Annotated in this window: 57 protein-coding genes and 2 pseudogenes; 31 read left to right on the plus strand and 28 right to left on the minus strand. The window is 67.5% G+C overall.

The genetic code is table 11. The annotated features are described in order from the left end of the window. Positions 1–406, minus strand: a pseudogene (locus tag ACNA7R_RS04755) (IS200/IS605 family transposon protein TnpB); the annotation flags it as partial. Between the two features lie 56 nt (positions 407–462). Here ACNA7R_RS04755 and ACNA7R_RS04760 point away from each other — a divergent pair. From ACNA7R_RS04760 to ACNA7R_RS04785, 6 genes are all read left to right on the plus strand, one after another. Then, on the plus strand, positions 463–603 hold the full coding sequence (locus ACNA7R_RS04760; RefSeq protein WP_254533689.1) for a hypothetical protein: 141 nt from the start codon (positions 463–465) through the stop codon (positions 601–603). Positions 604–718: 115 nt separating this feature from the next. Continuing rightward, a complete protein-coding gene (msrB, locus tag ACNA7R_RS04765; protein WP_416282409.1) occupies positions 719–1,117 on the plus strand; it encodes a peptide-methionine (R)-S-oxide reductase MsrB in 399 nt (132 codons plus the stop codon). A gap of 88 nt (positions 1,118–1,205) precedes the next feature. Beyond that, positions 1,206–1,412: a YwbE family protein gene (locus ACNA7R_RS04770; protein ID WP_015321160.1), complete on the plus strand. Its 207-nt coding sequence runs from the start codon at positions 1,206–1,208 to the stop codon at positions 1,410–1,412. A gap of 50 nt (positions 1,413–1,462) precedes the next feature. Beyond that, positions 1,463–2,317, plus strand: a complete 855-nt coding sequence (locus ACNA7R_RS04775) for a YihY/virulence factor BrkB family protein (RefSeq protein WP_416282410.1) — start codon at positions 1,463–1,465, stop codon at positions 2,315–2,317. Between the two features lie 81 nt (positions 2,318–2,398). Continuing rightward, positions 2,399–5,254, plus strand: coding sequence for a bacterio-opsin activator domain-containing protein (locus ACNA7R_RS04780; RefSeq protein ID WP_416282411.1), 2,856 nt, complete (start codon positions 2,399–2,401; stop codon positions 5,252–5,254). A gap of 107 nt (positions 5,255–5,361) precedes the next feature. After that, entirely contained in the window at positions 5,362–5,502 is a 141-nt protein-coding gene (locus tag ACNA7R_RS04785; RefSeq protein ID WP_416282412.1) for a rubrerythrin-like domain-containing protein, read from the plus strand. Positions 5,503–5,514: 12 nt separating this feature from the next. Here ACNA7R_RS04785 and ACNA7R_RS04790 read toward each other — a convergent pair whose 3' ends face one another. Next, on the minus strand, positions 5,515–6,141 hold the full coding sequence (locus ACNA7R_RS04790; RefSeq protein WP_416282413.1) for a phosphoribosyltransferase: 627 nt from the start codon (positions 6,139–6,141) through the stop codon (positions 5,515–5,517). A 113-nt stretch (positions 6,142–6,254) separates the two neighbouring features. Between ACNA7R_RS04790 and ACNA7R_RS04795 the strand changes: the two genes are divergently transcribed. The 5 genes from ACNA7R_RS04795 (at position 6,255) to ACNA7R_RS04815 (ending at position 10,560) form a co-directional block, all read left to right on the plus strand. Continuing rightward, positions 6,255–7,031 carry an NAD(P)H-hydrate dehydratase gene (locus ACNA7R_RS04795; RefSeq protein ID WP_416282415.1) on the plus strand — a complete coding sequence of 259 codons (777 nt, stop codon included), beginning with the start codon at positions 6,255–6,257 and terminating at the stop codon, positions 7,029–7,031. Positions 7,032–7,086: 55 nt separating this feature from the next. Beyond that, positions 7,087–7,746 (plus strand): class I SAM-dependent methyltransferase, encoded by a 660-nt coding sequence (locus tag ACNA7R_RS04800; protein ID WP_416282416.1) that lies wholly within the window; start codon positions 7,087–7,089, stop codon positions 7,744–7,746. 42 nt (positions 7,747–7,788) lie between these two features. Then, positions 7,789–8,886, plus strand: a complete 1,098-nt coding sequence (locus tag ACNA7R_RS04805) for a pyridoxal-phosphate-dependent aminotransferase family protein (protein WP_416282417.1) — start codon at positions 7,789–7,791, stop codon at positions 8,884–8,886. Between the two features lie 103 nt (positions 8,887–8,989). Further along, on the plus strand, positions 8,990–9,268 hold the full coding sequence (locus ACNA7R_RS04810) for a hypothetical protein (protein ID WP_416282418.1): 279 nt from the start codon (positions 8,990–8,992) through the stop codon (positions 9,266–9,268). 98 nt (positions 9,269–9,366) lie between these two features. Next, positions 9,367–10,560 (plus strand): redox-regulated ATPase YchF, encoded by a 1,194-nt coding sequence (locus tag ACNA7R_RS04815; RefSeq protein ID WP_416282419.1) that lies wholly within the window; start codon positions 9,367–9,369, stop codon positions 10,558–10,560. Here ACNA7R_RS04815 and ACNA7R_RS04820 read toward each other — a convergent pair whose 3' ends face one another. Continuing rightward, a complete protein-coding gene (locus ACNA7R_RS04820; RefSeq protein ID WP_416282420.1) occupies positions 10,561–10,785 on the minus strand; it encodes a hypothetical protein in 225 nt (74 codons plus the stop codon). A gap of 84 nt (positions 10,786–10,869) precedes the next feature. Here ACNA7R_RS04820 and ACNA7R_RS04825 point away from each other — a divergent pair, with 84 nt between their 5' ends. Then, complete coding sequence (locus ACNA7R_RS04825) at positions 10,870–11,490, plus strand: hypothetical protein (protein ID WP_416282421.1); 621 nt, start codon at positions 10,870–10,872, stop codon at positions 11,488–11,490. Between the two features lie 92 nt (positions 11,491–11,582). On the opposite strand, the gene ACNA7R_RS04830 is transcribed toward ACNA7R_RS04825, so the two are convergent. The 3 genes from ACNA7R_RS04830 to ACNA7R_RS04840 form a co-directional block, all read right to left on the minus strand. Continuing rightward, entirely contained in the window at positions 11,583–13,469 is a 1,887-nt protein-coding gene (locus ACNA7R_RS04830; RefSeq protein WP_416282422.1) for a carbon starvation protein A, read from the minus strand. Between the two features lie 176 nt (positions 13,470–13,645). Next, positions 13,646–14,629, minus strand: coding sequence for an ArsA family ATPase (locus ACNA7R_RS04835; RefSeq protein WP_416282423.1), 984 nt, complete (start codon positions 14,627–14,629; stop codon positions 13,646–13,648). Then, complete coding sequence (locus ACNA7R_RS04840) at positions 14,629–14,925, minus strand: hypothetical protein (RefSeq protein WP_416282424.1); 297 nt, start codon at positions 14,923–14,925, stop codon at positions 14,629–14,631. Before ACNA7R_RS04840 ends, ACNA7R_RS04835 begins: the two co-directional genes overlap by 1 nt. Before the next feature lie 94 nt (positions 14,926–15,019). Here ACNA7R_RS04840 and ACNA7R_RS04845 point away from each other — a divergent pair, with 94 nt between their 5' ends. Next, a complete protein-coding gene (locus ACNA7R_RS04845) occupies positions 15,020–16,285 on the plus strand; it encodes a CobW family GTP-binding protein (RefSeq protein WP_416282426.1) in 1,266 nt (421 codons plus the stop codon). Positions 16,286–16,312: 27 nt separating this feature from the next. On the opposite strand, the gene ACNA7R_RS04850 is transcribed toward ACNA7R_RS04845, so the two are convergent. Beyond that, positions 16,313–16,717, minus strand: coding sequence for an SRPBCC family protein (locus tag ACNA7R_RS04850; RefSeq protein WP_416282427.1), 405 nt, complete (start codon positions 16,715–16,717; stop codon positions 16,313–16,315). Positions 16,718–16,802: 85 nt separating this feature from the next. Here ACNA7R_RS04850 and ACNA7R_RS04855 point away from each other — a divergent pair, with 85 nt between their 5' ends. Next, entirely contained in the window at positions 16,803–17,027 is a 225-nt protein-coding gene (locus tag ACNA7R_RS04855) for a hypothetical protein (protein WP_416282428.1), read from the plus strand. A 21-nt stretch (positions 17,028–17,048) separates the two neighbouring features. On the opposite strand, the gene ACNA7R_RS04860 is transcribed toward ACNA7R_RS04855, so the two are convergent. Beyond that, complete coding sequence (locus ACNA7R_RS04860) at positions 17,049–17,666, minus strand: TMEM175 family protein (protein ID WP_416282429.1); 618 nt, start codon at positions 17,664–17,666, stop codon at positions 17,049–17,051. A 98-nt stretch (positions 17,667–17,764) separates the two neighbouring features. Here ACNA7R_RS04860 and ACNA7R_RS04865 point away from each other — a divergent pair, with 98 nt between their 5' ends. The 3 genes from ACNA7R_RS04865 (at position 17,765) to ACNA7R_RS04875 (ending at position 20,380) form a co-directional block, all read left to right on the plus strand. After that, positions 17,765–18,244 (plus strand): hypothetical protein, encoded by a 480-nt coding sequence (locus ACNA7R_RS04865; protein ID WP_416282430.1) that lies wholly within the window; start codon positions 17,765–17,767, stop codon positions 18,242–18,244. Between the two features lie 62 nt (positions 18,245–18,306). After that, a complete protein-coding gene (locus ACNA7R_RS04870) occupies positions 18,307–19,896 on the plus strand; it encodes a spermidine synthase (RefSeq protein ID WP_416282431.1) in 1,590 nt (529 codons plus the stop codon). A gap of 265 nt (positions 19,897–20,161) precedes the next feature. After that, entirely contained in the window at positions 20,162–20,380 is a 219-nt protein-coding gene (locus ACNA7R_RS04875) for a hypothetical protein (RefSeq protein WP_416282432.1), read from the plus strand. Between the two features lie 48 nt (positions 20,381–20,428). Here the strand turns inward: ACNA7R_RS04875 and ACNA7R_RS04880 are convergent, their stop codons facing one another. Together ACNA7R_RS04880 and ACNA7R_RS04885 are read right to left on the minus strand one after the other, a co-directional pair. Continuing rightward, the gene (locus tag ACNA7R_RS04880; protein WP_416282433.1) at positions 20,429–21,736 is read right to left on the minus strand and encodes an aspartate aminotransferase family protein; all 1,308 of its coding nucleotides are present in this window, start codon (positions 21,734–21,736) and stop codon (positions 20,429–20,431) included. Between the two features lie 169 nt (positions 21,737–21,905). Continuing rightward, positions 21,906–22,403 (minus strand): hypothetical protein, encoded by a 498-nt coding sequence (locus ACNA7R_RS04885; protein ID WP_416282466.1) that lies wholly within the window; start codon positions 22,401–22,403, stop codon positions 21,906–21,908. Between the two features lie 238 nt (positions 22,404–22,641). Here ACNA7R_RS04885 and ACNA7R_RS04890 point away from each other — a divergent pair, with 238 nt between their 5' ends. From ACNA7R_RS04890 to ACNA7R_RS04900, 3 genes are all read left to right on the plus strand, one after another. Further along, entirely contained in the window at positions 22,642–23,370 is a 729-nt protein-coding gene (locus ACNA7R_RS04890) for a DsbA family protein (protein WP_416282434.1), read from the plus strand. A gap of 216 nt (positions 23,371–23,586) precedes the next feature. Then, positions 23,587–24,090: a plastocyanin/azurin family copper-binding protein gene (locus ACNA7R_RS04895; protein ID WP_416282435.1), complete on the plus strand. Its 504-nt coding sequence runs from the start codon at positions 23,587–23,589 to the stop codon at positions 24,088–24,090. Position 24,091: 1 nt separating this feature from the next. Continuing rightward, on the plus strand, positions 24,092–25,570 hold the full coding sequence (locus tag ACNA7R_RS04900) for a sulfite oxidase (protein WP_416282436.1): 1,479 nt from the start codon (positions 24,092–24,094) through the stop codon (positions 25,568–25,570). Here ACNA7R_RS04900 and ACNA7R_RS04905 read toward each other — a convergent pair whose 3' ends face one another. Beyond that, positions 25,571–26,104, minus strand: a complete 534-nt coding sequence (locus ACNA7R_RS04905) for an FKBP-type peptidyl-prolyl cis-trans isomerase (RefSeq protein ID WP_416282437.1) — start codon at positions 26,102–26,104, stop codon at positions 25,571–25,573. It abuts the gene before it with no gap. 131 nt (positions 26,105–26,235) lie between these two features. Between ACNA7R_RS04905 and ACNA7R_RS04910 the strand changes: the two genes are divergently transcribed. After that, positions 26,236–26,880: a DUF6517 family protein gene (locus ACNA7R_RS04910; RefSeq protein ID WP_416282438.1), complete on the plus strand. Its 645-nt coding sequence runs from the start codon at positions 26,236–26,238 to the stop codon at positions 26,878–26,880. Between the two features lie 15 nt (positions 26,881–26,895). On the opposite strand, the gene ACNA7R_RS04915 is transcribed toward ACNA7R_RS04910, so the two are convergent. Both ACNA7R_RS04915 and ACNA7R_RS04920 read right to left on the minus strand, forming a co-directional pair. Then, on the minus strand, positions 26,896–27,507 hold the full coding sequence (locus tag ACNA7R_RS04915) for a VOC family protein (RefSeq protein WP_416282439.1): 612 nt from the start codon (positions 27,505–27,507) through the stop codon (positions 26,896–26,898). A gap of 154 nt (positions 27,508–27,661) precedes the next feature. Next, a complete protein-coding gene (locus tag ACNA7R_RS04920; RefSeq protein WP_416282440.1) occupies positions 27,662–28,084 on the minus strand; it encodes a universal stress protein in 423 nt (140 codons plus the stop codon). Positions 28,085–28,241: 157 nt separating this feature from the next. Here ACNA7R_RS04920 and ACNA7R_RS04925 point away from each other — a divergent pair, with 157 nt between their 5' ends. The 3 genes from ACNA7R_RS04925 (at position 28,242) to ACNA7R_RS04935 (ending at position 30,958) form a co-directional block, all read left to right on the plus strand. Continuing rightward, positions 28,242–29,468, plus strand: a complete 1,227-nt coding sequence (locus ACNA7R_RS04925; RefSeq protein ID WP_416282441.1) for a thiolase family protein — start codon at positions 28,242–28,244, stop codon at positions 29,466–29,468. 5 nt (positions 29,469–29,473) lie between these two features. Next, a complete protein-coding gene (locus ACNA7R_RS04930; protein WP_416282442.1) occupies positions 29,474–29,677 on the plus strand; it encodes a hypothetical protein in 204 nt (67 codons plus the stop codon). Between the two features lie 105 nt (positions 29,678–29,782). Next, positions 29,783–30,958, plus strand: a complete 1,176-nt coding sequence (locus ACNA7R_RS04935) for a CaiB/BaiF CoA transferase family protein (protein WP_416282443.1) — start codon at positions 29,783–29,785, stop codon at positions 30,956–30,958. 15 nt (positions 30,959–30,973) lie between these two features. Here the strand turns inward: ACNA7R_RS04935 and ACNA7R_RS04940 are convergent, their stop codons facing one another. The 3 genes from ACNA7R_RS04940 to ACNA7R_RS04950 form a co-directional block, all read right to left on the minus strand. Continuing rightward, positions 30,974–31,492 carry a gamma carbonic anhydrase family protein gene (locus ACNA7R_RS04940; protein WP_416282444.1) on the minus strand — a complete coding sequence of 173 codons (519 nt, stop codon included), beginning with the start codon at positions 31,490–31,492 and terminating at the stop codon, positions 30,974–30,976. Between the two features lie 95 nt (positions 31,493–31,587). After that, on the minus strand, positions 31,588–32,553 hold the full coding sequence (locus tag ACNA7R_RS04945; protein WP_416282445.1) for a TIGR03885 family FMN-dependent LLM class oxidoreductase: 966 nt from the start codon (positions 32,551–32,553) through the stop codon (positions 31,588–31,590). A 3-nt stretch (positions 32,554–32,556) separates the two neighbouring features. Beyond that, on the minus strand, positions 32,557–32,733 hold the full coding sequence (locus ACNA7R_RS04950; protein WP_416282446.1) for a hypothetical protein: 177 nt from the start codon (positions 32,731–32,733) through the stop codon (positions 32,557–32,559). Positions 32,734–32,825: 92 nt separating this feature from the next. Here ACNA7R_RS04950 and ACNA7R_RS04955 point away from each other — a divergent pair, with 92 nt between their 5' ends. Continuing rightward, complete coding sequence (locus ACNA7R_RS04955) at positions 32,826–33,461, plus strand: metallophosphoesterase family protein (RefSeq protein WP_416282447.1); 636 nt, start codon at positions 32,826–32,828, stop codon at positions 33,459–33,461. Here the strand turns inward: ACNA7R_RS04955 and ACNA7R_RS04960 are convergent, their stop codons facing one another. Next, positions 33,462–34,256 carry an alpha/beta fold hydrolase gene (locus tag ACNA7R_RS04960; RefSeq protein WP_416282448.1) on the minus strand — a complete coding sequence of 265 codons (795 nt, stop codon included), beginning with the start codon at positions 34,254–34,256 and terminating at the stop codon, positions 33,462–33,464. A 245-nt stretch (positions 34,257–34,501) separates the two neighbouring features. On the opposite strand from ACNA7R_RS04960, the gene ACNA7R_RS04965 reads away from it, so the two are divergent. Beyond that, positions 34,502–35,350: an amidohydrolase family protein gene (locus ACNA7R_RS04965; protein WP_416282449.1), complete on the plus strand. Its 849-nt coding sequence runs from the start codon at positions 34,502–34,504 to the stop codon at positions 35,348–35,350. Positions 35,351–35,440: 90 nt separating this feature from the next. Here ACNA7R_RS04965 and ACNA7R_RS04970 read toward each other — a convergent pair whose 3' ends face one another. The 4 genes from ACNA7R_RS04970 to ACNA7R_RS04985 all read right to left on the minus strand — a co-directional run bounded on the left by ACNA7R_RS04970 (position 35,441) and on the right by ACNA7R_RS04985 (position 38,826). After that, a complete protein-coding gene (locus ACNA7R_RS04970) occupies positions 35,441–35,758 on the minus strand; it encodes a hypothetical protein (RefSeq protein ID WP_416282451.1) in 318 nt (105 codons plus the stop codon). A 122-nt stretch (positions 35,759–35,880) separates the two neighbouring features. Continuing rightward, the gene (locus tag ACNA7R_RS04975) at positions 35,881–36,528 is read right to left on the minus strand and encodes a hypothetical protein (RefSeq protein WP_416282452.1); all 648 of its coding nucleotides are present in this window, start codon (positions 36,526–36,528) and stop codon (positions 35,881–35,883) included. A 110-nt stretch (positions 36,529–36,638) separates the two neighbouring features. Continuing rightward, a complete protein-coding gene (locus tag ACNA7R_RS04980) occupies positions 36,639–37,712 on the minus strand; it encodes a Vms1/Ankzf1 family peptidyl-tRNA hydrolase (protein WP_416282453.1) in 1,074 nt (357 codons plus the stop codon). A 112-nt stretch (positions 37,713–37,824) separates the two neighbouring features. After that, positions 37,825–38,826, minus strand: coding sequence for a DMT family transporter (locus tag ACNA7R_RS04985; RefSeq protein ID WP_416282454.1), 1,002 nt, complete (start codon positions 38,824–38,826; stop codon positions 37,825–37,827). Positions 38,827–39,030: 204 nt separating this feature from the next. On the opposite strand from ACNA7R_RS04985, the gene ACNA7R_RS04990 reads away from it, so the two are divergent. Further along, the gene (locus ACNA7R_RS04990; RefSeq protein ID WP_416282455.1) at positions 39,031–39,825 is read left to right on the plus strand and encodes a helix-turn-helix transcriptional regulator; all 795 of its coding nucleotides are present in this window, start codon (positions 39,031–39,033) and stop codon (positions 39,823–39,825) included. A 32-nt stretch (positions 39,826–39,857) separates the two neighbouring features. Here ACNA7R_RS04990 and ACNA7R_RS04995 read toward each other — a convergent pair whose 3' ends face one another. The 4 genes and pseudogenes from ACNA7R_RS04995 to ACNA7R_RS05010 form a co-directional block, all read right to left on the minus strand. After that, a complete protein-coding gene (locus tag ACNA7R_RS04995) occupies positions 39,858–40,562 on the minus strand; it encodes a DUF2270 domain-containing protein (protein ID WP_416282456.1) in 705 nt (234 codons plus the stop codon). Positions 40,563–40,790: 228 nt separating this feature from the next. After that, positions 40,791–41,591: pseudogene (locus tag ACNA7R_RS05000) on the minus strand (uracil-xanthine permease family protein); the annotation flags it as partial. Positions 41,592–41,669: 78 nt separating this feature from the next. Next, entirely contained in the window at positions 41,670–42,272 is a 603-nt protein-coding gene (gene hpt, locus ACNA7R_RS05005; RefSeq protein ID WP_416282457.1) for a hypoxanthine/guanine phosphoribosyltransferase, read from the minus strand. A 58-nt stretch (positions 42,273–42,330) separates the two neighbouring features. Further along, complete coding sequence (locus ACNA7R_RS05010) at positions 42,331–43,611, minus strand: hypothetical protein (RefSeq protein ID WP_416282458.1); 1,281 nt, start codon at positions 43,609–43,611, stop codon at positions 42,331–42,333. 165 nt (positions 43,612–43,776) lie between these two features. On the opposite strand from ACNA7R_RS05010, the gene ACNA7R_RS05015 reads away from it, so the two are divergent. Continuing rightward, positions 43,777–44,412 carry a metal-dependent hydrolase gene (locus ACNA7R_RS05015; protein WP_416282459.1) on the plus strand — a complete coding sequence of 212 codons (636 nt, stop codon included), beginning with the start codon at positions 43,777–43,779 and terminating at the stop codon, positions 44,410–44,412. A 62-nt stretch (positions 44,413–44,474) separates the two neighbouring features. Here the strand turns inward: ACNA7R_RS05015 and ACNA7R_RS05020 are convergent, their stop codons facing one another. Further along, positions 44,475–45,566 (minus strand): glycerol dehydrogenase, encoded by a 1,092-nt coding sequence (locus tag ACNA7R_RS05020; RefSeq protein WP_416282460.1) that lies wholly within the window; start codon positions 45,564–45,566, stop codon positions 44,475–44,477. 126 nt (positions 45,567–45,692) lie between these two features. Here ACNA7R_RS05020 and ACNA7R_RS05025 point away from each other — a divergent pair, with 126 nt between their 5' ends. Then, the gene (locus ACNA7R_RS05025; protein WP_416282461.1) at positions 45,693–47,348 is read left to right on the plus strand and encodes a hydroxysqualene dehydroxylase; all 1,656 of its coding nucleotides are present in this window, start codon (positions 45,693–45,695) and stop codon (positions 47,346–47,348) included. A 55-nt stretch (positions 47,349–47,403) separates the two neighbouring features. Next, a complete protein-coding gene (locus tag ACNA7R_RS05030; RefSeq protein WP_416282462.1) occupies positions 47,404–47,610 on the plus strand; it encodes a hypothetical protein in 207 nt (68 codons plus the stop codon). On the opposite strand, the gene ACNA7R_RS05035 is transcribed toward ACNA7R_RS05030, so the two are convergent. Together ACNA7R_RS05035 and ACNA7R_RS05040 are read right to left on the minus strand one after the other, a co-directional pair. Continuing rightward, positions 47,565–47,831: a hypothetical protein gene (locus ACNA7R_RS05035; protein ID WP_416282463.1), complete on the minus strand. Its 267-nt coding sequence runs from the start codon at positions 47,829–47,831 to the stop codon at positions 47,565–47,567. The two genes, ACNA7R_RS05030 and ACNA7R_RS05035, sit on opposite strands and share 46 nt — an antisense overlap. 88 nt (positions 47,832–47,919) lie before the next feature. Continuing rightward, positions 47,920–48,072 carry a C2H2-type zinc finger protein gene (locus tag ACNA7R_RS05040; RefSeq protein ID WP_416282464.1) on the minus strand — a complete coding sequence of 51 codons (153 nt, stop codon included), beginning with the start codon at positions 48,070–48,072 and terminating at the stop codon, positions 47,920–47,922. A 305-nt stretch (positions 48,073–48,377) separates the two neighbouring features. On the opposite strand from ACNA7R_RS05040, the gene ACNA7R_RS05045 reads away from it, so the two are divergent. Then, positions 48,378–49,203: M14 family zinc carboxypeptidase (locus ACNA7R_RS05045; RefSeq protein WP_416282465.1), on the plus strand; the 826-nt coding region annotated here is incomplete at its 3' end.

Below are 49,203 nucleotides of genomic sequence, written 5' to 3' on the forward strand. Positions count from 1 at the left end.
CTTTCAGGTCCTGACCGATAAGAATCTCGAGGCGAGAGTATTCGCCCCATTCGACCGAGTACGACGTATTGCGGATATACGTCCGCAGTTCGCGGCCATCGTCTTGGTTGCCCCAGAAGCCGGGCTTGCCGTTGGCTTCGTCTTTCTCTCGGAGTGCGAAGAACGACCGCCACGCTTCGCGGTTCTTCCGTTCGATCTGTTGAACGGTCGACGCGCCGAGCGTCCCGCCGTACCGGCCGCGGTACTCGTCGATCTCCCAGACGTCGCCGTCCGGGTCGTCGAAGTTGGTTCGGCGCTGGTAATTGATTTCGTTCCAGAGTGCGGCTGAAGCGTCCAACAGTCGGCGAAGCAAGTCCTCGTCCGCGTCGGACTTCGGAACTACTTCGAACTCGTTGGTACGCTTCATCGCTACTTTTGTGTACGAGCGTAACTAACATAAATATACGGATTCTCGTAGATACTGTGTCGAACCACGTTAACATCGAAGTCCCTGACGACGAACAGTACGAGCGCATCAAACGCGTGAAGAACGAACACGGCCTGACGTGGCGCGGGATGTTGATCCACGCCGCCGACGACTTGGAGACTCCGACCGGGGAGTAATCAGTGATTTGCGTTGTCAAGTGACGTGATTCACGCCCGCCGTAAACGGTGGGACTCTCTCGCTGTTTTAGGTAGGGGAGACAGACTCTTTGCCCCCACCATCTTACGGGGCCGCATGAGCAACGAACCCGACGTGTCGACCGACGACCGCGAGTGGCGCGAGGAACTCACCGACGAGCAGTACCGTATCCTCCGCGAGGCCGGCACCGAGGCGCCGTTCAGCGGCGAGTACGTCGACCACAAGGAGGACGGCAGCTACGCCTGCGTGGGCTGTGGCGCCACCCTGTTCGACTCCGAGACGAAGTTCGACTCCGGCTGTGGATGGCCCAGCTTCTCGGACGTCGACGACGACCGTATCGACACCCGTCCCGACGACAGCCACGGGATGCAACGCACCGAGGTCCTGTGTGCCAACTGCGGTGGCCACCTCGGACACGTCTTCGACGACGGCCCCGAGCCGACCGGCAAACGGTACTGCATCAACTCGGCAGTCCTCGAGTTCGACGGCGAGTAGTCCGAAGCCGGCGGCGCCGCCCCGTCGAGGAGCCCCCGAAGCGAATGCAGGCACTACCCTTTTCGACCGCACGCTCCCACCACCGTCCATGTCGAGTGAACGACCGACCGCCGAGGAGCTACGACAGGGACTGACCGTCGAGATCGTACAGGAGGACCAGGACGTCCACTCCGAGGACACCGAGCCGCTGATCGGCGAGGTCGGCACCGTCTACGAGGACACCCCCGATGGACCTCGCGTCGAGCTGAAAAACGGCGTCGTCGGCCACGTCCAGTCGGTCGTCCACGACGAGTAGCTCTCGACGCTATTTTACCCCGGGCCGCTCGAGTTCGCCACGAGTAGTCGATGAGAGGATCACGCTGGCTCGAAGTGGGCCGCTACGTCGCTGCCGTCGCCCGAGAACGACAGATCAGCGTCAAGTCCGCGGGGCTGGCCTACCACGCGTTCAACACGCTGGTCCCGCTCGTCATCCTCGTGCTCGTGGGCGCGACGCTCGTCGACGCCCTCGAGCCGATCCTCGAGGGCGTCGCCGAGACGTTCGGCCTCGAGGACGCGCTGGCCGACGCGGATCTCGAGGAGGTAGCCGGCGACCGCGGCGACCGGATCCGCGCGGCGCTGCTCGCGCTCGCAATCTTGCTGTGGAGCGCTGCCCGCGCGTTCCAGGCGATAAACAGCGCGTTTACCGGCATCTACGGCTCTCGCGAGCACCAGTCGTACGTGGGGAGCGTGACGACCGTGACCCTCGTGACCGCGGTCAACACGCTGCTCGCGACCGTCACGATCGCGCTGGGCGTCGTTCTCGTCGGGGTCGTCGGGGTCAGCCTCCCGGTTCAGGCGGGCGGACTGCTCGCGGCGGTCGGGAGCGCGATCGGGCTCCTCGTTGCCCTCCCGCTGGTCTTTTTCCCGATGTACTACCTGTTCCCCCAGACGGACGTCTCGGTGCGGGAGGTGCTGCCGGGGACGGCGTTCGCCGCCGTCACCTGGGCGGCGCTGGCGGTCGGCTTTCGAATCTACATCGCGACCTCCGAGAGCGTCGCGCTGTTCGGGATCGCCGGTGCCATCTTGCTGATCCTAACGTGGGTCTACCTCGGCGCGCTCTGTCTGCTCGTCGGCGCCGTCGTCAACGCGGTGCTCGCCGGCCGCGTCGAGCCCGACGAGGAGTGGCTGCCGCCAAAAGAGCTCGAGTTGCCCGATCGCTGACTTCCACGGGATCGAACGCTGAACGGCTGCCGGTTCGTCGGACCGATACGTTCTCCCCGACGGGGACCGAAGCGACGACGAATGGCTTCCGTACGGACCCGCGGCGATTCCCGGCTGCTCGTCGTCGAGGCCGGCGCCGCGACGCCGATCGAGGATCGCGTTCGCGAACTCGAGCCGGGCGAGGTTCGCTCGGCCCCCGACGTCGGAACCGCACTCGAGACGCTGTCGTCGACCGAGATCGACTGCGTCGTCGCCGCGCAGCGACTCGACGGCGCGACGGGACTCGAACTGCTCGAGCGCCTCCGCGAGCGCGATCCGGTGGTGCCGGTCGTGCTCGTCCCCGAGGCGGGCGACGAGGGGCTCGCGAGCGCGGCGGTCGCCGCGGGGGTGACCGAGTACCTCCCGCGTCGCGACATCGACGAACTCGAGGCGACGCTCGACCGGGCGCTCTCGGCGGGAACCGCCGAGCGCCGGCGACGCGAGCGAGCCCGGCAGTTCGAGTCGATCTTCGCGGACCCCGACGCCTACTCGTGGATCCTCGAGCCCGACGGCCGGATCCGCCGGGTCAACGAGGTCGCACTCGAGGCGCTCGACGCCGGCCCCGACGAACTCGAGGGGTGTTCGTTCTCGTCGCTGGCGTGGTGGAACCCCGACGGAGCGATCCGTGAGGCGATCGATCGAGCTGCGGCGGGGACGATCGCCCGCCGGGAGCTCGAGGTGAGCCTCGACGCCGGGGGCGAAACGAAGCCCCGGACCCTCGACGTCACGGTGCGGCCGGTTCGGAACGAGGCCGGCGACGTCGTCTCGCTGTTCGCCCGTGCGGTCGACGTCACCGAGCGCGTCCGCCTCGAGACCGAGCTCCGCCGGTCCGAGGAGCTCCACCGGGTGACGCTCAACCACATGACCGACACCGTCCTCATCGCCGACGAGGAGGGGCGGTTCACCTATGTCTGTCCGAACGTCCACTTCATCTTCGGCTACACGGACGAGGAGATCCACGAGATGGGGACGATCGACGAACTCCTGGAGCGGGACCTGTTCGACCGGGAGGAGCTCGCCGCTGAGGGGGTGCTGACGAACATCGAGTGTACGGCGACCGACAAGGCGGGCCGGGAACATAGCCTGCTGGTCAACGTCCGCGAGGTGTCGATCCAGGACGGGACGATGCTCTACAGCTGTCGGGACATCACCACCCGGAAGCGTCGCGAGGAGGCGCTGACGGCGCTGCACGGCACCGCCCGCGAGCTGCTGTACGCAGAGACCGAGCCCGAGATCGCCGACCGGATCGTCGCCGACGCGACCGACGTCCTCGACCTCGAGGCCAGCGCGGCGTTACGATTCGACACCGACGAGAACCTGCTGCAGCCGGTGGCGGCCTCGCCGGGAATGGACCGACTCCACGGCCCCCTCCCGGCCAGACGGGCCAACGACGACAGCATCTCGGGGCAGGTCTTTCTTGCCGGCAAGGCGCAGTTCTTCGCCGACGTTCGGGAGTCGCCGACGCTGTCGGATCCGACCACGGAACTGCGGTCGGTGGGGTTCGTCCCGCTCGGCGACCACGGCGTCTTCGTCGTCGGCTCGCCGGAGGTCGACGCCTTCGACGAGGTCTCGCGGGAGCTGACCGAGCTGCTCGCGGCGACCGCGGAGGCCGCCCTCGACCGGGTCGAGCGCGAGCGGCGCCTGCGCGATCGGGACCGCGAACTCAAGCGACGGAACCAGCAGCTCACCCGCCTCAACCGGATAAACGAGATCATCCGAGAGATCGACGCCGCACTGGTCGGCGCCGAGACCCGCGAGGAGATCGAACGCGCCGTCTGCGAGCGGCTGACGGCGGCCGAGCGGTTCGCGTTCGCCTGGATCGGGACGGCCGACGCCGCCGGCGACATCCTCGAGTCGAGCGCCCACGACGGCAGCGGTCGGGGCCGGGAGTACCTCGACACCGTCTCGCTCTCGCTCGCCGAACCGACCGAACCCGCAGCGCGGACGGCGGCCAGCCGGGCGGTGACCGTCGTCCCGAACGTCGTCGAGGACCTCCACGACGAGCCGTGGCGGCGGGCCGCCCTCTCGCGGGACTACCAGTCGGCCATCGGCGTGCCCCTGGCGTACGACGAGTTCACCTACGGGGTGTTGACCGTCTACGCCGACCGACCCGACGCGTTCGACGACACCACCCGCGCGGTGCTGGCGGAACTCGGCGAGACCATCGCCGCCGCGATCGCCGCGGTCGAGCGCAAGCGCGCGCTGCTGTCGGACTCGCGGACCCGCCTCGAGTTCGACGTCGCCGACGAGGAGTTCGTCTTCGCGCGTCTGGCCCGCCAGCTCGACTGCGTGCTCTCCTTCGACGGCGGCGTTCGCCAGCACGAGGGAACCGTCGCGGTGTTCGTCACCGTCGACGGCGCCCCTGCAGCCGACGTCGCGGCGGCTGCGGCCGACCTCGTCGCCGTCGAGAGCGCCCAGGCCGTCGGCGACGGCGACGGATCGACGGTGTTGCTTGAGCTCTCGCGGCCGTTCCTGGCACTTCGGCTCGCCGACCACGGGATCGTTCTACGCCGGCTCGAGGCGACACCCGAGACCACGCGGCTGGTCGTCGACGTGCCGAGCAGCGTCGACCCCGCCGCCAGCGCCGACGTCGTCGCGAACGCCTTCTCCGACGTCGAGCTTCGCTCGAAGCGAACCGTCGATCGAACGGCGCCGCGGGACCTGCGCTCGGAGCTGCTTGAGCGACTGACCGATCGCCAGCTCGAGGTGGTCCAGATGGCCTACTACGGCGGCTACTTCGAGTCGCCCCGAGAGCGCTCCGGGGCGGAGATCGCCGAAACGCTCGGCATCTCCTCGGCGGCGTTCTACCGCCACGTGCAGCGGGTACAGCGGACGCTCTTTACCGTGCTGCTCGAGGAGATCGGCCTTCCGGCGGCGCCGTCTGTGGGGGTTGAATAGTGAACCCACTCCGAGGCAAGGGGCTAGCTATCTGACGAACACGCTCAACCTAATATCCCTTTTATTGTTAGTATACGAGCTCGACCGAACCGCTCGTCACACCTACCATGAAAGACGTCAAACTCGATCCGAGCGAGGAATCGACATACGAGTGTTTCGGCTGCGGGACCGTCGTCAGGGCGACGGCACCCGAGTCCTGTCCCCGCTGCGGATCGGACATGCGAAATCGGGCCACGCCGCTCGAGTGAGCGAGGGGACCGCTACCGGCCCTCGAGGAACTCGATCGCCTCCTCGTCGGTGACCTGGCCGAAGTCGCGGTAGAACTGGCCGACCGCCCGAAAGTTCCCCGGAGTGACGAGTGCGACCACCACGTCGGCCTCCGCCTCGAGAGCGGTGACGGTCTCGGGCGACCCGACCGGAACCGCGAGCGTGAGGGCCGCGGCGCCGGCCTCGCGGACCTGTCGGAGACAGGCGATCGCGGTCGCCCCGGTCGCGACCCCGTCGTCGACGACGACCACCCGTTTTCCCGCGAGGTCGGGCAGCGACTCGCCCCCTCGGTACCGAGCGGCTTTCCGTCGCGCGTTCTCGGCTTCCCGTTCGCGGACGTCCTCGAGGTACGACTCCGGGACACCCAGCCGATCGACGAGGTCGTCGTTCAGCCAGACGCTGCCGTCGCTTGCGACCGCACCGATCGCCAGTTCGGGGTTCGTCGGCGCGCCCAGCTTCCGGGCGACGACGACGTCCAGGTCGGCCTCGAGCGCGTCCGCGACGGGGCGTGCAACCGGGAGTGCGCCGCGGGGGATGCCGAGGACGACGTCGGCCTCGGTTCCGCGATCTTCGAGTTCGGCCGCGAGTCGGTCGCCGGCGTCGGATCGATTCGCGAACATACCGACCGTACGACGCCCACGTACTACGTCTTGTTGTCACACGGATTGACCGGACGAGGGAGACCGGAAGACGCCTGCCCAACGGCTACCCGACTGCCGCCGAACGGGAACGTATGGGACGACTACAGCGGACGCTCTCGAACGTCACCGAGGAATCAGGGACGGACAACGGCTGTATCGGTATCGTCGCCGGTAGCGTCGACTACCCCAATCAGCCCGCGCTCGTCGGTCGGGCCGCGCTCCGAACCGGCTCCGACCACGTGCGAACCGTCGTTACCGAGGAAATTTACGAGATCGTCGCGAGCCACGAGCCGAACCTGCTCGCCAGCAAGTACGAGGGCGAGCGCTTCGACGCGGTCGCCGTCGAGCGCGTCGTCGAGGTGGGCGAGTGGGCCGACGCGATGGTGATCGGTCCCGGGTTCGCCGACGCCGAGCCCGACGCGATCCGCGAGGCGATCGATCGAATCGACGTCCCGGTCGTCGTCGACGCGATCGCGATCGAACCCGCGCTCGAGGCTGATCTCTCGAAGGCGGTGTTGACCCCCAACGAATCGGAGGAGGACGTCATCTCCGAGTCCTACGAGTCCCTCGAAGCCTTCACCAGAGAGACGGGCGCCGTTCTGACGTTTACCGGCGGGGTCGACGAGATCATCGCCGGCGGCGAGCGAACGGAAAACGACACCGGGACCTCGGCGCTGACCGTCGCCGGGACGGGCGACACGCTGGCCGGCATCACCGCCTCCCTGCTCGGACAGGGGATGGACCGCGAGAACGCCGCCGAACTCGGCGCCTGGATCCTCGGCAAGAGCGGAGAACTCGCGACGGCCGAGCACGGTCCCGGGGTCCTCGCGACGGACGTCATCGATCGGATTCCGGACACGACTCGCTGATCGGCGCCGTTCCGGAACCAGGCTTTTGCCGCCTCGCACTCGACTCGAGGACGTCATGCTCGACTCGAGCCCCCAGCGGGAACCGGAGGAGATCTCTCACCCCTTCGTCGCGGCAGTCTACGACACCGTCGTCCCTGACCGCCTACTGTTCAGGACCCACCGCGAGTACCTGACCGCGGACCTCTCGGGTCGCGTCCTCGATATCGGGGCCGGAACGGGGGCGAACTTTCCGTACGTCGCCGGCGACGGGATCGACTATCAGGCGATCGAGCCCGATCCGCACATGCGCCGGCAGGCGGCCGAGAAGGCCCGCGAGGTCGGCTGCGAGGTCACGCTGCGGGACGCCCGCGCCGAGTCGTTACCGTACGCCGACGACAGCGTCGACGTCGTCCTCTCGAGTCTGGTCTTCTGTACGATCGCCGACCCCGACCGCGCGCTCGAGGAGGTCGCCCGCGTGCTGAAGCCGGGCGGCGAGTTGCGCTTTCTCGAGCACGTCAGGGCCGACGGCTGGCGCGAACGGGGCCAGGAGCTGCTGAACCCCCTCTGGAGCCGCGCCGCGGGCGGCTGTCAGCTCACCCGGGACACCGTCGAGCGGTTCGTCTGCCACGACGCCTTCGCCGTCGAGGCGGTCGAACGCGTTGGGGTCGGGATCTTTCCCGCAACGCCGATCGTCCGCGGGCGGCTCCGGCGACGTCGCGACGGACTCCGCGGCTAAGTGCGAGCCAGCTTTATTGCGACAGAACCCTGCCGTAGAGCCATGACCGACGACAGGCTGCGAATGACGCCGGGACCCACCGCGGTTCCCGAGCGAATCCGGCAGGCGATGGGGGAGCCGACGCCGAATCCGGACCTCGAGCCGGAGTTCTTCGAGTTCTACCGGTCGCTGACCGACAAGCTCGAGACCGTCTACCGGGCGGGCGACGAGACGGGCGGCGACGACCGGGACGTCGTCGTCCTCGGGGGCGAGGGGATCCTCGGCCTCGAGGCGGCGGTCGCCTCGCTGGTCGGCCCCGGGGATCGGGTGCTCTGTCTCTCGAACGGGCTCTACGGCGACGGCTTCACCGACTTCGTCGAGAACTACGGCGGCGAGGCGGTCGTCAGCGAGGTGCCCTGGCGCGAGACCCTCGACGGCAACGTCGTCGCGGACGTCCTCGACAGGGACGGCGAGTTCGACGTCGCGACGATGGTTCACTGCGAGACGCCGACGGGGTCGCTGAACGATCTCGAGGGGATCCTCGACGGCCTCGACGACCACGGCGTGCTCTCGATCGTCGACGCGGTCTCCTCGCTGGGCGGGACGCCGGTCCCGACCGGGAAGATCGACGTCTGTCTCGGCGCGAGCCAGAAGTGTCTCAGCGCGCCGCCGGGACTTGCCACCTGTGCCGTCAGCGACCGTGCCTGGAAGCGCATGGAGGGAGTCGACAACCCGTCGCTGTACGCCGACCTCGGCCCCTGGCGGACGGCCGCCGACGAGGAGTGGTTTCCCTACACGCACCTCTCGTCGAACCTCTACGGGCTCGACGCCGCCGTCGACCTGCTGCTCGAGGAGGGGCTCGGGGACGTCTTCGCGCGCCACGAGGCGGCCGCGGCGACGTGTCGGTCCCGCGCGGCCGACCTCGGCCTCGAGACGTACCCGACTAGCGAGGCCGACTGCTCGCCGACCATCACTGCGCTCGCGGTCGAGGGTCGGGCGACGGAACTCCAGCGGGCGATGCTCGAGGAGCACGATATCCTGCTGGCGACGGGGCTTGGCGACCTCGAGGACGACGTTCTCCGGATCGGCCACATGGGCCACAACGCCCGGATCGACCGCGTCGAGCGAACGATGGACGCCCTCGCGGACGTCCTCGAGTGAACGGGCGAGCGGTCCCGCGAGCGATCGATTCACGGGGGCCCGTTTCCCGAACCCGGAGCCTGCAGGTGGAACCGTTTCCAAGGAACCGCCTCTATACCGACGTATGGACGAACCCGACACGGAACCGACCGAAAAGCCGACCGACGACAGGCAGGAGGCCCAGCGAGAGGGGAAGTGGATGGCTCGCAACTGGATCGGCATCGCCGTCGTCTCGATACTCACGTTGGTCCTGCTGGCTCTCGGGATGATGCAGGCGACCGGTCTCGTGGACGTCTTCGCCCCGGTCGCCGACTCCGAAACCGGACAGTGGGCCGCCTTCGGCGTGCTCGCGCTCGTCGTGATCGCGCTGGCCGGCTGGAGCTGGCGCGCCATCGTGAGCTAACCTCGACTCTTCTCCCGACCGCGGATCTGATATGCCGTTCCATGACACGCTGGCGCCGGACAGAAACCCGTTTAGGCGTCGCCGCACCAGACCAGTCAATGAGTTACCGGATCGGACTCGTCGGCAAACCCTCCGTCGGCAAGTCCTCCTTCTTCAACGCCGCGACGATGAACGACGTCCCCGAGGGGGCCTACCCGTTCACGACCATCGACCCCAGCGTCGGCGAGGCCTACGTCCGCGTCGACTGCGCCGCCCCGGAGTTCGACGAGGAGTGTACCCCGTCGGTCGGCTACTGCGACGACGGGACCCGCTTCGTCCCGACGAAACTCGTCGACGTCGCCGGGCTGATCCCCGGCGCCCACGAGGGGAACGGACTTGGCAACCAGTTTCTCACCGACCTCAACGAGACCGACGTGCTGGTCCACGTCGTCGACTTCTCGGGCGAGACCGACCTCGAGGGCGAGCCCACCGAGGGCCACGACCCCCGCGACGACATCGACTTCCTCGAGGAAGAGCTCGACCAGTGGTACCTGGGCATCCTCGAGAAGGGGATCAACAGGTACGAGTCGGGCTACACCACCGAGGACGACGCCATCGAGGAAGAGCTCGCCGAGCAGATGAGCGCGTTCAAGACCAACGAGGACGAGATCAAGCGACTAGTTCGCAGGGTCGGGATCGGCTTCGAGCCCGCCGAGTGGGACGCCGACGACAGGCTCGAACTCGCCCGCGAGATCCGCACGGAGACCAAGCCGATGCTGATCGCGGCGAACAAGATGGACACGCCGGAGGCCCAGGAAAACTACGAGGAGATCGCGAACGATCCCGACTACGACCACCTGACGATCGTTCCCTGTAGCGCCCACGCCGAGAAGGCCCTGAAGTCCGCCGACAAGGCCGGCGTCGTCGACTACCGACCCGGCGACGACGAGTTCGACATTACGGGAGACGTCTCGAGCGAGCAGGAACAGGGCCTCGAGGAGATCCGCGACTTCCTCGATCGGTACGGCGCGACGGGCGTCCAGGCGGCCCTCGAATCGGCGTTGTTCGACGTCCTCGGGGTCGTCCCGGTCTTTCCGGGCGGCGCCAACGGGCTCGGCAACGAGCGTGGCGAGGTCCTTCCGGACTGCTATCTGATCCCGCCGAACTCGACTGCCGAGGGGTTCGCCTACAGCCTCCACTCCGATATCGGCGACGGCTTCCTCCACGCCATCGACTGTCGGTCGAACCGCCAGCTCGGCAAGGACTACGCGGTCGAATCGCGGGACGTCCTCGAGGTCATCACGACGAACTGATCAGCGACCCCAGGCGAGCCGGTCGCCGATCGAGCCGAGCCTGTCGGCGACCCCCGAGAGCCAGGCGCCCGGGGAGAGGCGCCTGAGTTCGTCCTCGTCGACCTCGATGCGGGCCTCGCCGTAGGGGTCGCGCTCGGCTCGTTCTTCGTCGTCGCGGTCGGCGTTCGCCGCCTCGAGCGCGGTCGAGACCCCGCAGCGACCGCAGGACTCTCGTTCCTTGGCCATGCGTGAGACACGTCCTCGAGCAACTAAAGCGTACCCGCCCGTCGATGCCGACGGGCTTTTGCCCTCGCCGTGGTATCTCCAACCATGGATACCGACGGGCCGCCGGAGTCCGACCTCGAGGAGCCGGCGGGCGAACGCCCGGCGGAGGTTCCCGACTGGGACGACGAGTACGTCGACCGGGTGAGCGACCGACTGCTGCACAACTACGACCTCGAGAAGGAGTACCGGCTCGAGGGCGAGCGCTTCACGCTGTACGGCCGGATGGAGCTGCGGAGTCAGAAACACTTCCTCCACCCCTCGATCTCGATCGGCGAGCACGGCTCGACCGAGTACCTGTTCGTGCGACGGGTCGAAGGCGTCGACGACCGGACGCTCGACCGGTTCGTCGACCTGGGCGAGCGCCTGGCCGACGAGTGGATCGACACCGACGAGGAACACTTCTCGACGGACTTCACGTTCGTCGCCGTCGCGCCGTCGATCCCCGAGGCCGTCCGCGAGCGCGTCGCCGGCTTCGACGGCAGAACCCTCCTGAAGTTCGGCTACAACGGCCACTACGAGATCAACCTCGTCGTCGCCGCGCCCGACGACGAGGAGCTGGTCGCAAGCGAGAACGCCGACGTCGCGACCGCCTTCCGCCTCTGGGAGCCGATCGAGCACGAGGAGCCGGGTTTTCTCGACCTGGTCTCGAGGCGGCTACAGCTGTAGTCGTCGCCGACAGTACGGTCGATACTCTCGAACCACCGTCTACCGAGCGACGCCGCTGGTGGATCGCGAAACGAAAAACGTGGCCCGCGAGATCAGTCGTCGTCGGCGCCGACGTCGGCCGCGACGCCGTCGTCGCTCTCCTCGAGGGCCTGCAGGTTGTCGTAGCCGATCTTGAACAGCGACACCGCGAGCCAGAGGAGGATGGCGATGATGATCAGTTGGGCGACGGCCGACGCCTGCCCGAGCAGTTGGGTCTCCGCCTCGGCCGTTATGCCGAGCAGCCGCCCGGCGAAGATCTGGTAGAGGCCGACCCAGAGCAGACCGATGGTCGTGATGATCCCCATCAGCGCCATCGGACCACCCGTCGAGACCAGCTGCTTGGACCGGTCCCAGTTCGCGAGCCAGACGGTGCCGGTGAGCAGCGCCAGCGCGGCCAGCAGCTGGTTCGCGCCGCCGAACAGCGTCCAGAGGTCCTCCCACCGACCGCTACCGAGCAGGAAGAACGCGACGACCGCGATGATCGTCGTGTTGACGTAGCGGCTCGCCGCGTAGGACTCGATCTGGGTCTCCGGCGTGCCGACGATCTCCTCGACCATGTACCGTCCCAGTCGGACGGCCGTGTCCATGCTCGTCAGCAGGAAGCTCGCGAGCACGAGCGCCATAAAGGGCGCGGCGTACTGGAAGGGAATCCCCAGGGTAGTGAGGATCGCCCCGCCGCCGGTCGCGAAGTTCGGCAGCGCGAGTCCGATCCCGCCGTCAGCGGCGGGGATCGCCATGACCGCCACGGCACAGAGCGCGACCGCTGCCAGCAGTCCCTCCGCCAGCATCCCGCCGTAGCCGATCAGCTTGGCGTCGCTTTCCTTGTTCAGCTGCTTCGAGGTCGTCCCCGAGGAAACCAGCGAGTGGAAACCGCTGATGGTTCCACACGCGATGGTGAGGAAGAGCAGCGGGAACAGCGGCATCAGCGGGATGAGCCCCTCGGCCGCGAGGGGACCGCCCTCGCCGAAGAAACCGTACCAGGCGCCGATCGCGATGTCGAGGTCCAGTTGCGCGCCCGTCTCGGGATGGACCGCGTCGGTCCCCATTCCCGTCATCAGGGTGCCGACGATGACCGCCAGCAGCCCGCCGCCGACCCCCGTGTACAGCAGGAACGACGAGAGGTAGTCCCGCGGCTGGAGCAACATCCACACCGGCAGGACGCTCGCGGCGCCGCCGTAGACGAGCATCACCAGCACCCAGGCGCCGATGTTGGCGCTCTCGAGCAGCGCCGGAATAAAGGCCGGTGCCGAGTCGAGCAACACGATCGTTCCTTCGGGGTAGCCGCCGGCCTCGGCGGGCGGGACGAGCGCGACCGGGTACTGGATACCGATCCAGACCGACACGAAAACGCCCGAGACGAAGACGACGGTCCCGACCGAGAACGGCAGCCCGAGCTGGTAGAGCCAGACTCCGAACAGTAACGCGAGCGTGATGTAGATGATACTCGCCGTCGCAGCCTGCGGGTAGGCGTCCAGCACGACCCCGATGACCAGCGCGAACACCGCCACGACGAGGATCGTCAGCAGGAACGCGAACCACAGCAGCATGTTCTTTCCGCGCTCCCCGACGTACTGGCCGATGATGTAGCCGATCGACTTCCCCTCGTGGCGCAGGCTACTCGACAGCGAGACGAAGTCGTGGACCGCCCCCATCAGCGGGTTCCCGATCGCGACCCACAGCACGGCCGGAACCCACCCCCAGATCAGCGCGGCCGTGATCGGCCCGACCACGGGCGCGCCGCCCGCGATACTCGAGTAGTGATGTCCCAACAGCACCGGCTTCTTCGCCGGTACGTACTCCTGTCCGTCTCGATACTTGTGTGCTGGCGTCTCCCGACTGTCGTCGAGCCCCACGAACTGCGACAGGTACCGCCCGTACACGAGGTACGAGACGGTAAACGTCGTCAACACCAGCGCCACGATCCAAATTACACTTACCATGGTATCCGTTCCCGATCGGGTGCTTGCACGGAGGCACTATAAATATAATTCATTGGGTTCAGATCGCGGAGAACAGCAGCAAATTGCGACACGTTTGTGGAGGATTTTACCCAATAAAGGTGAAAAATCCGACACGTGGGCGACGAAAGGGGGTCGCCGGTCCCCGTCAGCACCGCTCACTCGGTTCGCGCGCGCTCGCCCGCGCTCGCGCCGACGTCGATCTCGAGGTCGGCCGCGACGTCCTCGAGCAGGCTCCCACGGACCTCCTCGACGCGGGTCTCGATGGTGGCCACCACGGGCGCGTCGAGGTCGTCCTCGATGCGCTCGAGGCGGTCGCGCTCGGTCGCCACCCGCTGGCGGAGGTAGCGCGCGCCTCGTCCCTCCTCGTGGGACTCGGGCTCGGGCGTCAGCCGGTTGACCACGAGCCCCCGAACCGGCAGCTCCGCCTCCGCGAGGGTCTCGAGCGAGCGCTCGGTCTCCCGGATCGAGAGCTCGTCGGGGTTCATCACCAGGTAGAACCCGGCGTTCCCGCGCAGCGTCTCCCCCGCAAACTCGAACCGTTCCTTGCGCTCTCGCAGCCGCGCGAGGATCGGATCGCCGTCCATCACCCGTCGGGGCTCCTGGTTGCCGATCGCGGCCTTCTCGTAGAGGTCGATGCTGCGTTCGCGTTTGTGCATCAGCCGCTCGATCCAGCGCTCGAGTAGCTCCGGCAGGGCCAGCAGCCGCAGCGTCGACCCCGTCGGCGAGGTGTCGAAGACCACGCGGTCGTAGGGTTCGGCCGATCGCATCACGTCGACGAAGCGATCGAACAGCGCGGCCTCGTAGGCCCCCGGCGTCTGGTGGGCCATCTCGAGTTGCACGTCGACCTCGTTGACCATCGCCGCCGACAGCTGCGAGTTCAGCTGGCGTTTCAGCCCCTGCAGGTGGTCCTGGACCTCCCGTTCGGGATCGATCTCGAGCGCCGAGAGCCCGTCGTACCCCTCCACCGGACGGGGCTCGTCGCCAAAGTCCTGGTCGAAGACGTCGGCCGTGCTGTGGGCCGGATCCGTCGAGACGAGCAGCGTCTCGAGCCCGGCGTCGAGACACTCGAGGGCGTACGCGCTCGAGACGGTCGTCTTGCCGACCCCGCCCTTCCCGCCGAAGAAGACGAACTCGGTCATCAGAAGTGGTACTGGTGGCCCTTGCGCTCGATCACCGATCCCCGGTCCCACAGGCGTCGCTGCCAGGCCTCGTACTCGTCCTCGAGGTACGGCAGCAGTTCGGCTGTGTAGTACGACACCGGGCTCGGGATGCCGAAGGCGTCGGGGAAACACGCCAGCATGAACGCGTCCTCCTGATCCTCGGCCTCGGCCTCGACCTTCTCGTAGGCCGGGTGAGCGATCATCCCGTGGTAGAGCCCCCGGAGCCACTCCTCGAGGGTTTCCCGGAACCGTTCGATCCGCTCGGCGAGTGTCATCGTCAGTCATGCTCGGGGCTCGAGGCTAAAAGGTGTCGTGCTCCCGTCGTCCTCGAGCCGACGCACCTTAGTCGCCGAGTTCCAACACACCCGTATGTCATCGATTCCCGTCACCGTCCTCTCGGGGAGTCTCGGCGCCGGCAAGACGACGCTGCTCAACCACCTGCTTCGCAACGCCGGCGACCGCGAACTCGCGGTCCTGGTCAACGATATGGGCGAGGTCAACGTCGACGCCGAACTCGTCGCGGAGGGGTCGGATCTCGACGCCGGCGGCGTCGCCGAACTCTCGAACGGCTGTATCTGCTGTGAGCTCCAGGACGACCTCGAGACGGCGGTCGTCCGTCTGGCCCGCGAGCGGGCGTTCGACCACCTGATCGTCGAGTCCTCGGGGATCTCAGAGCCCGAGCCCGTCGCCCGACTCTTTACCACCAGCTCGCGGGTCGCCGCCCGCTACGAGCTCGATGCGCTCGTGACGGTGCTCGACACTCGACTCTTCCTCGACGCCTTCGCGGGCGAGGACGTCCCCGAGCGGCGCACCGACCCCGACGAGGACGACCGCCCCCTCTCGGACCTGCTGATCGAGCAGCTCGAGGTCGCGAACCTCGTCCTGCTCAACAAGGCCGACCTCTGCGAGCCCGACGAACTCGAGGAGGCCGAGGCGCTGGTCCGGGCGCTCCGTCCCGACGCCGAGCTGCGCAGAACGGAGTTCAGCGCGATCGATCCCGACGAACTCCTCGGGGTCGACCTGTTCGATCCCGGGCAGTTGGGCGAGGGCGCAGGGTGGCAGCGCGCGCTCGAGGACGACGAGGGTGAGGACAAGAGTGGGAGGGCCGAAGCCGGCGAACCCGGCCACGATCACGACGGGCACGGGCACGGACACGACCACGACGAGAACCACCGCGACCACCGCCACCCGGACGAGGTCTACGGCGTCGACTCGCTGACGTTCCGGGAGCGTCGCCCGGTCCACCCCGAGCGCTTCGCCGCGTTCCTCCGGGAGCTACCCGACAATGTCGTCCGATCGAAGGGCGTTGCGTGGATCGCCGGCAGCGACGCGAGGGTCGATCTCTCCCAGGCCGGGCCCTCGGTCCGGGCGACGAGCGAGGGTCCCTGGATCGCCGCGCTCCCGGAGGTACAACGCGACCTCTACCGGTCGAACCGCCCCGACCTCGAGTGGCACGGCGAGCACGGCGACCGCCGGACCGAGCTCGTGTTCATCGGGACCGACCTCGAGGACGAAGCGCTGCGCTCGCAGCTCCGGGACTGTCTGGTCACCGACGAAGAGTGGGAGCGGGCGGAAGCGCTCGAGAGCCCCTTCCCCGACGCGGACGACGAACCGGTCGTCGTTCGCGAACCGTAGAACGCGTCGGCCATCGCCTCGCGGGCTCTAAAACGCGTCGGCCATCGCCTCGAGCGCGCGCTCGAGTTCGCCCTTACGCTTCCAGGCGGCGATCCGATCGCCGAACGGGAGCGGGGCCGCGAGCGAGACCGACGACCGAAACGTGACTTCGGTGCCGCCCCCGCGCTCGTCGAACTCGAGCCACGTCTCCATGTGGTCGAACGGGCCCTGTTCGCCCTCCTGGGTGTAGTAGAGCGCGTCGTCGCGGTACTCGAATCGCAGCGGGAGCCGCATGCCGGGTCCGCTGGCGACGACGATCGTCGCGTCGCCGTCCTCGCGGACGTGCTCGACCGTGAAGCTCCCCTCAGCCTCGACGATCGCCGGGGGATCGAACCGCGAGGAGAGTTCGACCGCCGTCGCGTCGATCCGTCGGGAGACCGTGACTTCCCGCATACGCTACCGTTCGCCGGAGCCGGCATAAGTGTCGGGCTCGCCGGCCGACGGAAACGGCTAAGTGAGCCACGTTCGCCTACTCGGTATGGCCGATCCCGACGCCGACCGGGACGGGTTCCGCGAGGGGCTCGAGTCCTCCCGGGGCGATCCGCGCGCGCTGCTCGTTCTCAACGCGGTGCTGTCGCTGCTGTTCGGCTGGATGATCGTCGCGGGCGCGGCGGTCGTCGGGCTGGTCGAGGTCAGCGTCACGACCGTGGTCGCGGTCGCCGCCGGGCTGTTCGTGCTCACGCTCGTGATGACGCGGCCGTGATCGATCCCGCCGCTTGGCCCGTCAGGACCCGCGAAACCGACGCACCCACAGCGCTTGCAGTGGGACGATCAGGATCGGTGTCAGAAACGCTGCCGGAAGGCTAACCAGCGAGACGCCGATCGAGAGGAGGAAGACCGCCGGCCCGATCAGCCCCCGGATCGCGACGGCGCGGCCGACCCGCGGCGTGATCTCGTCGGTCGTGAACCCGCGACGGTAGGCATACCACCAGAGCGCCGTCAGCGAGAGGCCGACGAGCGCGAGGTTAGCCGCGTACAGCGTCCAGGCGAACTGCGTCCCGTAGATGCCGACTAACTCCGTGGGGAACGGGACGAACGAGACGAACAGCAAAAAGAGGAGGTTGCCGTACAGCAGCCCGCGGTCGTGGCGCTCGATCCGTTCGAAGAGGTTGTGGTGGACGATCCAGTAGATTCCGACGACGCCGAACGACAGCAGATAGCTGAACAGCAGCGTCTCCTGATCGGCGAGCGCCGCCGGAAGCTCGGTGGCCGCGTGATCCGCGGGGACGTCGGGAATCTGGAACTGCAGGACCAGTAGCGTCAGCACGATTGCGAACAGCCCGTCGCTCAGCCCGTCGATTCGGTCCGTGTCCTCGCCCTCGAGGAGGCGAACGGTCGGCATACTCTCGGAGACACCGTGGACGAGCATAACCGATCGTCCCGAACTCGGTGACTGCAACGTGGCCCTCCCTTTAGGCCCCTCGGGGTGGTGTACACAGCATGCCACGACGGCTTTCTCGAGCGAATCTGACGGATACGCTGCTCCGCGACTGCAGACGACTGCTCCTCTCGGCTCGAGGGCGGTTTTTCACGCGGCCGAAACCGCCCGAGCCGGCGCTGCTCGTCTCCCTGTCGTCGTCCGAGGCCGAACGGCTGCTCGGCGAACGCCACTTCGCGCCGAACTGGGACATGTCCTTCGCGTACTTCGGGGAGGTCTGCAATCTCCGCCGCGTCGAGTGCGTCGCCGACCACCCGAGCGGCTACGAGTGGTGGCAGGTCCACGTCCGGGGGTATCACCACCCGGAGGGACTCGAGTTGACCGCCCACTTCGAGACCGATCCGAGCGAGTCGCCGGACGCCCACGTCGACCGGGTGGGAATCGATATCGACCGCGGACTCGAGGAGCTTCGATCGGTATTGGAGGCGAGCGACGTCCCCTACCGGTCGCTCGAGTCGGACGAAGTCGCCGCCCTCGGGTAGCTCGACGCTGCGACCGGAGCCGACAGGTACTCACGAACCCGGCGACACTGTGGGAACAACGAATGCGGAACGCCCTCCCCGACTACCGGCCCACGAAACCCGAACTCGCCGTCTTCGTCTCGGGGGTCACCAGCATGGGCCTCGAGATCCTCGCGGTGCGGATCGTCGCGCCACAGTTCGGCAGCCACATCTACACCGTCGGCGGGATCCTGACGGTGTTGCTCGCCGCGTTGAGCCTGGGCTACTGGCAGGGCGGGAAGCGGGCGGCGGCGGCGACCACTCGCGAAATGTCCTGGCTCATGCTCGCGACGGCGGTGTACGTCGCGGTGGTGATCTACGCCAGCGACTTCCTGCTCGCGTACACGTCGACGCTCGCGATCCCGCCCCGGTACGCCTCGCTGCCGTCCGTTATCATCCTCTTCGGCCCGCCGACGTACCTGCTGGGGTTCATCAGCCCCTACGCCGCGGAGCTCTCCCGGAAACGAGGGATCGGCGAGGCCTCCGGCCACGTCTACGCGCTCGGCACGATCGGGAGCATCCTCGGCTCCGGCGCGACGACCTTCGTCCTGATTCCCTCCCTCAGCATCGCCCAAATTGGGCTGCTGTTCGGCCTGATGCTGGTCGCGACCGCGCTCGCGCTCACGCTGCCGTCGCTCCCGCGGAATCCGACGGTCGCGAGCGTCGTCGTCGTCCTGTTGCTCGTCACCGCCGCCGGCGGCGGCCCCGTGGCCTTCGACCACCGCGGCGACGTCGTCCACGAGAGCCAGACGCCCCACCAGCACCTCGAGGTCGTCGACGATAGCGAGGACATCCGGACGATGTACCTCGACGGGGCCCACCACAGCGCGGTGGACCTCGAGGACCCCGATCGGCACGTCTTCGCCTACACGAGGTACTTCCACCTGCCGATGCTGATGGTCGACGACCCCGCCGAGGTCGACGACGTCCTCTTCATCGGCGGGGGCGGCTACACCGGGCCGCAGGACTTCGAGGACCGGTACGACGTCGACGTCGACGTCGTCGAGATCGATCCCGAAGTCACCGACGCTGCGGAGGCGTACTTCGGCCTCGAGCACGGTCCGACCATGACCAGCCACGCCGAGGACGGCCGGCAGTTCCTCCAGAGCAACGACGAGGAGTACGACCTGATCGTCCTCGACGCCTACAAGCAGGATCAGGTGCCGTTTCACATGACGACCGAGGAGTTCATGGAACTCGCTGCCGATCGGCTGACCGACGACGGCGTCCTGCTGGCGAACGTCGTCTCCTCGCCGAGCGGCTCGGCTTCGGAGTTCTACCGCGCGGAGCACGCGACGATGGAGCAGGCGTTCCCGGAAGTGTACAGCTTCCGCACCTCCGACGAGAACTCGGTCCAGAACGTCCAGCTCGTCGCGACGAAAAACGACGAGGAACTCTCGCAGGACGACCTCGAGGCTCGAAACGACGAGCGCGATATAGGGGTCGACCTGACCGACGAGATCGACCACTACATGGACGATCCTGCCACCGACGACGTCCCCGTCCTGCGGGACGACCGGGCGCCCGTCGACAGCCTGCTCGACCCGATGCTCGGCCAGCGCTACGTCATCGAGGAGACCGAGTCCTCGGAGCCGACGACGGCAAACCCCGCCGTCGTCGCGGGAGCGAGGTAGACGCCGATCGCCGAAAGCGGTAGAGGAACGATAGGGCTCGGGAGCGACGTAGCGGTATGGCAGACGGGACTGCGGAGTTCGACTTCCGCGTGATCGGATCGTAGTCGGGACTGGACGGGGCAGACGACCACGGCGGTCACCACCACCACGGCCACGACGGTCATCACGAACACGGTCACGACCGCGAGTGACTGCTCGAAACGCCGACGCGTAGCCCCCTCGAGTGCCACAAACGATATCCGGACCGTTCCCGTTGACGTGAACGATGGCGACGGAATCGGAGACGGCGTCGCGACGGGCGAAGCTCGGACTGGCCGGAGCGGCGAGTCTCTGCTGTCTCGGCCCCGGAGCGACCGCCGTCTCCGGCGGCACCCTCGCGTACGGGCTGGCCGCCGGCGGCGCCCAGCTGCTCGTCACCGCGCTCGCGCTCGGCGTCGTCGCGCTGATCGTTCGACGCCGGCGCTGTTCGACCTGTCGCGACTAGCGGTCCGCTCGTCGTGTGCCACAACGGACGCCACCGAAACGCTGCGTCTCACAGCTCGGCGAGGACCGAGTCCGCGGCCTCGAGGTACGACTCGAGGTGGCCCTCGTCGTGGGCGAACGAAAGGTGATGGCGCTTGTATGGGTTCGGCGTAAAGAACTGTTCGCGATCGCGCATCCCCGCCGCGAACGCGCGGAAGCGCTCCTCGTCGAGTCCGAGGACGTCCTCGTAGGTTCGCGGTTCGCCGTCCACGCCGAACTGCACGCTGAAGATGCTCCGGTGGCCGACGACCCGGCCCGCCACGCCGTGATCCTCGAGCAGTTCGCCCAGGCCGTCGCGGTAGCGGTCGCCGAGGGCCGTGAGATACCCCTGGACGTCCTCGTCGACGATCGTATCGATCGTCTCGCGGGCGGCGGCGAGCCCCGGCAGGCTGCCCGAGTACGTCCCGCTGATGACGACGCCGGACTCGTTGTCGCCGCCCGCCTGCGCGAGCAGGTCCGCCCGGCCGCCGACGGCCGCCACGGGGTAGCCGTTACCCAGCGCCTTCGCGACGCAGGTGAGATCCGGCGTCACGCCGAACTCCGCCTGCACGCCGCGGGGCGAGTGGCGAAACCCGCTGATGACCTCGTCGAACACGAGCGGGACGTCGTGGCTCTCGGTCACCTCGCGCAGTCGATCCAGAAACGCCGGTTCCGGGAGCAGACAGCCAACGGAGTGGGGGATCGGCTCGAGGATGACGGCCGCGAGGTCGTCGCCGTGCTCACGGAAGACGTCCTCGAGCGCGCCGGGATCGTTGAACGGCGCGACCAGCGTGTTCTCGACGGCCGCCGGGAGCATCCCGTCGGATTCGGGGTAGCGTTCGCCGACGCGGTCGGCGGGCGGGTAGACGCTGACGTCGACGTAGTCGTGCCAGCCGTGGTAACACCCCTCGAACTTCAGTATCTTCTCGTTTCCGGTGGCGGCCCGCGCGAGCCGAATCGCGTGGTAGGTCGCCTCGCTGCCGCTGTTACAGAAGTTCACCATCTCGATACTGGGGACGAGATCGACGAGGCGCTCGGCGACATCGACCTCGAGGGGCGTCGTGCCCGCGCCGTACAACACGCCGTCGTCGATGGCCGCTCGAGCCGCCTCGTCGACGCCGTCGTGTGCGTGGCCGAGGACGATCGGTCCGAACCCGAGGTGGTAGTCGGTGTACTGCTCGCCCGAAACCGTCCGCAGCGTGGCGCCCGACGCCGAGTCGAAGGCGACGTCGCCGGTCTCGTAGGCTTGCGCTCGGAGCCCCGTCTGTGCGCCGCCGGGGATGAGTTCGCGTGCGCGGTCGACGAGTGCGTCCATCGCGGTATCGTCTGAATCCTTCATCGTCACGTCGTCTTTCGGGAGTGCAGTTAGCCGTTGTTGGTCGCGTCGAATCGTCCGTGAGACGTCCGTCGCCGGAGTCGGTCGTACGATAGAGTCGACTTACAGTATTCCGGCAGGAACTCGAGCCTCTGCTCGAGAAGCTCGTCGCTCTCGAGTTCAGCACGATCCCTCATCCGTCCGCTCCCGGCTCGATCGCACACCGCTCGGGGTGTCCCGCTCGCCCCAGGAAAAACGCCAGGAGGGCGAGCCCGCCGAGCTGTAGCAACGTCCCGTCGTAGGGCAGCAGCGTCAGCGCGCCAGCGAACCCCAGAAAGCCGAGCAGCCCGGCGCCACAGCTCGCACAGCCCGACGCGAGGAGACCGGGAACCACGCCGGAGAGGTCGGTCAGGCTCGAGAGCCCGACAAGGCGGAGCTGCGCGGCGGCGTTGACGACCGCGACGCCCGTCAGCAGGGCGTAGAGGCCGACGATCGCGAGTCCCGAGAGGCCGTCCGTGCGGTAAATCGTCTCGGTGAGCAAGACGAGGACGTCGTCGAACCAGTGGAGCCCGTCGCCGAGCATCTGCAGCGTGAACTCGGGCATCGTGCTGCCGACGAGCAGGACGTACGTGGCGAGCGCGACGAGGACCAGCCCGGCCGTCCCCCGCCAGCTCTCGAAGGGGTAGACCATCGCCTCGGAGAGGTTCCGGACGAAGCGGGCAACTCGATCGCCGCGGCTCACGACGCGCTCACCCCGCTGCTCGTCGGGACGCTCGCGGAACTGTGGCCCGAAGTCGCCGTTCGGGGCTCGCTCGAGTACACTGATCGAACGCACGGGCGCCGACGGCAAATTATCGCTCCCGTTTTGCGGACTCAGCAAAACGACGGGACCGTTTACGGTTCGAGGGTTCGAACGCGGGGAGTACCGAATGGACCTCGATCAGCCGTCCCGTCGTGCCGTCCTCGCCGGCTCCGTCGTCGCCATCGGTGGCGGCGGCGCCTACTACCTCGCCCGGGACGACGAAGGCGAAGGACACGACCTCTCGCCGACGCTGCACGCGAGCGACGAGACGACGGCGTTCGGCGTCGATCTGACCGGGAAACCGATCGTCGGATCTTCCGACGCGGCGCTGGATATCTACTACTGGACGGACTTCCAGTGTCCGTTCTGCGAGGAGTTCGAACGGGAGACGCTCCCCGATCTCGTCCGGGACCACGTCGAACCCGGGCGGGTTCGGATCGTATTCATTCCGCTGCCGTACTTCGGATCGGACTCGATGACCGCCGCGGTCGCCTCGCGGTGTGCGTGGGCACAGGTCCGCGACGACGACCCGTCGGCGTACTGGGACTGGCACGCCGCCGTCTTCGACGAACAGGGCGAGCAGGAATCGGGGTGGGCCGACGCCGACGCACTCCTCGAGTACACGCGCTCTGTTTCCGCTATCGACGACGACGACCTCGAGACGTGCCTCGAGGAGCGAGGCGAGGGGTTCGAGTCCTCGATCGAGGACGACGCCGAGCAGGCCCGCTCGTTCGAGATCGCGGGGACGCCGACGTTCGTCGTTTTCGACCCCGACTCCGGAGCGGCCGGAACGCTCGTCGGGGCGCAGCCGTCCGAACGATTCGACGAGGCCATCGACCGGATCGACGACGCGTAGGTTGTCGTTCCCCTCTGGACCGATTTTGTCGCAGACTATCGTCATAGGAAAGCACAGATAATGCCGAGAAGTAACACGTGATAATCACTATTGTAACCATATTACGTTTCATTTTACAGCTTAAACACTCGGTATCGGCTAGCTACATGAATATATTGCCGCTATACCGGACTTCAATCCCTGTCAGCGAATGGTAACCACGGTAGCGTGAAACACATGCACAGCCGCCGACGATTCATAACGTACGCCGCCGCGACGGGTGGGATAGCCGCCCTCGCGGGGTGTAGCGAGGACGATGCAGGTGCAGAGAACGGTGCCGACGGCAACGAATCGAACGGGGACGAGAACGGTGGGAACGAATCGGACGAGGAGACCGACGACGAGAACGGTGATGGCGACGACGAGGAGAACCTCGTGATCGTCGCACCCGACGGCGACTGGCGGTTCGATCCGGAGGAGATCACGGTTTCGGTCGGGGAGACGGTGACCTGGTACTTCGAAGCACCGGGCCACAACGTCTCCTCCCATCCCGACGCCTCGAACCAGAACGAGAACCCGGACGACGCCGACCCGTTCGCCTCCTACGAGGGAGACAACCACTCCGAGCTGGTCGACGAGGGCGATGAGTACGAACACACGTTCGAGACGCCGGGCGAGTACACGTACGTCTGTACGCCACACGACGGCAGCATGATCGGTACGGTAATCGTGGAGGAATAATATGTCAGTAGACGAAACACCGAACGAGACGACCGAGGAATCGAACCGAGAGCGAAAGACGTCGACGGGGACGAAGCGGTTCCTGAAGCGGCGACGCTTCATGGCGACGGCAGGGGTCGCCGCGGGCGTCGCCCTCGCGGGCTGTAGCAGCGACGACGGCGAGGCCGACGCGGACGGCAACGGCGACGACGATGACGACGGGAACGGCGACGACGACGGCAACGGGAACGGCGACGACGAGGAACTCGAGCGCGGAACCCGGGAGTACCTCGAGGACGCCTATCCGGGACTCACGGTTCACTCCGCAGATCCGGAAAACGGCGAGGCCGCCGAGCGCGAGACGTACAGTAACTACATCACGCCGGCCGAGGAGCACTTCATCAGGAACCGCTACCTCTCGCCCGATATCGACGAGGACGACCACGAGATCGAACTCAGACTCGGCGACGAGACGGTCGAACTCTCGATGGAGGAGATCAAACACAGCTACCCCACCGAGTCGGTCGCCCACACGATGCAGTGTACGGGCAACGGTCGGTCGTACTTCGAGCCGGAGGTCGGGGGCAACCCCTGGGCGTTCGGCGCGGTCGGGAACGCCATCTGGACCGGGACGCCGGTCAGCGAGATCCTAGAGGAGTACGGCGCCGACACCAGCGACGGGATGTGGCTGATGGCCGCCGGCGACGACGTTCCCAGCGAGGACGACCAGGTGTTCGCCCGGTCGATCCCGATGCAGAAGGTGATGGAGGACTGCATCCTGGCCTACCAGATGAACGGCCACGATCTGACGATCGAACACGGCCACCCGGTCCGGCTCCTCGTCCCCGGCTGGTACGGCTGTAACAACATCAAGTGGCTCTCCGAACTGGAGGTCATGGACATGATGATGTACGGCGACGAGTGGGAGCGATACTACAACTGGCAGCAGAATTCCTACCGGATGGAGGTCGCCGGCCAGTCCGCCGAACACCACGAGGAGATCGAGGAGTTCGACACGCAGGAGCAGATGGATCTCGCCGCGGAGGGCGACCACCCGCTGGCGTACGCCTACGATCAGCTGGTGAAGTCGGTCATCGGCTACCCGGGCGAGGACTCGAGCGTCTCGCCGCGAGCCGCCGACGGCCGGGTCGAGATCGTCGGCGTCGCGTGGGCCGGCGACGACGCGATCGAACAGGTCGAGGTGTCGACCGACGGCGGCGAGAGCTGGGAGAACGCCGAGCTGTTCACGCCCGAGATGTCGGGTGTCGACACGAACGGTTCGTGGCAACAGTTCCGGTTCCTCTGGAACCCGGAGGAAGACGGCGAGTACACGATCTGCTCGCGCGCGACCGACGAGCAGGGCCGCAACCAGCCCCGCGAGGTCGCCCACCAGGACGAGGAACTCGAGACGATCGAGGACGACGCCTTCCCGTGGGAGGCCGGCGGCTACGCCAACAACGCCTACTGGCCACACCGCGTCGAGGTCGACGTCGACCTGTAGCTACTCCCGCCGTCGTCCCGCTTTCTTCTCCCAGTTTCGCGAGTGTCCCTCCCCCGGCTCGCCGTGGACGTCGAGCAGTTCGACCTCGATCTCGAGTTCTTTGCCGGCCAGTTCGTGGTTGAAATCGACGACGACGGTATCGTCGGTCACGTCGGTAATCCACCCCGATCGCCCGTCCTCGGTCGTCACGAGCGTCTCCGGCTCGAGGGTCGCGTTCGCGTGTTCCTCGAGCGCGTCCCGTGGGAGTTCGTCAACGGCCGACGGATCCCGCTCGCCGAACGCCGCCGCGGGCTCCGCCCGGACCACCGTCGACTCGCCCGGTTTCTCGAGGTCGCGAACGGCGTCCTCGAGCGCCGGAACGACGTCGCCGTCCCCGACGCGGAACTCGAAGGGCTTGTAGTCGCGGTGGTCGTGGTAGATCCCTTCACGTCGGGCGACGTCGATGTCGGTCGTGTCGACGGGCTCCCCGGCCGCGTCCCCGGTCGCGAGTCGAGCCGTGTAGTGGACGATGGCGATCTGGCCGTCTGCAACCATAGCGGCGGTGTTCTCGTCGAAGCCGTAAATACATACTGTCGAGTGGGAACGGGGGTCGGACGAGGGAGTTCGACGGCCGATCAGTCCGAATACCCAAAAGTCTTGTACTTGTGATAGTAATGTATTAGAGAATGAAACGCCGACAGGTGATCGCCGGAGCGGGAACGGCCGGACTCGCGAGCCTCGCGGGCTGTCTCGGGACGGTCGGACTGGACAGACACGAGGCCACGCCGGCCGGGATCGAGCCGGAGATCCGCGAGGAGGCGGGTTACGAGCGGACCGACGTCGACGAGCTTCGCCTCGAGGAGACGGTCAGCGTCTCCGTCGTCTCCCAGGAATTCGTGTTGATCAACGCGCTCACGGAGTACGAGAAGACGATCGACATGGGGTTGCTGGGCGAACACCAGGGCGCGGAGTTCGTCGTCTTCTCGAGCCCGCAGATCGGGATCGCCGGCCGACAGCTCAACCCGATCGGAGAGCGCTCGACGAGCGAACTCGTCGACCTGGTCGTGAACAACTACGGCGGGATCGACGACGTCGACCACGACGCCGACGAGGAGCTGACCGTGCTCGATCAGTCGACGACGCTGTCGACGTTCACCGGCGAGGCGGCGTTCGACGGGCGAACCGTCGACGTGAACGTCCTCGTCACCGAGACCGTCGACGCCGGCGACGACCTGGTCGCCACCCTCGGCGTCTACCCGACCTATCTCGACGACGAGGGCGAAAACGTTCGCTCGCTCATGGGCGGCGTGCTCGAGGAGCTACCCGACTGAGACTAACTCGGCACCTCAGCGTCCGGCACCCGACGGCGCGTCGGGCAGTTCGAACTTCTCGCTCTCGATTCCCAGCTCCTCGAGGGCCGCCTCGAGGTGGCGCTCCTCGGCGAAGTCGGCGCCGTCCTCGACGCGCAGGCGCTGGGCGGTCGCCAGCACCTCGCCGCGGCGCTCGTCCGGCACGTCGAACTTGTCGGTCGCGAGTTCGATCGTCAGCCCGTTGTGATCGCGGGTGTACAGCGAGTGGAAGATACCTCGGTCGAACTCGTTGTAGCCCCGTCCCGCCTCCTCGAGGGCCTCCTTCGTCTCGACGAACCGCTCGGGCTCGACCGAGAAGGAGACGTGGTGAACCGAGCCGACCTGGTGGCGCAGCGGCTGCTCGCTGGACTGACGGTCGTCGTTCACGAAGAAGGTGAGGATCCGCCCGTCGCCCGTGTCGAAGAAGAGGTGCGTCGACTCGGGGTCGTCGAGGTTGGGCTGTCTGAGTACCAGCGGCATCCCCAGCAGGTCGCGGTAGAACTCGATCGTGTCGTCCTCGTTGCTGCCGATGAGCGTGATGTGGTCGGTGCCGGCGAGGCGAATCGGGCTGTCGGGTCGGTCGGCCGTGATTTCAGGATTATCACTCATGGACTCGGTCTTGGATTGCTTGACAGGTAAACTTGGTTCCTGGCTATCAACGGCATCGAAGCGAGTGGGTCGGGAGAGCGAAGCTCTCTCGAGCCGAATCGGCGTAGCCGGACCCCCAACGGAAGAGTTCCTCCGCTTCGGTGCAGGGGGGATGTCACATCTGTGATCCACCGGTCGCGACCACCGGTCGATCCGTGTTCAGGATGACCGACTGCGTGACGCTTCCGAAGACCGCTTTCCCGACCGGGGAGCGCTTTCGACCGCCAAGCACGATCGAGTCGACATCGTACTCCTCGGCCGTCTTGATGATGTCGTCGGCAGTGTCGCCGCTGTCCTCGAGGACGGTCACGTCGACGTTGTTGTCCTCGAGGCGCTCTTTGGCGCGCCGAACGGACCCGATCCGAGTAGCGGTCTTGAACTGCTGGAGGTCCGACGGGAGGTTCTCGCCCTCTTCGGTGAACACGAACAGGAGAACGGCCTCGACGTTCTCGCTGGCGTTTGGCAGCGATGTCACGTAGTCGGCCTGAGCGCGTGCACGGTCCTCGTTCGTATCGATGGGTATCAGGACCCGATACATACGCTCCCTTCGCACGGCGGCCCAATAAACCCGATTGCCGGCTCGGTCGCCCTAGCCGCCGATATGCGACGCGAACGGAACGGAGTGGATCCGAGACGCCTCGGCTGGACGGTATCCGAGGGATAACAACTATCGGTAACCATCACTAACTCGTCGTATGAAGACGGCAGTCGTCGTCGACGCAGTCCGGACCCCCTTCGGCAAGCGAGACGGCTCGTTCAGGGACACGCACCCGCAGGACCTCGCGGCGGCCCCGCTCGAGGCCCTCGAGGCGCGCAACGGGTTCGACCCGGAGACGGTCGAGGACGTGATCTACGGCTGTGTCACCCCGGTCGACGAGCAGGGACTCAATATCGGTCGCATCGCGCCGATGGTCGCGGGCTGGGGCGACGGCGTTCCGGGCGTCCAGCTCAACCGGATGTGCGGCTCGGGCCAGCAGGCGGTCAACTTCGCCGCGACGAACGTCATGGCCGGCCAGCACGACGTGCTGGTCGCCGGCGGCGTCGAGCACATGACCCGCGTGCCGCTGGGGTCGGACGGCGTCGACGGCGTCGCCGGGGAGAGCGCCGTCACCGACACCTACTTCGAGCACGTCGACGAGCTGACCCATCAGGGCGAGGGCGCCGAGCGGATCGCCGAGAACTACGGGTTCGAGCGGGAGGAGCTCGACGAACTCGCGGTCGACTCCCAGCGCCGCTGGGGAGAGGCCTGGGAGGACGGGCGATACGACGATCAAGTCGTCCCCGTCGAGACCGAACTGGACGGGGAGGGAAGCGAGTCGCAGCGCGACTCGAACAGTCGAGCGGGGAGCGAAGCGACCCGCGAGACGGTCGTCGTCGACCGAGACGAACACCCCCGCCCCGAAACCGATCTCGAGACCCTCTCCGAACTCCCCCTCTCGTTCCGCGAAGAGGGGGAGGGCGTCCACCACCCCGGAAACTCCTCGGGGATCGTCGACGGTGCGTCGGCCCTGCTGATCACGAGCGAGGCCGCCGCCGAGGCTCACGGCTGGGAGCCGATGGCCCGAATTCGACAGACGGAGGTCGTCGGCGTCGACCCCGTGACAATGCTGACGGGGCCGATCCCGGCGACCGAACGCGTCCTCGAGCAGTCGGCCTACGAGCTCTCCGATATCGACCTGTTCGAGGTCAACGAGGCGTTCGCCTCGGTCGTCGCCGCCTGGCTCGAGGAGACGGGCGCCCCCTGGGATCGAACCAACGTCAACGGCGGTGCCATCGCCCACGGCCATCCGCTGGGGGCGACGGGCGCGGCCCTGGTGACGAAACTGGTCCACGAACTCGAGCGAACGGAGCAGGACGTCGGGCTCTCGACGATGTGTATCGGCTTCGGCCAGGGGATCGCGACGATCCTCGAGCGGGTGTAGGTCCGGTGGTCGGAGTCAGCGCCGACTCGCGTGCGATCCGAGAAGCAGTAGCCCTGCTGGTCGTGCTCCCGCCGCTGATCGGAGCAGTGAGCTACGGTCTCGGTGATGGGTTCGGTTCCGGCGCGGCGTTCGGCTTCTGGACGGCCGTCGTCGTGAGCGCGCTGATCGTCCTGTGGGGGCCGATGGGAGCGTCCGACGCCGACCGATAGATCCGTCGGGCGACCGATTCGTAACCGGAGTCGCGGACGTCCCCGGTTCCGTTCCGCGTCCGAGCGAGGTCCACTGTAAAGTGTTCTCGCCGCGACCCCTCCGGTATGCGACTCGACGGCGTTCGAATTCTCGATCTCTCGAGGCTGTTGCCCGGCCCGTACGCGACCCAGCTGCTGGCGGACTCGGGCGCGGAGGTAGTGAAAGTCGAAGACACCGGCGTAGGCGACTACGCCCGAGCCATGGAACCGCTCACCGATCGCGGAACCGGGGCGATCTTCGAGATGGTGAATCGGGGGAAACGAAGCGTCGCCATCGATCTCAAGAGCGAGGACGGGCGGGCGGCGTTCTACCGGCTCGTCGCGGAGAGCGACGTCGTCCTCGAGAGCTTCCGTCCGGGCGTCGTCGACCGACTGGGGATCGACTACGAGACCCTCCGCGAGCACAACGAGGAGTTGATCTACTGTTCGGTCACGGGGTACGGTCAGGACGGCCCCTGGGCCGATCGGGCGGGCCACGACCTCAACTACGTCGCGCTCGCGGGGCTGCTGGACATGACTCGCGAGTCGCCCGACGCGAAACCCCAGACGCCAGGTTACCCGATCGGTGATATGGCTGGCGGCCTGTTCGCGGCGTTCGCCATCGTCGAGGCCATCCTCGCACGGGAACTCGGCAACGCGGACGGCGAGTACGTCGATATCGCGCTGGCCGACGTCGTCGCCTCCTTCTCGCAAGCGATCGCCTACCAGTCCCTCACCGGCGACCCCGCCGAGCCCAGGCCGGGCGAGACGCCGCTGACGGGCGCGCTGCCGTGGTACGACAGCTACGAAACAGCCGACGAGCGGTGGGTGACGCTGGCCGCCCTCGAGCCGAAGTTCTGGCGCGCGTTCTGCGAGGCCGTCGGCCGGGAGGACCTCCTCGAGGAACACGGTTCGACGGATCCGGACGTGCGGGCGGCCCTGCGAGCCGAGCTCGAGGCCCTCTTCCGCGAGCGAACGCGCGACGAGTGGGAGGACGCGCTCGAGGGCGTCGACGCCGCGTTTTCGGGCGTGTACGCACCCGCGGAGGCCGTCGAACACCCCCAGCTTCGAGCCCGCGGGCTCGTCGAGGAGTCCGCCGACGCCCCGCCCAGAATCGGGTTTCCGGCCCGCCACCGCGAGGTGGCGACGTCCCCGAGCGAGACGATCCCCGAGCAGGGAGCGCACACACGGCAGTATCTCGCCGAGGTCGGCTACGACGACGGCGAGATCGACCGCTTGCTCGAGTCGGGCGCGGTTCGCTGACCGTGCGCCGAGAGCCTACTCGAACAGATCACCGTGGCGGTTCGCCAGGTCGGTGTAGGCGCCCGAGGAGAACTCCTCGAAGATCGCCTCGGGATCGATCCCCGTCTCCTCGAGGGGCGTGATTTCGGCGGGGACGCCGCGGACGAACGACTCCGAGGGGATCGAGTAGCCGTCGGGAACGACCGTTCCGGCGGCGACGATGCTTCCGGATCCGACCCTCGAATCGGTGTTGAGCGTCGTGTTGAATCCGACCAGCGCGCCCGTCTCGACGCGTGCCTCGTTGAGAACCGCGCCGTGTCCGATCATCACCTGCTCCTCGAGGGTCGCCGCGTGCAGCGTCGCGTTGTCGCCGACGTGGGTTCTCCGACCGATCCGCACGGGACCGATGTCGCCCCGGAGGACGACCCCCGGCCAGACGCTCGCTTCGGCCGCGACCTCGACGTCGCCGACGAGGATCGCGTCGCGACTGACGCGGGCCTCGTCGTCGACGGACGGACTGGTTCCCTCGAACTCGTAGGTTCGACTGTCGACCATGGTCAGTCCGTCCACGACGCCGGGTATAATCGTTCGTCAGGCGATCCGTGACGGTCACCGGGCCTAACGGGTCGTGATGCGGGCCGCGGGTGTGCTCACTCGAGTTCGGGAAGCACCTTCTCGCCGAACTCCTCGACGAACCGCTCCTGCCCGCGGGCGACGTTGTGCAACAGGAGCTTGTCGACCTCGAGCGAGAGGTCCCGCCGGAGCCACTCGAGGTGGTCCTCGGGGTTGGCCGAGACCCGGACGCTCTCGGCGACCTGCTCGCGGGTGACCTGCTCGCCCAGCGCGTCGAACTCCTCGGGGGTGCGCAGCTTCTGGGTGACCGAGCCGGGCGCGCAGTTGGTCCGCCACTGGTCGTAGGCGCCCTCCAGCGCCGCCTCCTCGTCCTCGTCGTAGGCGAGTTGAACCTTGAGGGCGATCGGTTTCCCCGGGGCGTTCTCGCGGAACGCCTCGATCCGGCTCTCGAGGCCCTCGTGGTCGGGCGTCGCGATCGTGATCAGCCCCTCGACCCACTCGCGGGTGCCGAGCCAGCGGGCGGTCTCCTCCGAGAGCGCGGCACCGAACAGCGGCGGCGGCGACTCCGGGCGGGTGTACAGCGTGGCCTTCTCGACGTCCACCCGTCCGTGGTGGGTGACCTCCTCGCCGTCCCACAGCCGGTGCATGATCTCGGCACACTCCTCGAGGCGGGCGTTGCGCTCGTCCTTGAGCGGCCACTCCACGCCCGCGACCCCCTCGTTCATCAACTGGCCGCTGCCGACGGCGAACCAGAATCGCTCGGGGTACATCTCTCGAAGCGTCGCGGCCGCCTGCGCGATAACTGCGGGGTGGTAGCGGTAGCCGGGTGCGTTGACGGTACCGAACGACAGCGAGGTCCGCTCCATCGCCGATCCGAGCCACGACCAGACGAATCCCGACTCGCCCTGGCGTTCGCTCCATGGGTGGAAGTGATCGGAGGCGAGCACCTCGTCGAACCCGTACTCGTCGGCGAGTTCGACACAGTCGAGCAGGTCGCTCGGCGCGAACTGCTCGTGGGAGGCGTGGACGCCGATCTCGGCCACGGTTCACACCTCCGTGGCGTCGCTTCGGGACCGCTCCTCGAGGCGTCGATCCGGCGCGGTCGCTCGAGACCGATGGCCGGCGACGAGCCAGGTGCCGTCCGCGAGTCGGCTGGTTCGAAGCTCGCTCCGCTTGCGGTCTACTGGCGACTCGAGGTCGCTTCGCTCGGGCGTCTCGCTCATAGCTACGCCGTCACCGTCCGTCGCCTAAATCCCGCTCCCTGAATGTGCTTCCCGGACCGGCAGTATTTCCGGATCCGCCCCGTCGAAACGGTATGCTCGTCCTCGGTGACGTCCACGCCTCGGATCCGGATCGACGGGAGACCTTGCTCGCACACTACCGCAGACTCGAGCCCGAACACGTCCTCCAAGTCGGCGACCTCGAGTGCTACGAACTGCCGGCCCCGACGTGGTTCGTGGCCGGCAACAACGAGGAGTTCGACACGATCGAGGCGCTCCGTGCCGGCGAAACCGCGGGAACCCGAAACGTCCACCTGCTGGCGAGCACGGCGGCAACCGTCGAGGGCGTCCGCGTGGCGGGGCTGTCGGGCAACTACGCGCCGACGAAGTACGACCTGCCCCGCTCCGAACTCTCCGGTAAACGGCGCCGACACTTCACTCACGAGGACGTCGAGCGGGCGGCCGAGCTTTCGGACGTCGACGTCCTCCTCACCCACGAGGCGCCGACCGAGCTCCTGTCGTACGGCTACGATCCCGGCTGCGAGCACGTCGACGAGCTGCTCGAGACGCTTTCGCCGGAGCTCTGTCTCGTGGGTCACCACCACGGCCACCGCGAGGCCGAAATCGCGGGCGTCCGCACCGTGAGCCTCGCACCGGCCTGGGAGCGCTACTACGAACTCGATCCGGAGACGCTGGCCCTCGAGAGCCACGGGATCGACTCGAGTGAGTGACTACTGTCGAGGCGCGACGCGCTGGCGGACGAAGTTCCGCAGGCGGGCGGTGTACGTCTCCGGTCGGTGCAGGTTGCAGATGTGGCCGACCCCGGCGAGCACCTCGATCCGCGCGTCCTGTGCGGCGGCCGCGTGCTCGCGTTCGCCGCGGCGCATGATCTTGTCGTGCTCGCCGTTGATGATCAGCGTCGGGCCGGGGTACGTCGAGAGCTTCTCCCGGAAGTTCACGCCGCGGACGTCCGGGCCGGCGTCGCCGAACTGCTTGGGATAGAAGCCCGCGTCGATGATCGCCGCCTCGATATCCGACGGCAGGTCGCGGTTGCGGACCCACCGCGTCGCCAGTCGCTCGACGGCGCGCTTGCCGACGTCCGGTCGGGTGAGCAAGCGCGCGAGGGTGCCGTTGGCCCGCGTCACCAGCCGCATCCCGCGGACGGGGTTCGCGCTGCTCCCCGTCAGCACCAGCCCGTCGACCTGCTCGGGATGGCGGGAGGCGTACTCGGTCGCCACGTAGCCGCCCAGCGAGAGGCCAACCAGCACCGCGCTGCCGTCGGTCGCGGTCTCGATCGTCTCCTCGAGGCGGGCGATCGCCGGCTCCATCCGGAACGTCTCGTCGGCGAACGTCCCGTGGCCGGGGAGATCGGGCGCAACGACCCGGAACTCGTCGGCCAGCGCCCGCCGCTGGGGGAGCCACATCTCCTTGGTGAACATCGCGCCGTGGACGAACAGGATCGCCTGTTCGTCGGTCGGTCCGTCGACGTCGACGCCCTCGAGGTCGCTGCGGCCGAATATCTCCATAGCCCGTCGGCGTACGACGGGGACGGGATTAGTTCCCGGCCCGGCAACCGCAACCGTCCCGATCGCCGGAATGAATTCTATACTGCGATATCAAATCCGAGTGAAGCGGCTCGAGTTCGGCGGGAAGCAAAACAGTCGTTCGGCACCGCTTCTCGTCCGCTACCCCCGCTCGACCGTCACGACGGAGTTCGATCGAACTCGTCCGATCTCAGACTTTTTCTCGGTCACCGAGGAAACGAGTGTCAATGACGAGCAACGGGATCCCCGTCGACGGCGGTATCGATTCGCACGTCCACCTGATGCCCGACCGGCTGATGGCCGCAATTCGCGAGGCACTCAACGACGCGGCGGGCTGGGAGTTCGACCACCCGACCGACAGGGAGGCGATCGAGGCCGCTCTCCGCGAGTACGGCATCGAGCGATACGTCGCGCTGCCGTACGCTCACAAACCGGGGATCGCCGCCGACCTCAACGGCTGGTTGCTCGAGGAGGCGAGCGCCTCCGAGATGTGTCTCCCCTTCGCGACGGTCCACCCCGCCGACGACGTCCATGCGGTCGTCGAGGCTGCCTTCGAGAACGGTGCCCGCGGGCTGAAGTTCCAGTGTCCCGTCCAGGAGGTGGCGCCGGACGATCCGCGGTTGGATCCCGCCTACGAGCTCTGCGCCGCGTACGACCGGCCCGTCCTCCACCACGCCGGCAACGCGCCGATGTTCGAGGCCAGTCCCCACGTCGGGATCGAACGGTTCCGGCGGTTTCGCGAGCGGTTTCCGGCGGTGCGGGCCTGCTGTGCCCACATGGGGACGTTCGAACACGAGGCGTTCCTCGAGCTCGCCCGAACCGACGAGAACGTGTACCTCGACACCAGCTTCGCGATGGCGACGGTCGTCGACCGCTACGTCGACTTCGATCCCGCCGCCATCGACGACGCCGTTTTCGAGGACCTCGCCGGCCGCGTCATGTACGGCTCCGACTATCCGAACGTGCCCCACGCCTACGAGCGGGAGTACGAGGGACTCGTCGACCGGGACCTCTCGGAGACGGCGCTCGAGGCCCTGTTCCGGGGGGCGACAGCGCAGTTCCTCGGCGAGACGTAGCGCGGCCGATCCTCGGTGCCGGTTCCGATCACACTCCGAGGGCGAGCCTCCTGGGTCACTCGAGGAGGCAAACCGGGCGTTCGATCGCGCTCAGGAATCCCCGGTGTCGGCGTCGTCGCGACGGTCGTCGTTCGAACCGTCCGTCCGGCTGGCCCCCTCGTCGACCGACAGCTCCGCCTCCGGGTCGCGGTCCGGATCCGTCGGATCGAGTTCGGCCTCCGGCTCGAGCGGGCGCGTCTCGTCGGGACCGGTCGCCATGGCGGGCGCCGCCGTGTCCGAACCGTCGGCCGCCGGAGGGGGACAGACCCGAGCGACGGCCCCGTCGACCGCGGCGACGACGCCGACCGTCTCGCCGTCGGCGGTCTCGACGCGCGATCCGATATCGTCGTCCGTGAACGTATTGCACATGTGGCCGACGTCGCGGCAGCCGGGTGAAAAGCGTGGTGCCTGCAGAAGACGGTCGCGGCGATCCCGACCGGCGACGCGTGTCGGCGATCGAACCCGGACGGCAGCGACGAGCCGAAAAGAAACTACTCCGTCGCGGCCGAGACGTCGTCGGCGTCGGCCTCGGTCTCCGGCGTCGGTTCGCCCGTCGGTCGGACGAACTCGCGCTCGAGGTGGATCCGCGTGCTGCTGATCTCGCGGACGTCGTCGGCCTCGAGGACGAAGGCCTCGCCAACCTCCTTCCGGTCGAGACGGATGAGGATCTGATCGAGCGCGTCGGGGTTGGGCTCGACGCGAGCCTGCTCGCCGCTGACGGACGCGACGGTGCCGATCACCTTGCCGTCGGCCCGCTCGACGAGCTTCCCGAGGTCCTCGTTCGTGAACGTTCCCTCGGTGACCTCGCCGGCCTCCGGCTCGTCGACGGCGGCGCCCGCACCGCTCGCGGCGGCCGCCTCGGACGAGGTGACGGCTTTCTCGGCCTCGGGCGAGGCGTCGGCCGTCTCCTCCGCCGAGGAGGCGTCGTCGGGTTCGGGCGCCGTCTCGACGGCGACGTCGGTTCCGAACTGTTCGCTCCACGTCGAGGAGACGATCGGCGCGACGGCGAAAAACACCATCATGAGCATGAACAGCGCCAGCATGGCGGTCGCGACGACCGTGACGCCGTACGTGGCGTCGAACGCGACGATGCTCGGGGCGATACTCGCTGCGGTGCCACCGGTAGTGACGGGACTCATTGACGTTGGTCCTCATATCGCGATCCGCTCGTATGAGGATTTCTTTTCTCCGTCGATCCGCGAGATCCGGTTACCTCGCTCGAGAGGGCCCATCGGGGCCCTCGAGCCGTTCACTCGATCGGGAACCGGAGGATCGCCCCGATCCCGTCGAAGGCGTCGGCGAACCGGTCGCCGTCCGGAAAGTCGTCGGGGACGACCAGCGTCTCGCCGCCCTGCTCCTCGGCTCGCTCGCCAAGCTCCTGGATAGTCGTCCCCTCGAGGGTCGACGAGAGCAACAGCGTGTCGACGGCCTCGTACTCGAGGGCGTCGTCGACGTCCGCCTCGCCGTAGGCGACCTCGTCGGAGCCGACGTCGCCGAGGAACCGATCGAGCGCCTCGCTGACCGCCCCCCGGTCGCGCTCGTCGATCGCCTCTTGGCCCTTCTCGGCGAGCTGCTCGAGACCCTGTCTGGTGGCGTACTCGACGGCGTACTCGCCGGCGATCAGGTCCTCGAGGCGGTGGTCGAGCTCGGCCTCCTCGCGGAAGCGTTCGATCGTGCCCGTCGTCCCGCCCAGCAACAGTCCGTCGATCCCGTCGTCCTCGAGGAAGGTGACGGCCGCTCGCTCGGCGACGTCGTCGAAGAACTCGCGTTTCTGTCGCTCGGGGTCGCGCTCGAAGCGCTCGGCCGACTGGCCGCCGGCGCTCGACTTGTCGGGGACGTCGCTGTCGAAGACGTCGATCTCCTCGACGCCCTCGTCGTCGAGTCGGCCCAGCGCCGCACCGCCGCGCTCGACGACGAGCAGTCCGTACGTCGCCGACGGCTCGGTGACGGACTCGAGCGGCGAGAGGTCGAACTCGTTTGCGTGCTTGTAGATCGACGCCTCGATCTCGACGGGGAGGTCGTCGAACGTCGCCGTCAGCAGGTCGCCGTCGGGGACGCCGGCGTAGACGGCGAGTCCGTTCTCGGGGATCTCGTCGTACTCGTTGAGCCGATCGCGGACCGCCTCGAGGGCGTCGACGAGGGGCTGGGGAAACGACTGCTCGTCGAGTTGGGTCGCCTCGGCGTAGTCGGTCTCGACGGGCTGGCGGGCCTCGCCGATGGAGTCGCCGGGCGGAACCGCGAGCGAGACCAGGATATCCCGGTCGGCGGAAACGTTCGAGAGTCGATCGAGTCGTTCGTGGAGGTCGTAGTTCGAGAGTGACATAGGTTCGAAAATCGATTCGAGGCGTCGCGAAGTGCGGCCTCGAACCCGGACTACCAGCCCCTACGGAGAGCGACCGATTAGGAAGCCGGCCAGCGTTTTCAAGCACGCCGGCTCAGTCGGAACGGGAGAAACGGGAGTCGTTCGGCACCGACGTCCGATCGGTCGATTCCGCGGTGTTCGATCGCGAACGCTCGAGCGGCAGCCGATCGCGCAGTCGCGCGCGGACGTCGACCGACTCGCTGCCGAGCACCGCAAAGCCCGCGAAGATCGTCAGGAAACCGACGACCGCGAGCGGGGCGATCCGTTCGCCGAGGATCGCCCACCCGCCCAGCGTCGAGACGACCGGGACGACGTAGAAGACGAGGTTCGCCTCGATCGCGCCCGTCTCGTCGAGCAGGGCGAAGTACGCGAGGTAGGCGAGCACGCCGGCGAAGACGCTGACGTACGCCAGCGCAGCGATCGCCGCGGGGCTCCAGGTGATCGCCGCCGTCGACTCGCCGGCGGCAAGCGACAGCGCGTGGGAGAGCGCCGCGGCGAGGGGCAGCCCCCAGGCGATCCGGACGGAACTCGAGAGGGTCGCGTCGACCCGACGGATCATCACGGCGCCGAGGGCGGCGCTCGCCGCGCCGGCAAAGAGGATCGCGCGGCCGAACGCGTCGCCGCCGACCAGCATCGCGGGGTCGGGGCTGACGACGAGCGCGACCCCGACCAGTCCGAGCCCCATGCCGACCGCGCCGCGACCGGAGAGGCGCTCGCTCGAGAGGAGCGCGGCCGCGAATACGGGCGTCAGGATCGGGTTGAGACTGAAGACGATCGCGCCGACGGCGCTGGTCGCGTACTGCTGGCCGACGAACAGTAGCGAGTTCGCCAGCCCGATGACCAGCCCCCCGGTCGCGAGGATGCCGATGACGTCGCCGGCGGTCGTCGGGGTTAGCTCCGCCCGCGAGAACCGCAGCGTCGCGTACGCGACCATGATGACGGCCGCGATGTCGAACCGAAGCGCCACGAACAGCAGCGGCGGAAAGTACTCGAGACCCGCCTTCGCGGCGACGAACGTGCCCCCGAAAAAGAGGCTCGCGAGCGCGAACAGGACGATCGTTCGTCTGTCGATCACTGACTGGACACCTCCGTAATATCGAGCGTAGAGAGTACGGGTTCGAGAGCTTTCATCTTGCTCTCGAGTACGAACGTAGCACGTATAAGGCCGTTCGTAAAATATTTCATATCGGGAAATGCAGGGATCCCGCGCGGGGATTTCGTAGCGTGAAATAATTTCACAGTGCGAAAGTGCCTTGGTCCCGGGGAGTCCAGTGAACGTATGGAATCGGCGCTCGAGGAGATCGAGTTTCTCGCGCTGTCTGCCAATCGCGTCGAGGTCCTCGGCCTCCTCGCCGACGGACGGCGGACTCGAGGCGAACTGGGCGAGGCGACGGGTGCCTCGCAGGCGACGCTCGGACGCATTCTGGGCGACTTCGAGGAACGATCCTGGATCCGGCGCGACGGCGACGCCTACGTCGCGACCGCGACGGGGCGGCTCGTCGCGGCGGGGTTTACCGACCTCCAGGAGATCCTCGAGGCGGAGCTTCGGCTCCGGGACGTCGTCGACTACCTCCCGACTCACGCGATGGACGTCGACCTGCGACGGCTGGCGGACGCGACGATCACCCAGCCCACCCAGATGCGGCCGAACGCGCCGCTGTCCCGGCTGCTCGATCTCCTGCGCGAGGGCGAGGCGGTTCGGACCTTCTCCCACGCGTTCAACGAGCAGACGCTGACGGTCGTCGGGGAACGAACGGCCGCGGGCGACCAGCGGTTCAGGGGCGTCTTCTCCCGGCGGGCGATCGACGCTCTCGCGGACGAACCGGGCCTTCGCGAACGGCTTCGATCGCTCGTCGACTCCGACCGAGCCGAACTCCGGGTTCGAGACGAGGGGGTGCCGATCGCGGCGATGATCGTCGACGACGTCGTCTACCTGCTCCTGCGCGACGAGAACGGCGTCCTGCAGGCCTCGATCGACACCGACGACCCCGCCGTGCGCTCGTGGGCCCAGGACACCTACGACCACTACTGGCGAACCGGCGAGCCCCTCGAGGCCGAGGCGCTGTCGCCCTGAGCAGAGCCTCGAGTCCGCCGCCGTCGCGACCGTCAGTTCGCGTCCTTCCAGTCGCCGACCTCCTGCTCCCGGAACTCCCCCTTGGCCTTGCGCTCGCGGGGCCAGAGCGCGATCGCGAGGACGGCGCCGTAGAACGCCGCGACGATCGCTATAACGACGACGCCGGGCAGCGTTCCGACCGACGCGGTCTCGAAGACCCCCGGTCCGTCGACGAAGGCGGTGATCCGGAAGAGCCAGGCCAACAGCAGGACCGTCACGAGCGCGAGGTAGATGCGCCGGAGCCGGTTGGCCACGGCCTCGAGCATCGTGATCTTCATCGTCGGGTTCCGGTAGTCGTCGCTCAGTTCGGTCCGCCAGTCCTCGTGCTCGGGCGACCGGGTGGGGTCGAGCGCGTCCGCGAGCAGGTTCTCCTGGAACAGTCGAACCCGCGAGCGGTAGACATCGTAGTCGCGGTATCGACGCGCCTCGATCAGCAGGAAGGTGGCGACGGCCAGCACGCCGACGAGGATCACGTAGTGCGGGTTGTCGGGACTCGAGAACGCCCAGGTGAGGATCGCGGCCATCACCGTCACCGCCCAGGTGGTCGTCTGGTCGAGTCGGCCGCGCCAGGTCGTCTCCCGGTCCAGCTCCCCGCGGTAGGCGTCCCCGAGGACGGAACTCGTCTCGGAGACGTCGCTCGCGATCTCGTCGCCGAGATCGTCCTCGGGGATCGGGTCGTGATCGGTGTTCTCTGACATAGCCCTCTCCGGAATCTTCGCCACGGAGGACGAAGTACGCTTCCGGCGACGCTGGAGGCGGGCTCGGACTCGAGGGACGACGCTACAACGATCCGCCTCAGTCGTCGCTCGGCCCGGTCGTCGGCCGAGAAACCGACTCGAGGGCCGCCTCGTCGAACAGTGGACTCTGCTCGCCGGGAACGAGAGTGTTGAGTACGAGTGCCGAGAGCGCGGTCAGGATGACGGGCTCGACATGTCGCCGACGGTCTCCATCGCCGACACCAGAAACAGGAAGGCGAAGGTGACGATCGCGATCGGCTCGAACTCGAAGCCGTACCGGGTCGGCGAGGGGACCGCGAGCCAGGACGCCTCGGCGATCGGCGAGAAGTCGACCATGCCGAGGGGAACGGCGGCGGCGTAGCCGACGACGATGGCGGCGAGAATCGCGAGCAGTCGGGCGACGCCGCGGGTAAAGAGGTTGAGTCCGACTGCGACCGCAAGCACGAGCGCGGCCAGGCCGATATTGTGCGCGGCGCCGAAGTCCTCGGCGCCGACCCCGCCGGCGGCGTACTCCATCCCGACGGGGATGAGGTAGAGTCCGATAATGACGACGACCAGCCCCGTGACCAGCGGCGGGAAGAAGGGTTTGACGCGCTCGAACTGCCAGCCGATGACGCCTTCAACGGCGAACCCAGTGACGAGGATCGCGCCGAACACCGCCGCCATCCCGAAGTCGGCGCCGATCGTCGTAATCGCGCCGACGAACGTGAAGCTGGTCCCCATCACCAGCGGGAGCTTCGCGCCGACGGGACCGATCGTGTAGGCCTGAATCACCGTCGCCAGCCCGGAAAAGAGCAGGATCATCTGGACGATGTAGGCCGTGTCCCCCGCGCCGAGGCCGACGCCGTCGGCGACGATGTACGCCACCGCGGTCGCCGGCACGATCATCACCGCGACGTGCTGGAGCCCGAGCAGGATCGACTTCGGCCACGGCGGCCGATCGTCGAGTTCGTACTCGAGGTCCAGCTCCCCGTCCGTGTTGGCCGACATACTATGGCCGCCAGGTTACGAATCGGCGCACAAAAAGTTTCGCAACCTCGATCAAATCCGGCAGTCTACTGCCGATATCTATCCACTATCGTGGATAGGATCGGGGATTGCGTCCGCGTCGACCGACTCCGGAAGGTCGTGGACGATCACCTCGCCGTCCTCGACGGTGATATCGAGGAGGCTGGTCGCCTCGTAGGGGGTGTCGTCGAGCGCGGAGTCGCCGACCTTCCGCATGACGACGACGACGTCGACGATCTCGGCGCCGATCTCGTCGAGGGATTCACAGATCGCGGCTAAGGTGCCGCCCGTCGAGAGCATGTCGTCGAGGACCACCACGCGGTCGCCCTCGGTGACGTCGTTGATGTACATCTCCGACTCCGAGTAGCCGGTCTCCTGGTGAAGCGACACCTCGCCCTCGAGCCCGTAGGGACGCTTGCGGATCACTACGAGCGGGATGTCGGTCTGGAGGGAGACGGCGGTCGCGAGGTGGATTCCCATCGCTTCCGGGGCGACGATCTTGTCGACCTCGAGGTCGGCGGTCTGCATCACCTCGACGACGACCTCCCGAAGGAGGGCGGGCTCGAGCTGGGGGACGCCGTTGCTGATCGGATGCACGAGGTACTCGTAGCCGTCCTTGTCGATGATCGGTGCGTCGTCGAGCGAGGCGAGCAGGCGCTCCATGGCGTGGGTTCGACCAATTCGAGTAAAAGCGGTTCGTTCTCGAGACCCACCGCGACGTTCACCGGCCGAGGAGCCACCAGCCCTCGAGGCGGTCCGTCACGGCGTCGGTGACGTCCGTGAGGTAGGGCAGCCCCCAGACGGCCAGCGCGATCGCGCCCAGCGTGTTGAACACGATGTCGGACATCGTATCGTCCAGGCCGTGCTGGGAGAGGGGCATCTGGAGGCCGGTGCGGGCGGCGACGGCGTCGAGGGTAAACTCGCCGATCTCCCAGAAGACGCCGAACGCGAGCACGAAGACGACGACGGCGCCCGGGATCAGCGACGGCGGGACGTGGATCTCGTCACGGTGTTCGTCGAGCGTTCGGATCGCGACGTAGCCGACCGCGCCGACGAGCGTCGCCGACAGCGGATGGGTGACGTTGTGCCACCAGAAGGATCGATCGTAGATGTAGAACGAGCCGATCGCGTGCATGAACACGACCGTCGTGAGCCAGAGGACGAGCCCGGTATCGAACGGGATCCCGTACCGTCGGCGCAGTATCGCGGGGAGGAACGTGATCGCGAGCATCGCGGCCGCGTTGGTGATCACACCGGGATCGAGCGTGAGGAGGCCGTATCCGACGATCGCGACCATGCCGAGCCGGAGCGCCCGGACGAGCCAGCGCTGGGTGCTCGCGGCGATCGGAAGCCGCTCCTCGAGGGACGGGTGGCCGTCGATATCGGCCTCGCTCGCGAAGACGGTCTCCTCGATGCCGTCGACGGGCGCCGAGACGAGCTCCTCGCCGGGGAAGCGACGGTAGTAGCGATCGAAGCAGACGCCCGCGAGGAGTCCCGCGACGGTCGCGACGATCAGGAGCCACATCGCCTCGGTATTGCTCGCGAGGAGGTCGGTGCCCGCGACGAGGTCCACCGTCCACGTGAGCGACGCCCACGTCGCCGCGATCGCCGCCGACAGCATCGTGACGAAGATGACGGCGAGCCACCGCTCGAGGCGAATCTCGGTCAGCGCGTGCGCCTCGAGCGTGAGCGCCAGCGCGATCGTCGCCGCGCCGGCGTAGACGACGAGCTGACGGTTCCAGAGGTCCGGCGCGAGGACGGCCGCGAGCAACGGAGCGATCGCGACGACCGTCACTTCCCAGGGGAGGGCGGCCCGTCCGGTCTCGAGGGCGATCGCGGGGAGGAGCGCGACCGTCGCGACCGTCGCGGCGAACAGCACCTCGTGGACGCGCCCCTCGAGGAGGGCTCGCGCGCCAACGACGAGGACGGCGGCGACGGCGAGCCACGAGATCAAGGCGTTCGATCGTTCCCCGTGAAACGCCCGGGTCGGTGTTCGCGACATCGGTGATCGTCCGTTCGCCCACGTAGACGCGCTCTCAGCGAAAGCTCGAGGCTTGCAGGGTTCGACCGATGATAGGAGTCCGCGCGACGACGGCGCGTCGATCGTCCCCTCGCTTGCTCGAGCGCGCAACGGCCATACGTGGCCGTCGGTCGAACGTCCGCTCCCATGATGGCAACGACCCACGCGTTCGTGGGGCTCGCCCTCGCCGCCGCCCTGGCGCTCGTGGCGCCGCAGTTCGCCGTCGTCGTCGCCGTTGCGGCGATCGTCGGCGGGATCTTCCCCGATCTCGACCTCTACGCGGGCCACCGCCGGACCCTCCACTTTCCCGTCTACTACTGGCTGCTCGCGGCGCCGGCGTCGGTCGTCGGGCTCGTCGTCCCGACTGAGGCGACCGTTGCGGTCGCGGTCTTCCTCCTCGCGGCCGCGCTGCACTCCTCGATGGACGCCTTCGGCGGCGGCCTCGAGCTGAAACCCTGGCGGGGAACCTCCAACCGGGCGGTCTACAGCCACTACCACGGCCGCTGGCTCGAGCCGCGACGCTGGGTTCGCTACGACGGCGCGCCCGAGGACCTCGCGCTCGCAATCGTGCTGGCGGTCCCCGGATTGCTCGTCTTCGACGGAGTCGTTCGAACGGTCGTCCTCGCGCTGCTCGCTGTTTCGGCGGTGTACGCGCTCCTTCGGAAACCGCTCGCCGCGATCGGCGAACGGCTGCTCGAGCGCCTCCCCGATCGCGTTCTAGAACGGCTCCCGAAGCGATTCCTGCCGATCGAGGAGTCGGACCTCGAGCGAATCGACGACTGAGAAGACGAGTACGGGAGCGGACAGCGAACGGAACGACTCACGCCGTCAAGGGGCCAACCCCGTCACGAACGGCGTCTAGACCCGAGATCGTCGGCCGCGATCATCGCGTCGCGGACCTCGTCGGCGCTTGCGTCGAAGGCGTTGTGGATCGTCTCTCCCTCGGCGACCGCCGCTCGGGCGACTCGCTCGAGGTCGTCCTCGGCGGGATCGTCGACCCCGAGCTCGCCGAGCGTGACGGGAAGTCCGAGTTCGGTCGAGAACTCGAGGACATCGTCGACGAACGCGTCGTCGCGTCCCTCGAGGACGAGCTGGGTGACGATTCCGACGTTGACCTTCTCGCCGTGGGTCGCGCCGTGGGTGTCCTCGAGCTGCGTGAGCCCGTTGTGGACCGAGTGGGCGGCCGCGATCCCGCCGTTCTCGAATCCCAGCCCGCTCAGGAGGGTGTTCGCCTCGGTCACCGCCTCGACGCTCTCGGTGACGATCCCCCGCTCGACGGCCTGTACCGCCGAGCGGCCGTGCTCGCGCAGAAGGTCGTAACAGAGCCGCGAGAGCGAGTGGGCGGCGTGGGTCGGTCCCTCGTCGAAGAAGTTCTCGCCGTCGGCCCGCCGGACCGCGTCGGCCTCGAACCAGGTCGCCATCGCGTCCGCGATCCCCGATCTGAAGAAGCGAACGGGGGCGCCCGCGATCACCGCCGTGTCGACCAGTACCAGATCGGGATGCTCCTCGTAGAACCAGTAGCGCTCGAACTCGCCGTCCTCGGAGTAGATCACCGACAGCGCCGACGTCGGCGCGTCCGTCGAGGCGATCGTCGGGACCGAGACCATCGCTCCGCCCGCGTTCTCCCGGACTGCCTTGGCTGTATCGAGGGCTTTCCCGCCGCCGGCGCCGACGATCGCGTCAGCGCCGGCCTCGCGCGCGACCTCGGTGAGGCGGTCGATCTCGGTCTCCGAGGACTCCCCGCCGAACTCCTCGAGGGTCGGTTCGACGCCGGCGGCCTCGAGACTCGCCTCCGCCCGGTCGCCGACGATCTCGAGGACGTCCGAATCGGCGAGCACCAGTGCCGAGTCGGCGACGGGAGCGAGTCGGTCGCCCAGCTGATCGAGGGCGTCTCGGCCCTGCACGTACGCTGCGGGAGAGTTGAACGATCGGATCATGTGGGAGTGTCTCTCCGCGGAGAGGGAAATAGCCGTTCCCTCGGGGACTGACACGTCCGGGACGAACTTTCGGGAGTACTACTGTTAGGCCCACCCGTTAGGTGCACCGTCGACCTAGCCGAATCGATGACTGACGTTTCCGTAGTCGGCGGCGGAATCGGAGGCCTCACCGCGGCGCAGGAACTCGCCGAGCGCGGGTTCGACGTGACGGTCTACGAGGCCAACGACCGGTTCGGCGGGAAGGCCCGTTCGATGCCGGTCGACGGCGACCCCGACGGACTGCACGGCGAGCACGGGTTTCGATTCTTCCCGGCGTTTTACCGCCACGTCGTCGACACGATGGAGCGGATTCCGGACGGGAGCGGGACGGTCGCGGACAACCTCGTCGAGACCGAAGCGACGCTGATCGCGAGCACTTATCGCCCCGACCAGGTCGCGAAGACGCGAAACCCCGAGTCGCTCCGCGAGTGGCTCGAGGCGCTCCGACCGGCGTTCGCCGAGGACCTGCCGTCCGAGGACGTCCGGTTCCTGCTCGAGCGGCTGGCGTACCTGCTGACGGCCTGCGAGGAGCGCCGCGAGAACGAACTCGACGACGTCTCCTGGTGGGCGTTCATCGACGCCGAGAACCGCTCGCGGGAGTTCCAGGATCGACTCGCCTTCGCCACGCAGTCGCTGGTCGCGCTCCGGCCGGAAGTCGGCAGCGCCCGGACAATCGGAACGATCTACGTGCAGCTGCTGTTCGGACAGCTCGATCCGAGCAGACCGACCGAACGGATCCTGAACGGGCCGACCAACGAGGCCTGGATCGACCCCTGGGTCGCGTACCTCGAGGACCTCGACGTCGAGTTTCACCCGGCGACGCCGATCCGCGGGTTCGAGGTCGACGGGGAGCAGGTCGCGGGCCTCGAGCTGGCCGACGGGAGCCGGGTTCGGAGCGACGAGTACGTCCTCGCGGTCCCCGTCGAGGTCGCCCCCGAGTTCGTGACGCCGGAGCTGGCTCGGATCGCGCCCGAACTCGGGCGAATCGACCGCCTCGAGACGGCCTGGATGAACGGAATCCAGTTCTACCTCCGCGAGGACGTCGAACTCACTCGCGGCCATCAGGTGTACGCCGACGCCCCCTGGGCGCTGACGTCGATCTCCCAGCGGCAGTTCTGGACGGGGTACGACCTCGAGGAGCGCGGCCCCGACGAAGTCGCGGGCGTCCTCTCGGTGATCGCTTCGGACTGGGATACACCTGGAATCGTCTACGATAAGCCCGCGCGGCGGTGTTCCCGCGATGAGATCGCCACGGAGATCTGGGAGCAGCTCAAGCGACACCTGGATACCGAACTCGACGACGACCTGCTGGTCGACTGGTTCCTCGATCCCGCGCTCGTCGAAGTCGGCGGCGCGTCGGAGACGCACCGAGGAAGCGGTGAGACCGTCGAGGGCGTCGAGAACCGCTCGCCGCTGCTGATCAATACGGTCGGCGCGTTGCGAAACCGACCGCCCGCGGACGTCGGCGTTCCGAACCTGACGCTCGCGAGCGACTACGTCCGGACCAACAGCGACCTGGCGTCGATGGAGTCGGCCAACGAGGCAGGTCGCCGAGCCGCGAACGCGATCTGTCGGCGCCACGGCGCTCGCGAGACGGCGCGAATCTGGGACCTCGAGGAGCCCGCCGCGCTCGAGCCGTTCAAGCGCCAGGATCGGATCCGGTACCGCTTCGGGCTGCCCCACCCCGCGGAGGTGACCCAGTCGCTTCGGAACGTGACGAGCCGGCTGGGCGGTCGGGCCTGACGGGCCGCGAAAGCGCCCGCCCGGTATTTTGTTGCTCGCCGTCGAACGTCTCCGTATGGCTACCGACGAGACGTTCGTTCGAACCCTGTTGCTCGTTCTCGCCGTCCTGTTCCTGCTGCCGGTTCTGTTGATGCTGCTGGCCGTTCCGATGATGGGTCTGTGGGGCGGCGGTCACACGTCGCGGTCGGGGACGACCGCGGGTCGCGACGTCGGCGGTCAGTCGGAGTGGGTGGTCACCCGCAGTTCGTCGTCGACCTCGTAGAGGTAGCCCCGCTCGAGCAGTCGCGTGATCGCGTGCTCGGCGTCGACCCGCTCGAGTGCGAGCTCGTCGACGCCGGTGAGGACCGTCACCGCCCGCTCGCGGTCGATCGACGGAACACCGTCGTGGTCGGCGCTCGAGTCGACGATCCGGGCCGACAGCACCTCGTACGCGTCCGTGATCCACGTCGGAAGCGGCGGGCGCGGGTTGTCAGTGAGAGACATAGTCAATCGATCCGTTATCTATACTTATCAACTCCGTACTACTTAATTGTACCCGCTGAGTCGGCGTCGCGCGTTCGCCAGCGCCGGGTCAGGGCTGTTTCGAATCGATCTCGGTATCCTCGTGTTCGTCCTCGCCGTGGGTCTCCAGTTCCTGTTGTGAGTCGAAGGTCTCGTCGCAGACCGGACAGACGAACGCGCTCGATTCCTCGACCTCCTCGTCGTCTCGCGGGTCCATTACCATGTGCGTTCGTCACAACATCGACCATAATAATTGTGAACGTTGCACACGAGGGGGTGGTCCGATCGCCGGTTCAGTTGCGAGGCCGTTTCCCGCGCGGAATCGAGTCCGGACGGGTCATCGTCGCGTCGAGGACCAGTGGGTTCGGTCTCTCGAGCAGTCGTCGCTGACCGTGTCACGCCGGACCGCGACGTCCGGCCGCGTTTATTTATTGAAGTGGGTTATTGGTGCTACTTCGGACTCTAATTCATCAACTGATAAAGACCACAAATCTTTACCTTATCCGTTTCGGAGAGAGTCGGTAGATCATGCAACGACGTACCGCACTCAAGTCGATAGCGGCGACGGCGACCGGCCTGGCGTTCGCGGGAACCGCCAGCGGCGACGACCACGACAGGTACCGACCCCGCGGGCCGTGGGGGACGACCGACGATCAGGAGAAACTGCCCTACGCCTCCTACTACACGAACGACCAGCTCGCCGACCGCCTCCGGGGGCTCGACCGGCGCAGCGACCGCCTCGAACTCCGCCAGATCGGCGAGTCGGCCGGCCGCGGGGACCCCATCTGGGAGGTCCAGATCGGCGACGGCGACGAGCGCCTCCACATGATCAACGGGATCCACGGCGACGAGCCCTCGGGGCTCGAGGCCACCGTCCAGGTCCTCCAGACGCTCGCGATGGGGAACTCCCCGGAGGTCGCGGACATCCTCGACGGGCTCTCGCTGACGATCATCCCGGATATGAACCCGGACGGCAACGAGTTCCGCGGGGACGACGGCCTCGCCGAGGGGAACAGTTCCGATTTCTACCAGCGCCGGACGAACACGACCGGCTGGGACGACGAGACCGAACAGCGGCCGAACTACCACTACGACGACTGGGACGTCCCCGGCTACGACCTCAACCGTGACTTTCCGGTCATCCCCGATTTCGATCCCGACGAGGACGAGGATATCGGTACCTGGAATGGACGTTCATACGGTGTCCCGATCGACGAAATCGACCTCGAGCCGCAGGTCGACGATCCGCCGGAGATTATCTGGGGAAGCGGCCTGGGTCTGAATCCCGAAACGTGGGCCACCATCGACTCGTTCCTCGAGGCCGACCCCGACTGGGCCTTTACCCACCACCACC

The sequence above is a fragment of the Natronococcus sp. genome, from assembly GCF_047921035.1.
GTDB lineage: Archaea > Halobacteriota > Halobacteria > Halobacteriales > Natrialbaceae > Natronococcus.

What these genes read in the sequence shown, in the direction of transcription:
- ACNA7R_RS04920 (WP_416282440.1), bottom strand. Translation starts at nt 28,084, where the DNA reads ATGTATCGGGTCCTGATACCCATCGATACGAACGAGGACCGTGCACGC.
- ACNA7R_RS05030 (WP_416282462.1), top strand. Translation starts at nt 47,404, where the DNA reads ATGGCTACCGACGAGACGTTCGTTCGAACCCTGTTGCTCGTTCTCGCC.
- ACNA7R_RS04880 (WP_416282433.1), bottom strand. Translation starts at nt 21,736, where the DNA reads ATGAAGGATTCAGACGATACCGCGATGGACGCACTCGTCGACCGCGCA.
- ACNA7R_RS05020 (WP_416282460.1), bottom strand. Translation starts at nt 45,566, where the DNA reads ATGATCCGATCGTTCAACTCTCCCGCAGCGTACGTGCAGGGCCGAGAC.
- ACNA7R_RS04955 (WP_416282447.1), top strand. Translation starts at nt 32,826, where the DNA reads ATGCTCGTCCTCGGTGACGTCCACGCCTCGGATCCGGATCGACGGGAG.
- ACNA7R_RS04965 (WP_416282449.1), top strand. Translation starts at nt 34,502, where the DNA reads ATGACGAGCAACGGGATCCCCGTCGACGGCGGTATCGATTCGCACGTC.
- ACNA7R_RS04855 (WP_416282428.1), top strand. Translation starts at nt 16,803, where the DNA reads ATGGCCGATCCCGACGCCGACCGGGACGGGTTCCGCGAGGGGCTCGAG.
- ACNA7R_RS04850 (WP_416282427.1), bottom strand. Translation starts at nt 16,717, where the DNA reads ATGCGGGAAGTCACGGTCTCCCGACGGATCGACGCGACGGCGGTCGAA.
- ACNA7R_RS05015 (WP_416282459.1), top strand. Translation starts at nt 43,777, where the DNA reads ATGATGGCAACGACCCACGCGTTCGTGGGGCTCGCCCTCGCCGCCGCC.
- ACNA7R_RS04770 (WP_015321160.1), top strand. Translation starts at nt 1,206, where the DNA reads ATGTCGAGTGAACGACCGACCGCCGAGGAGCTACGACAGGGACTGACC.
- ACNA7R_RS04950 (WP_416282446.1), bottom strand. Translation starts at nt 32,733, where the DNA reads ATGAGCGAGACGCCCGAGCGAAGCGACCTCGAGTCGCCAGTAGACCGC.
- ACNA7R_RS04915 (WP_416282439.1), bottom strand. Translation starts at nt 27,507, where the DNA reads ATGAGTGATAATCCTGAAATCACGGCCGACCGACCCGACAGCCCGATT.
- ACNA7R_RS04805 (WP_416282417.1), top strand. Translation starts at nt 7,789, where the DNA reads ATGACCGACGACAGGCTGCGAATGACGCCGGGACCCACCGCGGTTCCC.
- ACNA7R_RS04845 (WP_416282426.1), top strand. Translation starts at nt 15,020, where the DNA reads ATGTCATCGATTCCCGTCACCGTCCTCTCGGGGAGTCTCGGCGCCGGC.
- ACNA7R_RS04790 (WP_416282413.1), bottom strand. Translation starts at nt 6,141, where the DNA reads ATGTTCGCGAATCGATCCGACGCCGGCGACCGACTCGCGGCCGAACTC.
- ACNA7R_RS05025 (WP_416282461.1), top strand. Translation starts at nt 45,693, where the DNA reads ATGACTGACGTTTCCGTAGTCGGCGGCGGAATCGGAGGCCTCACCGCG.
- ACNA7R_RS04860 (WP_416282429.1), bottom strand. Translation starts at nt 17,666, where the DNA reads ATGCCGACCGTTCGCCTCCTCGAGGGCGAGGACACGGACCGAATCGAC.
- ACNA7R_RS04970 (WP_416282451.1), bottom strand. Translation starts at nt 35,758, where the DNA reads ATGTGCAATACGTTCACGGACGACGATATCGGATCGCGCGTCGAGACC.
- ACNA7R_RS04785 (WP_416282412.1), top strand. Translation starts at nt 5,362, where the DNA reads ATGAAAGACGTCAAACTCGATCCGAGCGAGGAATCGACATACGAGTGT.
- ACNA7R_RS04800 (WP_416282416.1), top strand. Translation starts at nt 7,087, where the DNA reads ATGCTCGACTCGAGCCCCCAGCGGGAACCGGAGGAGATCTCTCACCCC.
- ACNA7R_RS04875 (WP_416282432.1), top strand. Translation starts at nt 20,162, where the DNA reads ATGGCGACGGAATCGGAGACGGCGTCGCGACGGGCGAAGCTCGGACTG.
- ACNA7R_RS04810 (WP_416282418.1), top strand. Translation starts at nt 8,990, where the DNA reads ATGGACGAACCCGACACGGAACCGACCGAAAAGCCGACCGACGACAGG.
- ACNA7R_RS04980 (WP_416282453.1), bottom strand. Translation starts at nt 37,712, where the DNA reads ATGTCACTCTCGAACTACGACCTCCACGAACGACTCGATCGACTCTCG.
- ACNA7R_RS04935 (WP_416282443.1), top strand. Translation starts at nt 29,783, where the DNA reads ATGCGACTCGACGGCGTTCGAATTCTCGATCTCTCGAGGCTGTTGCCC.
- ACNA7R_RS04820 (WP_416282420.1), bottom strand. Translation starts at nt 10,785, where the DNA reads ATGGCCAAGGAACGAGAGTCCTGCGGTCGCTGCGGGGTCTCGACCGCG.
- ACNA7R_RS04840 (WP_416282424.1), bottom strand. Translation starts at nt 14,925, where the DNA reads ATGACACTCGCCGAGCGGATCGAACGGTTCCGGGAAACCCTCGAGGAG.
- ACNA7R_RS04895 (WP_416282435.1), top strand. Translation starts at nt 23,587, where the DNA reads ATGCACAGCCGCCGACGATTCATAACGTACGCCGCCGCGACGGGTGGG.
- ACNA7R_RS04890 (WP_416282434.1), top strand. Translation starts at nt 22,642, where the DNA reads ATGGACCTCGATCAGCCGTCCCGTCGTGCCGTCCTCGCCGGCTCCGTC.
- ACNA7R_RS04835 (WP_416282423.1), bottom strand. Translation starts at nt 14,629, where the DNA reads ATGACCGAGTTCGTCTTCTTCGGCGGGAAGGGCGGGGTCGGCAAGACG.
- ACNA7R_RS04775 (WP_416282410.1), top strand. Translation starts at nt 1,463, where the DNA reads ATGAGAGGATCACGCTGGCTCGAAGTGGGCCGCTACGTCGCTGCCGTC.
- ACNA7R_RS05040 (WP_416282464.1), bottom strand. Translation starts at nt 48,072, where the DNA reads ATGGTAATGGACCCGCGAGACGACGAGGAGGTCGAGGAATCGAGCGCG.
- ACNA7R_RS04910 (WP_416282438.1), top strand. Translation starts at nt 26,236, where the DNA reads ATGAAACGCCGACAGGTGATCGCCGGAGCGGGAACGGCCGGACTCGCG.
- ACNA7R_RS04975 (WP_416282452.1), bottom strand. Translation starts at nt 36,528, where the DNA reads ATGAGTCCCGTCACTACCGGTGGCACCGCAGCGAGTATCGCCCCGAGC.
- ACNA7R_RS05010 (WP_416282458.1), bottom strand. Translation starts at nt 43,611, where the DNA reads ATGTCGCGAACACCGACCCGGGCGTTTCACGGGGAACGATCGAACGCC.
- ACNA7R_RS04905 (WP_416282437.1), bottom strand. Translation starts at nt 26,104, where the DNA reads ATGGTTGCAGACGGCCAGATCGCCATCGTCCACTACACGGCTCGACTC.
- ACNA7R_RS05035 (WP_416282463.1), bottom strand. Translation starts at nt 47,831, where the DNA reads ATGTCTCTCACTGACAACCCGCGCCCGCCGCTTCCGACGTGGATCACG.
- ACNA7R_RS04830 (WP_416282422.1), bottom strand. Translation starts at nt 13,469, where the DNA reads ATGGTAAGTGTAATTTGGATCGTGGCGCTGGTGTTGACGACGTTTACC.
- ACNA7R_RS04960 (WP_416282448.1), bottom strand. Translation starts at nt 34,256, where the DNA reads ATGGAGATATTCGGCCGCAGCGACCTCGAGGGCGTCGACGTCGACGGA.
- ACNA7R_RS04780 (WP_416282411.1), top strand. Translation starts at nt 2,399, where the DNA reads ATGGCTTCCGTACGGACCCGCGGCGATTCCCGGCTGCTCGTCGTCGAG.
- hpt (WP_416282457.1), bottom strand. Translation starts at nt 42,272, where the DNA reads ATGGAGCGCCTGCTCGCCTCGCTCGACGACGCACCGATCATCGACAAG.
- ACNA7R_RS04990 (WP_416282455.1), top strand. Translation starts at nt 39,031, where the DNA reads ATGGAATCGGCGCTCGAGGAGATCGAGTTTCTCGCGCTGTCTGCCAAT.
- ACNA7R_RS04940 (WP_416282444.1), bottom strand. Translation starts at nt 31,492, where the DNA reads ATGGTCGACAGTCGAACCTACGAGTTCGAGGGAACCAGTCCGTCCGTC.
- ACNA7R_RS04865 (WP_416282430.1), top strand. Translation starts at nt 17,765, where the DNA reads ATGCCACGACGGCTTTCTCGAGCGAATCTGACGGATACGCTGCTCCGC.
- ACNA7R_RS04885 (WP_416282466.1), bottom strand. Translation starts at nt 22,403, where the DNA reads ATGGTCTACCCCTTCGAGAGCTGGCGGGGGACGGCCGGGCTGGTCCTC.
- ACNA7R_RS04795 (WP_416282415.1), top strand. Translation starts at nt 6,255, where the DNA reads ATGGGACGACTACAGCGGACGCTCTCGAACGTCACCGAGGAATCAGGG.
- ACNA7R_RS04925 (WP_416282441.1), top strand. Translation starts at nt 28,242, where the DNA reads ATGAAGACGGCAGTCGTCGTCGACGCAGTCCGGACCCCCTTCGGCAAG.
- ACNA7R_RS04870 (WP_416282431.1), top strand. Translation starts at nt 18,307, where the DNA reads ATGCGGAACGCCCTCCCCGACTACCGGCCCACGAAACCCGAACTCGCC.
- ACNA7R_RS04825 (WP_416282421.1), top strand. Translation starts at nt 10,870, where the DNA reads ATGGATACCGACGGGCCGCCGGAGTCCGACCTCGAGGAGCCGGCGGGC.
- ACNA7R_RS04995 (WP_416282456.1), bottom strand. Translation starts at nt 40,562, where the DNA reads ATGTCAGAGAACACCGATCACGACCCGATCCCCGAGGACGATCTCGGC.
- ACNA7R_RS04900 (WP_416282436.1), top strand. Translation starts at nt 24,092, where the DNA reads ATGTCAGTAGACGAAACACCGAACGAGACGACCGAGGAATCGAACCGA.
- msrB (WP_416282409.1), top strand. Translation starts at nt 719, where the DNA reads ATGAGCAACGAACCCGACGTGTCGACCGACGACCGCGAGTGGCGCGAG.
- ACNA7R_RS04815 (WP_416282419.1), top strand. Translation starts at nt 9,367, where the DNA reads ATGAGTTACCGGATCGGACTCGTCGGCAAACCCTCCGTCGGCAAGTCC.